The organism is Exiguobacterium sp. J17977, from assembly GCF_018616375.1.
GTDB classification, from domain to species: domain Bacteria; phylum Bacillota; class Bacilli; order Exiguobacteriales; family Exiguobacteriaceae; genus Exiguobacterium; species Exiguobacterium mexicanum.
In genome coordinates this window covers 115,344-171,752 of record NZ_JAEQBB010000006.1, presented here as the reverse complement: position 1 = coordinate 171,752, position 56,409 = coordinate 115,344, and the positions used below count along the sequence as shown (strand labels likewise).

62 protein-coding genes (2 of these 62 running past the window's edge) are annotated in these 56,409 nt (G+C 52.5%); 26 read left to right on the top strand and 36 right to left on the bottom strand.

What is annotated here, in order from left to right; genetic code table 11:
* Together KNO58_RS11870 and KNO58_RS11865 are read left to right on the top strand one after the other, a co-directional pair.
* Positions 1–107 carry the final stretch of a response regulator transcription factor gene (locus KNO58_RS11870; protein WP_021067764.1) on the top strand. It extends 583 nt beyond the left edge of the window, so 107 of the gene's 690 nt are visible here — the last part of the coding sequence; its start codon lies beyond the left edge, outside the window; it ends in the stop codon at positions 105–107.
* Positions 104–1,489, top strand: a complete 1,386-nt coding sequence (locus KNO58_RS11865) for a sensor histidine kinase (RefSeq protein WP_214754122.1) — start codon at positions 104–106, stop codon at positions 1,487–1,489. The genes KNO58_RS11870 and KNO58_RS11865 overlap by 4 nt, the downstream gene beginning before the upstream one ends.
* 27 nt (positions 1,490–1,516) lie before the next feature.
* On the opposite strand, the gene KNO58_RS11860 is transcribed toward KNO58_RS11865, so the two are convergent.
* Positions 1,517–1,804, bottom strand: coding sequence for a hypothetical protein (locus tag KNO58_RS11860; protein WP_214754120.1), 288 nt, complete (start codon positions 1,802–1,804; stop codon positions 1,517–1,519).
* A 121-nt stretch (positions 1,805–1,925) separates the two neighbouring features.
* Between KNO58_RS11860 and KNO58_RS11855 the strand changes: the two genes are divergently transcribed.
* Complete coding sequence (locus tag KNO58_RS11855; protein WP_214754118.1) at positions 1,926–2,141, top strand: hypothetical protein; 216 nt, start codon at positions 1,926–1,928, stop codon at positions 2,139–2,141.
* A 31-nt stretch (positions 2,142–2,172) separates the two neighbouring features.
* On the opposite strand, the gene KNO58_RS11850 is transcribed toward KNO58_RS11855, so the two are convergent.
* The 3 genes from KNO58_RS11850 to KNO58_RS11840 all read right to left on the bottom strand — a co-directional run bounded on the left by KNO58_RS11850 (position 2,173) and on the right by KNO58_RS11840 (position 4,258).
* Positions 2,173–2,580 carry a cytidine deaminase gene (locus tag KNO58_RS11850; protein WP_029596028.1) on the bottom strand — a complete coding sequence of 136 codons (408 nt, stop codon included), beginning with the start codon at positions 2,578–2,580 and terminating at the stop codon, positions 2,173–2,175.
* 95 nt (positions 2,581–2,675) lie between these two features.
* Positions 2,676–4,052, bottom strand: a complete 1,377-nt coding sequence (rlmD, locus tag KNO58_RS11845; protein WP_214754116.1) for a 23S rRNA (uracil(1939)-C(5))-methyltransferase RlmD — start codon at positions 4,050–4,052, stop codon at positions 2,676–2,678.
* On the bottom strand, positions 4,049–4,258 hold the full coding sequence (locus KNO58_RS11840) for a hypothetical protein (RefSeq protein WP_016510454.1): 210 nt from the start codon (positions 4,256–4,258) through the stop codon (positions 4,049–4,051). Before KNO58_RS11840 ends, rlmD begins: the two co-directional genes overlap by 4 nt.
* Positions 4,259–4,343: 85 nt before the next feature.
* Here KNO58_RS11840 and yfkAB point away from each other — a divergent pair, with 85 nt between their 5' ends.
* Genes yfkAB through KNO58_RS11825 form a run of 3 tightly spaced genes read left to right on the top strand, consistent with a single transcriptional unit; the run spans position 4,344 to position 6,886 of the window.
* Positions 4,344–5,450 (top strand): radical SAM/CxCxxxxC motif protein YfkAB, encoded by a 1,107-nt coding sequence (yfkAB, locus tag KNO58_RS11835; protein ID WP_214754114.1) that lies wholly within the window; start codon positions 4,344–4,346, stop codon positions 5,448–5,450.
* Between the two features lie 53 nt (positions 5,451–5,503).
* Positions 5,504–5,698, top strand: coding sequence for a hypothetical protein (locus KNO58_RS11830; protein ID WP_214754112.1), 195 nt, complete (start codon positions 5,504–5,506; stop codon positions 5,696–5,698).
* Between the two features lie 45 nt (positions 5,699–5,743).
* A complete protein-coding gene (locus KNO58_RS11825; protein WP_214754111.1) occupies positions 5,744–6,886 on the top strand; it encodes an MFS transporter in 1,143 nt (380 codons plus the stop codon).
* Positions 6,887–6,922: 36 nt separating this feature from the next.
* On the opposite strand, the gene KNO58_RS11820 is transcribed toward KNO58_RS11825, so the two are convergent.
* Positions 6,923–7,225, bottom strand: coding sequence for a hypothetical protein (locus KNO58_RS11820; RefSeq protein ID WP_021067773.1), 303 nt, complete (start codon positions 7,223–7,225; stop codon positions 6,923–6,925).
* A gap of 137 nt (positions 7,226–7,362) precedes the next feature.
* Positions 7,363–8,298 carry a DMT family transporter gene (locus KNO58_RS11815; RefSeq protein ID WP_214754110.1) on the bottom strand — a complete coding sequence of 312 codons (936 nt, stop codon included), beginning with the start codon at positions 8,296–8,298 and terminating at the stop codon, positions 7,363–7,365.
* Between the two features lie 199 nt (positions 8,299–8,497).
* Here KNO58_RS11815 and KNO58_RS11810 point away from each other — a divergent pair, with 199 nt between their 5' ends.
* The 4 genes from KNO58_RS11810 (at position 8,498) to KNO58_RS11795 (ending at position 12,961) form a co-directional block, all read left to right on the top strand.
* The gene (locus KNO58_RS11810; protein ID WP_214754109.1) at positions 8,498–10,405 is read left to right on the top strand and encodes a heavy metal translocating P-type ATPase; all 1,908 of its coding nucleotides are present in this window, start codon (positions 8,498–8,500) and stop codon (positions 10,403–10,405) included.
* A gap of 109 nt (positions 10,406–10,514) precedes the next feature.
* Entirely contained in the window at positions 10,515–11,441 is a 927-nt protein-coding gene (locus KNO58_RS11805) for a carbohydrate kinase family protein (RefSeq protein WP_214754108.1), read from the top strand.
* Positions 11,442–11,507: 66 nt separating this feature from the next.
* Positions 11,508–11,945, top strand: coding sequence for an NUDIX domain-containing protein (locus KNO58_RS11800; RefSeq protein WP_214754101.1), 438 nt, complete (start codon positions 11,508–11,510; stop codon positions 11,943–11,945).
* A gap of 68 nt (positions 11,946–12,013) precedes the next feature.
* Positions 12,014–12,961, top strand: a complete 948-nt coding sequence (locus KNO58_RS11795; RefSeq protein WP_214754099.1) for a YihY/virulence factor BrkB family protein — start codon at positions 12,014–12,016, stop codon at positions 12,959–12,961.
* A 41-nt stretch (positions 12,962–13,002) separates the two neighbouring features.
* On the opposite strand, the gene KNO58_RS11790 is transcribed toward KNO58_RS11795, so the two are convergent.
* Positions 13,003–13,554 (bottom strand): beta-class carbonic anhydrase, encoded by a 552-nt coding sequence (locus KNO58_RS11790; RefSeq protein ID WP_021067779.1) that lies wholly within the window; start codon positions 13,552–13,554, stop codon positions 13,003–13,005.
* A gap of 18 nt (positions 13,555–13,572) precedes the next feature.
* Entirely contained in the window at positions 13,573–14,472 is a 900-nt protein-coding gene (locus KNO58_RS11785; protein WP_214754097.1) for a 1,4-dihydroxy-2-naphthoate polyprenyltransferase, read from the bottom strand.
* Between the two features lie 166 nt (positions 14,473–14,638).
* Between KNO58_RS11785 and KNO58_RS11780 the strand changes: the two genes are divergently transcribed.
* From KNO58_RS11780 to menC, 6 genes are read left to right on the top strand one after another with little or no spacing between them, the layout of a single operon-like run.
* The gene (locus KNO58_RS11780; RefSeq protein WP_214754095.1) at positions 14,639–16,024 is read left to right on the top strand and encodes an isochorismate synthase; all 1,386 of its coding nucleotides are present in this window, start codon (positions 14,639–14,641) and stop codon (positions 16,022–16,024) included.
* On the top strand, positions 16,021–17,670 hold the full coding sequence (menD, locus tag KNO58_RS11775; protein ID WP_214754093.1) for a 2-succinyl-5-enolpyruvyl-6-hydroxy-3-cyclohexene-1-carboxylic-acid synthase: 1,650 nt from the start codon (positions 16,021–16,023) through the stop codon (positions 17,668–17,670). Before KNO58_RS11780 ends, menD begins: the two co-directional genes overlap by 4 nt.
* The gene (locus tag KNO58_RS11770) at positions 17,667–18,443 is read left to right on the top strand and encodes an alpha/beta fold hydrolase (protein WP_214754091.1); all 777 of its coding nucleotides are present in this window, start codon (positions 17,667–17,669) and stop codon (positions 18,441–18,443) included. The genes menD and KNO58_RS11770 overlap by 4 nt, the downstream gene beginning before the upstream one ends.
* The gene (menB, locus tag KNO58_RS11765) at positions 18,444–19,268 is read left to right on the top strand and encodes a 1,4-dihydroxy-2-naphthoyl-CoA synthase (RefSeq protein WP_214754089.1); all 825 of its coding nucleotides are present in this window, start codon (positions 18,444–18,446) and stop codon (positions 19,266–19,268) included. It abuts the gene before it with no gap.
* A 49-nt stretch (positions 19,269–19,317) separates the two neighbouring features.
* Positions 19,318–20,688, top strand: coding sequence for an o-succinylbenzoate--CoA ligase (menE, locus tag KNO58_RS11760; RefSeq protein ID WP_214754087.1), 1,371 nt, complete (start codon positions 19,318–19,320; stop codon positions 20,686–20,688).
* The gene (gene menC / locus KNO58_RS11755) at positions 20,672–21,739 is read left to right on the top strand and encodes an o-succinylbenzoate synthase (protein WP_214754085.1); all 1,068 of its coding nucleotides are present in this window, start codon (positions 20,672–20,674) and stop codon (positions 21,737–21,739) included. Before menE ends, menC begins: the two co-directional genes overlap by 17 nt.
* Before the next feature lie 51 nt (positions 21,740–21,790).
* On the opposite strand, the gene map is transcribed toward menC, so the two are convergent.
* From map to KNO58_RS11730, 5 genes are all read right to left on the bottom strand, one after another.
* Entirely contained in the window at positions 21,791–22,540 is a 750-nt protein-coding gene (map, locus tag KNO58_RS11750) for a type I methionyl aminopeptidase (protein WP_214754083.1), read from the bottom strand.
* Positions 22,541–22,551: 11 nt separating this feature from the next.
* Complete coding sequence (locus KNO58_RS11745; RefSeq protein WP_214754081.1) at positions 22,552–23,736, bottom strand: EAL-associated domain-containing protein; 1,185 nt, start codon at positions 23,734–23,736, stop codon at positions 22,552–22,554.
* Positions 23,737–23,780: 44 nt separating this feature from the next.
* On the bottom strand, positions 23,781–24,032 hold the full coding sequence (locus KNO58_RS11740; protein ID WP_214754079.1) for a hypothetical protein: 252 nt from the start codon (positions 24,030–24,032) through the stop codon (positions 23,781–23,783).
* A gap of 101 nt (positions 24,033–24,133) precedes the next feature.
* Complete coding sequence (gene cshA, locus KNO58_RS11735; RefSeq protein ID WP_198922701.1) at positions 24,134–25,642, bottom strand: degradosome RNA helicase CshA; 1,509 nt, start codon at positions 25,640–25,642, stop codon at positions 24,134–24,136.
* Positions 25,643–25,805: 163 nt separating this feature from the next.
* Positions 25,806–26,657, bottom strand: coding sequence for a CvfB family protein (locus tag KNO58_RS11730; protein ID WP_214754077.1), 852 nt, complete (start codon positions 26,655–26,657; stop codon positions 25,806–25,808).
* A 288-nt stretch (positions 26,658–26,945) separates the two neighbouring features.
* Here KNO58_RS11730 and KNO58_RS11725 point away from each other — a divergent pair, with 288 nt between their 5' ends.
* The 5 genes from KNO58_RS11725 (at position 26,946) to KNO58_RS11705 (ending at position 30,495) form a co-directional block, all read left to right on the top strand.
* Positions 26,946–27,095, top strand: coding sequence for a hypothetical protein (locus tag KNO58_RS11725; RefSeq protein ID WP_021067792.1), 150 nt, complete (start codon positions 26,946–26,948; stop codon positions 27,093–27,095).
* 128 nt (positions 27,096–27,223) lie between these two features.
* Positions 27,224–27,466 carry a hypothetical protein gene (locus KNO58_RS11720; RefSeq protein WP_021067793.1) on the top strand — a complete coding sequence of 81 codons (243 nt, stop codon included), beginning with the start codon at positions 27,224–27,226 and terminating at the stop codon, positions 27,464–27,466.
* An 83-nt stretch (positions 27,467–27,549) separates the two neighbouring features.
* Positions 27,550–27,810, top strand: a complete 261-nt coding sequence (locus KNO58_RS11715) for a hypothetical protein (RefSeq protein ID WP_029596043.1) — start codon at positions 27,550–27,552, stop codon at positions 27,808–27,810.
* Between the two features lie 94 nt (positions 27,811–27,904).
* On the top strand, positions 27,905–28,606 hold the full coding sequence (locus tag KNO58_RS11710; RefSeq protein WP_214754075.1) for a lysophospholipid acyltransferase family protein: 702 nt from the start codon (positions 27,905–27,907) through the stop codon (positions 28,604–28,606).
* On the top strand, positions 28,603–30,495 hold the full coding sequence (locus KNO58_RS11705) for an ABC-F family ATP-binding cassette domain-containing protein (protein WP_214754073.1): 1,893 nt from the start codon (positions 28,603–28,605) through the stop codon (positions 30,493–30,495). Before KNO58_RS11710 ends, KNO58_RS11705 begins: the two co-directional genes overlap by 4 nt.
* Before the next feature lie 9 nt (positions 30,496–30,504).
* On the opposite strand, the gene KNO58_RS11700 is transcribed toward KNO58_RS11705, so the two are convergent.
* The 6 genes from KNO58_RS11700 to KNO58_RS11675 form a co-directional block, all read right to left on the bottom strand.
* Positions 30,505–31,050 (bottom strand): GNAT family N-acetyltransferase, encoded by a 546-nt coding sequence (locus KNO58_RS11700; protein ID WP_214754071.1) that lies wholly within the window; start codon positions 31,048–31,050, stop codon positions 30,505–30,507.
* Positions 31,051–31,055: 5 nt separating this feature from the next.
* Positions 31,056–31,691 carry a response regulator gene (locus tag KNO58_RS11695; RefSeq protein ID WP_021067798.1) on the bottom strand — a complete coding sequence of 212 codons (636 nt, stop codon included), beginning with the start codon at positions 31,689–31,691 and terminating at the stop codon, positions 31,056–31,058.
* Positions 31,688–32,716 carry a sensor histidine kinase gene (locus KNO58_RS11690; protein ID WP_214754070.1) on the bottom strand — a complete coding sequence of 343 codons (1,029 nt, stop codon included), beginning with the start codon at positions 32,714–32,716 and terminating at the stop codon, positions 31,688–31,690. Before KNO58_RS11690 ends, KNO58_RS11695 begins: the two co-directional genes overlap by 4 nt.
* Complete coding sequence (gene liaF, locus KNO58_RS11685; protein ID WP_214754069.1) at positions 32,713–33,405, bottom strand: cell wall-active antibiotics response protein LiaF; 693 nt, start codon at positions 33,403–33,405, stop codon at positions 32,713–32,715. The genes KNO58_RS11690 and liaF overlap by 4 nt, the downstream gene beginning before the upstream one ends.
* Before the next feature lie 86 nt (positions 33,406–33,491).
* Positions 33,492–34,148 carry a PspA/IM30 family protein gene (locus tag KNO58_RS11680; protein ID WP_128123746.1) on the bottom strand — a complete coding sequence of 219 codons (657 nt, stop codon included), beginning with the start codon at positions 34,146–34,148 and terminating at the stop codon, positions 33,492–33,494.
* A 22-nt stretch (positions 34,149–34,170) separates the two neighbouring features.
* Positions 34,171–34,554, bottom strand: coding sequence for a lmo0954 family membrane protein (locus KNO58_RS11675; protein WP_021067802.1), 384 nt, complete (start codon positions 34,552–34,554; stop codon positions 34,171–34,173).
* A 244-nt stretch (positions 34,555–34,798) separates the two neighbouring features.
* Here KNO58_RS11675 and rsgA point away from each other — a divergent pair, with 244 nt between their 5' ends.
* A complete protein-coding gene (gene rsgA / locus KNO58_RS11670; RefSeq protein WP_214754068.1) occupies positions 34,799–35,773 on the top strand; it encodes a ribosome small subunit-dependent GTPase A in 975 nt (324 codons plus the stop codon).
* Between the two features lie 204 nt (positions 35,774–35,977).
* Positions 35,978–37,204 carry an NAD(P)-dependent malic enzyme gene (locus KNO58_RS11665; RefSeq protein WP_214754067.1) on the top strand — a complete coding sequence of 409 codons (1,227 nt, stop codon included), beginning with the start codon at positions 35,978–35,980 and terminating at the stop codon, positions 37,202–37,204.
* A gap of 39 nt (positions 37,205–37,243) precedes the next feature.
* Here the strand turns inward: KNO58_RS11665 and pflA are convergent, their stop codons facing one another.
* Positions 37,244–37,960, bottom strand: a complete 717-nt coding sequence (gene pflA / locus KNO58_RS11660; protein ID WP_021067805.1) for a pyruvate formate-lyase-activating protein — start codon at positions 37,958–37,960, stop codon at positions 37,244–37,246.
* Between the two features lie 56 nt (positions 37,961–38,016).
* Entirely contained in the window at positions 38,017–40,263 is a 2,247-nt protein-coding gene (gene pflB / locus KNO58_RS11655; RefSeq protein ID WP_214754066.1) for a formate C-acetyltransferase, read from the bottom strand.
* A gap of 360 nt (positions 40,264–40,623) precedes the next feature.
* On the opposite strand from pflB, the gene KNO58_RS11650 reads away from it, so the two are divergent.
* The 3 genes from KNO58_RS11650 to KNO58_RS11640 are packed head-to-tail and all read left to right on the top strand — an operon-like array spanning position 40,624 to position 42,905.
* Positions 40,624–41,046, top strand: a complete 423-nt coding sequence (locus KNO58_RS11650; protein WP_214754065.1) for a hypothetical protein — start codon at positions 40,624–40,626, stop codon at positions 41,044–41,046.
* Positions 41,047–41,100: 54 nt separating this feature from the next.
* The gene (locus KNO58_RS11645; protein ID WP_214754063.1) at positions 41,101–42,267 is read left to right on the top strand and encodes a DEAD/DEAH box helicase; all 1,167 of its coding nucleotides are present in this window, start codon (positions 41,101–41,103) and stop codon (positions 42,265–42,267) included.
* Positions 42,264–42,905, top strand: a complete 642-nt coding sequence (locus tag KNO58_RS11640; protein WP_214754061.1) for a hypothetical protein — start codon at positions 42,264–42,266, stop codon at positions 42,903–42,905. The genes KNO58_RS11645 and KNO58_RS11640 overlap by 4 nt, the downstream gene beginning before the upstream one ends.
* Before the next feature lie 29 nt (positions 42,906–42,934).
* On the opposite strand, the gene KNO58_RS11635 is transcribed toward KNO58_RS11640, so the two are convergent.
* From KNO58_RS11635 to KNO58_RS11565, 15 genes are all read right to left on the bottom strand, one after another.
* Positions 42,935–44,035, bottom strand: a complete 1,101-nt coding sequence (locus KNO58_RS11635) for a hypothetical protein (protein WP_214754059.1) — start codon at positions 44,033–44,035, stop codon at positions 42,935–42,937.
* A 10-nt stretch (positions 44,036–44,045) separates the two neighbouring features.
* On the bottom strand, positions 44,046–44,852 hold the full coding sequence (locus KNO58_RS11630) for a hypothetical protein (protein ID WP_214754057.1): 807 nt from the start codon (positions 44,850–44,852) through the stop codon (positions 44,046–44,048).
* Entirely contained in the window at positions 44,849–45,529 is a 681-nt protein-coding gene (locus KNO58_RS11625) for an ATP-binding cassette domain-containing protein (protein ID WP_214754055.1), read from the bottom strand. The genes KNO58_RS11630 and KNO58_RS11625 overlap by 4 nt, the downstream gene beginning before the upstream one ends.
* The gene (locus KNO58_RS11620) at positions 45,507–45,899 is read right to left on the bottom strand and encodes a GntR family transcriptional regulator (RefSeq protein WP_034808399.1); all 393 of its coding nucleotides are present in this window, start codon (positions 45,897–45,899) and stop codon (positions 45,507–45,509) included. Before KNO58_RS11620 ends, KNO58_RS11625 begins: the two co-directional genes overlap by 23 nt.
* 124 nt (positions 45,900–46,023) lie before the next feature.
* Positions 46,024–46,629 carry a kinase gene (locus KNO58_RS11615; RefSeq protein WP_214754053.1) on the bottom strand — a complete coding sequence of 202 codons (606 nt, stop codon included), beginning with the start codon at positions 46,627–46,629 and terminating at the stop codon, positions 46,024–46,026.
* A gap of 53 nt (positions 46,630–46,682) precedes the next feature.
* Positions 46,683–48,332: a b(o/a)3-type cytochrome-c oxidase subunit 1 gene (locus KNO58_RS11610; protein WP_214754199.1), complete on the bottom strand. Its 1,650-nt coding sequence runs from the start codon at positions 48,330–48,332 to the stop codon at positions 46,683–46,685.
* 36 nt (positions 48,333–48,368) lie between these two features.
* Positions 48,369–48,839, bottom strand: a complete 471-nt coding sequence (locus KNO58_RS11605) for a cytochrome c oxidase subunit II (protein WP_214754051.1) — start codon at positions 48,837–48,839, stop codon at positions 48,369–48,371.
* Between the two features lie 22 nt (positions 48,840–48,861).
* Complete coding sequence (locus tag KNO58_RS11600; RefSeq protein WP_251026226.1) at positions 48,862–48,981, bottom strand: cytochrome c oxidase subunit 2A; 120 nt, start codon at positions 48,979–48,981, stop codon at positions 48,862–48,864.
* Positions 48,982–49,215: 234 nt separating this feature from the next.
* Positions 49,216–49,926: a Crp/Fnr family transcriptional regulator gene (locus KNO58_RS11595; protein WP_214754049.1), complete on the bottom strand. Its 711-nt coding sequence runs from the start codon at positions 49,924–49,926 to the stop codon at positions 49,216–49,218.
* Between the two features lie 174 nt (positions 49,927–50,100).
* Positions 50,101–51,486, bottom strand: a complete 1,386-nt coding sequence (locus KNO58_RS11590; protein WP_214754047.1) for an aldehyde dehydrogenase — start codon at positions 51,484–51,486, stop codon at positions 50,101–50,103.
* An 89-nt stretch (positions 51,487–51,575) separates the two neighbouring features.
* Entirely contained in the window at positions 51,576–52,733 is a 1,158-nt protein-coding gene (locus KNO58_RS11585; protein WP_214754045.1) for an MFS transporter, read from the bottom strand.
* A 141-nt stretch (positions 52,734–52,874) separates the two neighbouring features.
* Positions 52,875–53,588, bottom strand: coding sequence for a purine-nucleoside phosphorylase (gene deoD / locus KNO58_RS11580; RefSeq protein ID WP_214754043.1), 714 nt, complete (start codon positions 53,586–53,588; stop codon positions 52,875–52,877).
* 15 nt (positions 53,589–53,603) lie between these two features.
* Entirely contained in the window at positions 53,604–54,311 is a 708-nt protein-coding gene (locus tag KNO58_RS11575) for a response regulator transcription factor (RefSeq protein ID WP_214754041.1), read from the bottom strand.
* Complete coding sequence (locus KNO58_RS11570) at positions 54,308–56,056, bottom strand: sensor histidine kinase (RefSeq protein ID WP_214754039.1); 1,749 nt, start codon at positions 56,054–56,056, stop codon at positions 54,308–54,310. Before KNO58_RS11570 ends, KNO58_RS11575 begins: the two co-directional genes overlap by 4 nt.
* A gap of 107 nt (positions 56,057–56,163) precedes the next feature.
* A protein-coding gene (locus tag KNO58_RS11565) for a M48 family metallopeptidase (protein WP_214754037.1) crosses the window boundary here: on the bottom strand, positions 56,164–56,409 show its end. It continues 1,029 nt past the right edge of the window; the window shows 246 of its 1,275 coding nt (coding positions 1,030–1,275); the start codon falls outside the window, past its right edge; its stop codon occupies positions 56,164–56,166.

The window sequence follows — 56,409 nt, the reverse complement described above, 5'->3', positions numbered from 1 at the left end:
GAACGGTCGACACCCATATCAAGACACTTCGTCTCAAGCTCGGCGAAGCGGGTGGCTATATCCAAACCGTCTGGGGGATCGGCTATAAGTTCGAGGCGACCGTATGAAGCAATACACGATCCGGAAGCGGATTTGGATCACCATCTGGACCGCAAGCCTCTTCTCCGCGTTCGTGTTCATCATTATGACGTTTTACTTGTACGACAAATTTTATGTGCAGACGCAAGAAGAACTGCTCATCAACCGCGGAGAGAAGCTCGTCACCATCTACAAGGCCGACGGCTTCTCTGACGCGTTTTCCGACAGTATGACGTACACGAACGAACTGACCGAGACGAAAGTGTTTCTCTCGTCCGTCCGGGAAGACAGTCTCGGCTCGGGCAAGACGTTTTTACGGGAACAGGATCTCGCAAAGCTGCAAGACGGCTATGCGATTTCTGTCACCCGCAAACACCCGACTGAGGATGTCGACATCCTCATGTCCGCCTTCCCGCTCATCCGGGACGGCGAGCTCGACAATGCGCTCATCCTGTATATGGAGCTGAGTAAAATCAGTGAGCCGTTCCAACCGATTCGGCTCATGATTACGTTCCTGCTCATTTTGATGATCGTGAACCTGCTCATCTTCGGCACCCAGATTATCGACACGATCATCCAACCGCTCATCCAAATGAAACGGGCGTCCCAAGTGTACGCCAAAGGGGATTTCTCGCACCGCATCCCCATCTATTACGATGATGAGATTGGTGAGCTTGCCGAGACGCTGAACCGGATGGCCGAGTCACTCGGGCTCGTCGAAGAGCAACGGAAAGAGTTCTTGGCGAACGTGAGCCATGAATTGCGGACGCCGCTGTCGTATATTCGCGGGTATACCGAGATGCTTCAAGACCCATCGCTCGATGAGAAAACAAAAAATCAATATTATGAGATTATCGAGAACGAGACCGAACGGTTGCAACGGCTCGTCAACGATTTGCTCGACTTGGCCCAACTCGAGCGCGATTCGTATCCGATGACGAAGGAACCGGTCGTCTATTCGCAAGTGCTCGAAGACGTCCTCTATCGTTTCGAGCCGATTGCCCGGGCAAAAGGCGTCACCATCGAGACGAACCTCGATTTCGACTTGATTATTCTCGGAGACCATGACCGGCTTGAGCAAGTCGTCGGGAATCTGCTCGATAACGCGCTCCGCTATACGGAAGCCGGCAAATCGATTCGCGTGAAGACGTATGCGACCGCGGACAATGCCGTCACCGAGATTCATGACGAAGGTCGGGGCATCCCGAAAGAGGACCTCGATCAACTGACAAAACGATTCTATCGCGTCAACAAATCACGGACACGCGAAGACGGCGGAACCGGACTCGGACTCGCCATCGCCAAACACATTATGGAGCGCCACGGCGGCTCGATGCACTTCGCGTCAGAAGTCGGCAACGGGACGACCGTCACGCTCACGCTCCCATTATTACCGGACGAAGATATCTAAAAAAGACAGCCACGATGGCTGTCTTTTTTAGATATCTTGCCCTTTAAAAGCGTCCTCTGATTCATTCATGAGACGCTCCCGCTCAGCGTGCGTCTGCGGAAAGCCGTTCGCTTGCCACTCGGCCCGGTGATTCGAGTCAAGTTGCGTGAGTCCAGCCTCCGCCTCATCTTTATCCGAATCGACACTTTCCATGCGATCCATCTTGCTCCATGTATCCTCATCGTGGTCTTGCGTCAAGAGCGCTGCCACTTTCGGCGCGACGAGCGCAGCCCCGGCCACACCGAGTACGATTCCCATTAAGACTTTCTTATCCATCCGAATATCCCTCCTTAGTCACTATGTACGGATAATTCCACTGTTCCGCAAAATCGAAACCCGTTTCCTAAAGCGTTTACACAATTTAACAGAGTGGAATAACAATCAACACAAGGAGGCGATGAGGATGAAAAAATCACAGGACCCGTCAAAACGGCCGTTCGATAACCCAGATGCTGTCAATACCGACAAGGATAGCATCTTCGACCAAGAAGGCATGGAAACCGTCGACCCGATTCCCGTGGAAGAGCTGAACCAAAAAGCGAAAGATGAGAAACAGAAACGCCACTCGAAGGACGACTCTGCCAGCGAGAAAAAATATGACGGTAACAAATAAAGATGCGGACGAATTCGTCCGCATCTTTATTTTACGTTAAATCTTTTGGTGAGAAGCCGTATGGCAACATCTCTTCTTTTGTCATCACTTTTGTCTCTCCGGCCATGTTCGCGAGAATCAACGTAAAGTCGTCACTCGCAAACTCGGCGATGACTTGACGGCAAGCGCCGCACGGCGAGATTGGCCCGTCGGTGTCTCCGACGACAACGACCGTCTCGATTGCCTTGCTGCCTTCCGATACCGCTTTAAAGATGGCGGTCCGTTCTGCACACATCGACAACCCGTACGAAGCGTTCTCGACGTTGCAACCTAAAATCTCTTTGCCGGTCTCGTCGATGACGACGGCCCCGACATTGAATTTCGAATACGGTGTATAGGCACGCGACCGTGCATCAATCGCTTTATGGACAAGCTCGTTCACTTTTTCTTGTGGGATCATCTGATGTTCCTCCGCTTCTTAACGTTTATCAAAGAAGTCTGACATCTGAACTATAGCGTGAAAACGCTGATTTTGCAAGCGTTTTCACCACCCCGTCAATACTTTTTCTTTTTCTTCTTCTCGAAGACGACGATTGACTCGACGTGCGCCGTCTGTGGGAACATATCGTACGGCTGGATATAGTTGATTTTATAGTCGGCTTTCATGAGTTGGTCCGCGTCTCGTGCGAGTGTCTGCGGGTTACATGACACGTAGACGATGCGTTTCGCTTTCGATGAGATCATTGCGTTGAGGAGCTGATGATCGACACCTGTGCGCGGCGGATCGACGACGATGACATCTGGAATCCAACCGTCCTTCACCCAGCGCGGAATCCAATGCTCGGCCCGGCCTTCGACGTACATGGCATGGCTGAATCCGTTCTCGCGCATATGTGCGTTCGCATCTTCGACCGCTTCCGGGACGACTTCCATCCCGCGAATCTCTTTTGCGTGCGGCGCGAGCCAAAGACCGATTGAACCGACACCGGCGTACGCATCGATGACACGTTCTTCACCCGTCAGTCCAGCCGCCTCGACGACTTCCCGATACATGACTTCCGTCTGGGCCGGATTGAGTTGGAAGAACGCACGCGGTGACAAGTGGTAATGGACGTCGTCAAGCTGTTCGTCCATCTTGTCTTGCCCGGCGATATGAACCGTGCGGTACCCGAAGATGACGCCTGAACGGTTCGAGTTGATGTTTAAGTGAAACGACACGACGTTCGGCAACGCCATGATGCGGTCACTCAGTTCGTCCAAACGCGGGACGTCTTCATTCCCGACGACGAGCACGACTTGAACGTCATCCGTCTTATAGCCCGAGCGGACGATGACTGTACGGGCAAAGCCGACGTCACGGCGCGCATCGTAGACCGGGATATCAAGTTCGTTTAAAATACGGACGATGGCGTTGTTGATGTTCGTCGTGTCTCGCTGTTGCACCATGCAGTGTTCGATTGGTACGAGCTCATTCGTGTTCGGCTTGTAGAGCCCTGACACGATTTCACCGCGGCGCGTCGAGAGCGGGAATTGTGATTTGTTGCGGTAATACCAAGGGTTGTCCATCCCTTTCGTACTACGGATATCCGACTTGTCGACGTTCAATTTCGTCTTTTGACGGAACGCGTTGCGGACGATTTCTTCTTTATAGTCCATCTGCAGGCGCGGACTCATATGTTGAATCTGGCAACCGCCACACTCGTCATAAATCGGACACGGTGGTTTGACCCGGTCCGGTGAATCGTTGTCGCGTTTGATGACACGTGCCTCGGCGTAGTTCCGCTCGACGCGCGTGATTTCAACTTTCGCCTTCTCTCCTGGCAATAAGTTCGGGATGAAGATGACCATGCGATCAATTGTCGCGATGCCCTCTCCGTTAATGCCTAGCCGCTCGGCTTGGGCGCTTGTGTATTCTCCTACGATCAGTTTCAATGTGTTTCATCCTTTCGAGATACTTGTTCTAAATCTTTGGCGTAACGTACGACTTTCGCACGTAAGGAATCAATATCAGCTAACAATCGATGCAAATCCTCTGGCGTCGTGAATTCGTCCAACGTATTGACTGATAAGCACAGTAATTCCGTTCTCGATTTTAACACGTTCATTTTCCCTGCCGTATCTGTTCGTGATTTACCCATCTCGTGATCGCTCCTTTGGTTCGTGACAAAGAGTTGTTATTATAGCATACTATTTCGTGTGACTTGATGAAAAGGTGGAATTGATATGAAAAACATCTCGACAACGTTTGATCCGTGGGAAGCATATCTCGATCAAACCGAGTTCGGTCGCCTCGTCCTTTCAAACGTCGAAGTGACGACGACCAAGCTATGCAACATGCGCTGCGAACATTGCGCAGTCGGCTATATGCTTGACCAGACGGAAGAGCCTGAAGTCCCGCTCGACTTATTGATTTCACGCCTCGACGAGATTGAGCACTTGCGCGCATTCTCGATTACGGGCGGCGAGCCGATGCTGTCGATGAAATCGGTGCGCAATTACGTCGTCCCGCTCTTACGTTACGCCAAGGAGCGCGGTGCCCGCACACAAATCAACTCGAACTTGACCCTCCCGCTCTCTCGCTACCATCTTATTACCCCTTACCTTGACGTTTTGCACATTTCGCATAACTGGGGAACGGACGCCGACTTCTTAGAGGGCGGTTTCGCGATGATGGACCGGAAACCGAGCGCGGAGGCACGTTTAAAGATGCTGCAGACGATGAAAGACAACGCCCGTGCACTCACGGCAGAAGGTGTGATTGTATCGGCCGAGACGATGCTCAACAAACGGACGATTCCGCACTTGAGAGAAATCCATGAAGAGATTGTCGCCCTCGGCTGTCAGCGACACGAGGTGCACCCGATGTACCCCGCCGATTTCGCAAGTGCGCTCGAGTCGGCGTCGCTCCCTGACACCCGCCAGGCGATTCACGACTTACTTGACGTCCGGGACGAGAACGTCTGGATGCTATTCGGGACGTTGCCGTTTTATGCGTGTTCCGACTTGCCGGAAGACCGCGCTTTATTGAAGCGGCTCCACGAGGCGAAAAACGTGACCGTGCGGAACGACCCCGATGGCCGTTCCCGCCTCAACACGAACATCTTCGATGGCCAAATCATCGTCACCGACTTCGGCGATGAGCTCGGCACGCTCGGGACGTTGTACGACACCTCGTTCCAAGACGCGTATGAGACGTGGACGAACAGCAGCTTGAACGCCACACTGTCATGCCACTGTCCAGCCGTGAAATGCCTCGGTCCGAACGCGCTCGTCAAACAAGCATACTACCCCGACGTGAACTTCCGAGAACGCGTGGCCGAACCGTTTTAATTGCTTCAAATCGGGAAATGTTCAGTAAATAAACTGAATCGAGGTGTTTGAAGATGACTGCCATCTATGTATTCATGATCACCGTCATGGCCATCATCATTTTCGGTGGCGTGCTCAGCATCTTATTGACAGCCGCATTCGTTTCAGACAAAGTAGACCGTGATGAAACATTGAGTCAAGGCAGTTGGGACGATGAACTTTTACACTTGAACCATCAAACTCAACCGATTGACGAACCAAAAAGCTGAGACTCTTCTCAGCTTTTTACTATGTACATAATGATGAGGTGAACTATGCAACGCTTTCGATTTTCGATTCTATTACTTGTCGTCTTTATCTCCGGCTTGATTCAAGGCGCGCTCATCCCGCTCTTGTCGACGCTCATCGAACGGGACGGTAATCCGGCCTGGTTGAACGGATTGAACGCGACGATGCTCTATCTCGGGGTCATCGTCTCCGCTCCGCTACTCGAACGGTTCGTCCGCAAGTATGGGTTCCGTCCGACCATCGTCCTCGGTATTATCTTGACGGCGCTCGCCACGTTCTTCCTGCCGCTCTGGCCATCACTGCTCATGTGGGCGCTCATGCGCTTCGTCATCGGTTTCGGTGACTCGGCGCTCCATTACGGCTCGCAAGTGTGGGTCACGTCCGCGAGCGACAAGCGGAGCCTAGGCCGGGCGATGGCGTATTATGGGATGGCGTTCAGCCTCGGTTTCGCGGTCGGTCCGCTCATCGCTCCGCTCGTCGACCTTCACTTTTGGCTGCCGTTCCTCGTCTTGATTTTCTTCTGTCTCGCTTCACTGTTCTTGATTTTCAAGGTCGACAATGAGTATCCTGAGTCCGAAAAAGTGAAGACCGACTCGAAAGGACGCATCCGGCTCGTCCTAATCGGTGGCGGCTATACGCTCTTACCCGCCTTTACATACGGGTTCCTCGAGGCGAGCTTGAATGCCAACCTACCGATTTTCACGGTCCGGAACGACATCGGGCTCACGCAGACGAGTACGCTCATCACGACGTTCATCGTCGCCTCGATTATCGTGCAATTACCACTCGGTCGGCTCGCCGATCACTTCGGGAAAAAGCGGATCCTTCAAATCGTGTTGACCCTTGGCACGCTCGTCTTCGCAATCGCCAACCTAGCCGTCGATCATTATGCCTGGCTCCTCGTCTTGTTCGCGCTCGCCGGCGCCGGGCTCGGCTCGACGTATTCACTCGGACTGGCCCATATGACGGAAGTGTTGCCACGGTCATTGTTGCCCACCGGCAATATGCTCTATAGTATCTCGTTCAGTGTCGGTTCGATTAGCGGACCGATGATTGGCGCGTTTTGGATCGCGTTGCCGAAAGAAGTGTATTTCTTGATGTATACACTCATTCTTGGCATTTTGGCCGTCAGTTTGTTCACGGCGAAAGCCAAGCCGATTGACGTCTAAAAGGGAGGGTCTCCGCCGAGACCCTCCCTTTTTACGTTATTCTTTCACCGGACCGAGCCTGACATCGTTTCGTTCGAACGCCCGCATGAACACCTCATCGAGCGCGAACGGTTCCGTCTCGAGCGAGGCCAACACGTCTGACTTGAGCGTGACTTCAATGACCCGGTCATTGATTTGCCATTTCGTCTGAATATCTTCGCCATGCCTCATGGCACGTGCATCCACTTGCTCATGATGTTCCTTCAACCCGCGACTTACGCACTTCATCACGTATTTGACGTACTCGTCTCGTGGTTGGCGAGAGATGAGTATGTTTCGGACGATTGGATTTCTTGCCACGGTAGCACCCTCCTTTCTCTTCGATTCGCACGCAAGTCTTTACAACGAAGACCGATTTCGACTGAAAGAATTCAGAATTTTTAATATATTTTGCCATGGGAACAAGATTCCGTCAACCGTGCTCCCCGTTCGTTCCGTCAGCGCGCTTCCCGTTTCACCCGCCCTTGAAAATATGTGGAGAGATAGATGCCTGAAATGACGAACAGCAAGCCGACGAGCGCGTTCCACGGAATCGTCTCTCCGAGTAAAACGCTCGATAAAACGACACCGAATAAGGGAACAAAGAACATATAGAGCGACACCCGACTGACCGGATTGTATTTCATGAGCGTATTCCATAACGTGAATCCGACCGCCGACAACAGGGCGAGATACAACAAGAAGAACAGGGTCGTCATGGTGTAAGGCAGGAACACGTCACCTGGCGCAAGCGCGTAACCGACGATGAGCAGACCGAGCGATCCGATCACCATCGCCCAAGCCGTCATCGGAGCGACGTCATGCGAGCGCGAATAATCTTTGGCGATCAAATTCCCGAACGCCCCCGACACCATCGCCATAATGAGCAGAATCTCGCCAATCCCAAATCCAACTTCCGCGCTTGCCGTCGGCCAGTTGGCGATGACGATTCCAGAGAAGCCGAGCGTGAGAGCGATACCTTTCAACCGGTTCAAGCGATCGTCTTCATAACGGAAATGAGCGAGCGCCATTTGGAAGAACGACGTCGACCCCGCGATAATCGAACCTTGTACCCCGGTCGAGATGGAAAGTCCAACATAAAAGAACAAATATTGTAAGAATGTCAAAAATGCCCCTAAATGCGCATACGCCTTCAGCTTTTCGGCAGTTAGGCGAATCGGGCGCTTGAAGACGAGTCGGCTGATGACGAGCAAGAGCAGACCAGCCAATAAAAAGCGTTCGCCGGCAAAGAACAGCTGTTGCCCATATTCGTGTTCCTGGATATCGAGCGCTTCGTAGCTCAGTTTGATGAACGGAAAGGCACTCCCCCAGAGAAACGTGTTGAACAGGGCTAAGAACGTGACCGTCCAAGGGCGTTGAAATACATTCGGCATGACACAAAAACTCCTTAATCTTTTAGTTTGTGAGTACTTATAATTGGTGATAAAATAGACTTACATGATAATCATTATAAATAAGGTATTCACCTTTGATTCGCTCAAAACCTTATAATATCAACAATAGATAATGATAATCATCCTCAATCATTATCATTTAACTGATATATATTCTCAATTAGAAAGAGGTGCTCACATGAACACATCAACCGTCACACACGAAAAAAGCCACGTCTTCAAACGGGCCAGCTGGGTCGAACATATCGAGCTTATCATGGCGCTCGTCAGCGGTGTATTGATTGTACTCGCATATATCGCGGAAAGACAAGGTGGAGCTCCTGCGCTCTATGTCACCCTCTATTTGACCGCCTTTTTAATCGGTGGATATGCCAAAGCCAAGGAAGGGTTGACCGATACATGGGAGACGCGTTCCCTGAACGTCGAGCTACTCATGATTATCGCCGCCATCGGTGCCGCTTCAATCGGATACTGGATGGAAGGCGCCATCCTCATCTTCATCTTCGCATTATCGGGCGCCCTCGAGACGTATACGATGAATAAGAATGAGCGTGCCCTTGAGTCGCTCATGGAACTCCAACCTGAGCAAGCGACCCGATTGAACAGCTCGGGCGCCCTCGAGGTCGTCCATATCGATGAACTGCGCGTCGGTGACCACATCTACGTCAGACCCGGCGAGCGCATCCCGGTCGACGGTCGAATCTTAAAAGGCAGCGCCTCGATCGAGGAAGCCGCCATCACCGGAGAATCGATTCCGGTCGACCGCAACGTCGGCGATGATGTATATGGATCTAGTGTTAACTTGAACGGTGTCTTGACGCTCGAAGTGACAAAACTCGCCACGGAGACGTTGTTCCAAAAAATCATTCAAATGGTCCAGCAAGCACAAGAAGAAAAGTCACCGTCCGCCCAGTTCATCGACCGGTATGAGGGACGCTACGTCCAAGTCGTGCTCGCCTCTGTTACGGCAATCATCTTGCTCGGTCCGGTATTGACACCGTGGTCGCTCGAAACGAGCATTTACCGCGGTATGATTCTCCTCGTGGTCGCTTCTCCTTGTGCGCTCGTCGCCGCCATCACGCCGGCCGCACTTGCCGCCATTGCCTCGTCTGCTAAACACGGAATTTTATTTAAAGGCGGCGTCCATATCGAAAACATGGGACGTTTGAAAGCAGTCGCGTTCGATAAGACAGGTACGCTCACGATTGGTAAGCCAGAAGTCCAAGCGGCGTTGATTCATCCCGAGCTGGCACAAGAACAGGTATATCGCGTCGTCAGCTTGATTGAGGAACATTCGATGCACCCGCTCGCCGAAGCGCTCGTTCAGTATACGGGCAATTATTCGGGCACGATGGAACACTTTAAAGACGTGACCGGGTCTGGGATTGAAGCGACCATCGACGGCGTCGCATATCGGGTCGGCAAACAGAAATTCGCCGATCGCAGCCACGACTTTTTCCGCGACGAGGTCGAACGTTTGAAAGCGGCCGGCCATACACTCGTCTTCGTCAGTGATGAGGAGAAGACGATTGGGGCGTTCGCCCTGCGCGACACGTTACGTCCCGAGGCGAAGCAAGCGATCGAACGACTCAACCACCTCGGCATCGCCACCATCATGATCACAGGTGACAACGAGGCGACAGCTCGCGCCATCGCTACCGAGGCCGGCTTGACACGCTATATCGCCGAGTGCCTCCCGGAAGAGAAAGTCGAGCACATCAAACACTTGAAACAAGAGTATGGCAGCATCGGCATGATCGGTGACGGCATCAACGACGCCCCTGCCCTCGCGACGGCCGATGTCGGGATTGCGATGGGAGAAGGGACGGACGCCGCTCTCGAGACGGCCGACGTCGTCTTGATGAAGAACGACTTGAACCGCTTAAGTTCGGCCATCAAACAGTCTCGTAAATTGAATCGGGTCGTCCTGCAAAACGTCGTGTTCGCCTTAGGGGTCATCCTCGTCTTGATTGCGACAAACATCTTCGAACTGCTCGTCATGCCGTTCGCCGTCGTCGGGCACGAAGGATCGACCATCCTCGTCATTTTGAACGGCCTGCGCTTGCTCAGCACGTCGTGGGACTGACAAAAATCGACACCGTCATTGAAAGCCGTTGGCGATTTCGCTATAATGGAAACAATGTGTCTAATTAGACCGGAACTGATAGGAAGATTGGCTAAAGGTGGTACAGTGTATGAATACGATTGCAGTAATCGGCAAGGTGTTTGTCGATATTAAAGGAACCTCGTTCGCCCCGCTCCATAAAGATGCCAAGAACGTCGGTGATATCGCGTTCTCAAACGGTGGGACCGGCCGTAACGTCGCTCAAAATTTAGGCGTCCTCGGCAACGATGTCCGTTTCGTGTCGACCGTGACGAACGATCAAATCGGGATGGGCGTCCTCGAAGAGCTCCGTGGTTTGAACGTGAACGTCGATCACGTCGACTTGCTCGATGACAACGGCATGGGCATGTGGCTGGCCGTCATGGACAACAACGGCGATCTTCAAACGTCAATCTCGAAGCAACCGGACGAGGCGATGATGGAAGAATGTATCCTCCGTCGTATCGATACGGTGTTCGCCGAAAGTCAGGCGGTCGCCATCGACCTCGACTTATCGGTCAACGTGCTGAACGAGACGATTGAACTGTGCCGCGAGATGAAACTCCCGCTTTACGGCGTATGCGGCCATCTATCTGTCATCGAACGGAACCGCCATTTGCTTCAAGGCTTCACCGGCTTCATCTGCAGCCGTGAAGAAGCGGAGATTTTGTCTGATATGTCGATTGTCACGGTGGACGATGCGTTACGCGTCGCCGAAGTACTCGCCATGAAAGGTGCCCCGCTCACAATCGTCACGATGAGTGAACTCGGTGCCGTCTATGTCGACTTGCGCACGAACGAACAAGGCCACGTGCCGACAACAAAAGTGAAAGTCGCCGACTCGACCGGTGCTGGTGACTCGTTCTTCTCCGCTGTCATTTCCGAATTGATGAAACGCCATCCGATTGAGGATGCGCTCCGACTCGGAATGCGCGTCGCCGGGAAAGTGATCGCCTCGCACGACAACGGCTTGACGCCTGACATGTATGCATCACTCGAACAATCTGTAACCGACTAACCAAAACGCATCGGCCGCGAGTCGATGCGTTTTATTCACGACTCAAAATCGAAAGGAACGATTCCATTGGTCAGAACGAAATTACGTAGTGCCATCATCCTCGTGAATGAACATGACGAAGTCGCACTCATTCGCCGAGAAAAAGAGAATCTTTTGTATTATGTCTTTCCAGGCGGTGGTGTCGAATTCGGCCATACTGCCGAAGAAACGGCCGTCCGTGAGGCGTTCGAAGAGCTCGGCGTCCACGTCGAACTCGAAGGGGTCGCCGCTCACGTCGCCTTTAACGGTGAATTGAACCCCTATTACTGGGCCCGCGTGACCGGTGGCGAATTCGGGACCGGGACTGGTGAAGAGTTTCAAGCCGAACAGACGAACGGTTCATATACACCGATGTGGGTGAAACGCAGCGCGCTTAGCCATTTGCCGGTACGTCCGCCGTCACTCGCCGACTTGCTTTCGAACGAAGCCGAGCGTTTTTTCAATAAAACATTGGCTGAAGACTGATTTCATGTGTAGCCTCCTGATATTTCGGGAAAGAAAGTTTCTAACGATAACGTTCAGGAGGCTCATATATGGATACGACAGAAGTGAAAGAAAAAAAGAATTGGTTTGCCTTCGGGAAGGAGTTGCTTCGTCGCTTCAAAGAACATGATGTTCAAGATTACGGCGCGACGCTCGCTTTTTTTTGGTTCTTATCGATTTTCCCGGGTATCATCTTCATTCTCGCGTTGTTGTCGTTCTTCGACATCTCGCAGGCATCGTTCCAAGAACAGTTGAACAATCTGGCACCCGGGGCGGCCGCGACTGAATTTTTGACCGGCATTTTTGACGCGATCGGTGAACCGCGCGGCGGACTTCTCTCCATCGGTGCGATTTTAGCGATTTGGTCGGCCGCTAAAGGGGTTGAACGCTTGATTAACATGGCGATTCACGCATACGGCGAAGACAATGAACGAAATTTCTTCGTCAGCAAAGGCATCGCGCTCGGCTTGACGCTCTTGCTCGGCGTCGGTGTGCTGTTGCTCATCGTCTCGAACGTATTCGGTTCACAAATCATCGACTTCTTGATGCGCTTCATCCCTATCTCAGGGGCTGACGTCATCTTGATTAACGTGTTCCGCTACGTATTAACGACCGTCATCTTGATTTTGACGCTCTCGATTTTTTATAAGATTGCTCCGCAGCAACACGTGTTTTGGAAGAGCACGATTCCCGGCGCCATCTTCGGGGTCGTCGCCTGGCAACTCGTCTCGCTCGGGTTCAGCCTGTACGTCTCGAACTTCGGCAATTACGATTCGACGTACGGTTCGCTCGGGGGTATTATCGTCACGTTGCTCTGGTTACAATTGACCGGCATGATCATTTTGATCGGGTCAGAAATCAACGCCACATGGCAACGTTTCTTCCGTACACCGAGCGAGCGTGAGTACGAGAAAAACTTCAAGAAAAACAAAAAGTCCAAATCGAAAGATTCAGACGAGGACGAGTATAAAGACATTCCCGTCAACACATACGGGTAATGAAAGAAAGGCGGTCTCTTCTGCAGAGACCGCCTTTTGCGTTATGCTTCGACAACATCGAGACGCCCCGTCGCCGGGTCGATGACGAATCCGTGGACGTTCGTGCCCGGTGGCAAGAGCGGATGGTTTTTGATGAGACTGACCGAGTTGACGACGTTCGCTTCGACCGAGTCAAACCCGTGTAACCACTTCTCCAAATCCATACCTGACGATTTGAGCGTCTGGAGCGTTTGCGGTTCGATGCCGCGACGCTCCATTTCGCCGATGACCGCGTTCGGGTCGATGGCCGCCATTCCGCAATCATAGTGTCCGATGACGATGACTTCTTCCGCTCCGAGCGCATACAGCGCGACAAGAATGGAACGCATGACCGAACCGAACGGATGCGACAGCACAGCGCCCGCATTCTTAATGATTTTGGCATCCCCGTTTTTCAAACCGAGAGCTTTCGGCAGCAATGCCGTCAGACGTGTATCCATACATGTTAAAATGACGATTTTCTTGTCAGGGAACTTGTCCGAGACGAACTCTTCGTATTGTTTCTCTGAGACGAATTTTTCATTAAACGCTAACATTTCTTGAACGACTGACATATGGTTCCCTCCTTTTATTTACGCGATGAATCGCGCGACCATCAATCCGATGACCATCCAGGCACCGAACAACGTGTTCACTTTGGCGGTCATGGCCATCGCTGGCATCAGTTGAGCCGGCTCCTGTTTGACCCAAAAGCGTTTCACCGCTCGAATCATAATTGGAATGGTCAAGAGTGACAACAGCACCCAAGGCGTCACGCCAAATCCGACCACAGCGACGACAATGCCAATCAACGCAGCGATAAAGAACCCGGCCAAAACGAGAACGGCACGGCGATGTCCGACGAGACACGCAATCGTTTTGCGTCCGTTCACTTTATCGTTATCCAAATCGCGAATATTGTTCGCGAGCAAGATGGCCCCGATCAACAGCGCCATCGGGAACGATACGAGCAACAGTTCCGTCGTCACCGTCCCGATTTGGATATATCCTGAAATCCCGATAATGACATACCCCATGAACAGACCAGCGACAAGTTCACCGAACGGCGTATAGGCAATCGGAAGCGGACCTCCTGTATAGAGGAACCCGACGACCATCGACAGCACACCGATCCAAATCAAGTGCCAGCTCGTCGAAGCAGCGATATAAAGACCGAGCACGGCTGCTACCCCGTACATCCCTAGGGCAATCCCGAGCACTTGGCCAGGTGTGAATCCGTCGCGTACGATTGAACCACCGATTCCAATCGACCCTTCATGGTCGAGCCCACGCTTATAATCGTAATACTCATTGAATAAATTCGTCGCGATTTGAATCAAGATTGAGGCGATGAGCATCGCCAGGAACAATCCCCATTTCAATTCGACTTGCCCGAGGACGATGAACGTCCCTAACAGTACCGGTATGAAGCTCGCCGTCAATGTATGCGGGCGAATCATGCGCCAATAGGCACCTTTCTCTCTCTTCTTCATGCACTTCCCTCCCTTCGTTAGTTTACGTCTCTTTAAAAAAATCTGTCAATGCCCGTCGCTTGAACGGCTCCCTTCACTTTCCCGAGCATTTGACGGCCAGTTCTGCCGTGAAGTCGTGATACACTAAAGAATGAGAATTCCATTGGATTGAGGAGGCTTTTCTTACATGCCAGATACTCAAACACACATTAAACAACGAATCGAACAAGCCCATAAACGGGCACGTGCTTGGCAACGACCGGTCCTTGCCTCTTACACGTGGGAAATCCCTTCGTTCGACGCGTTTCATATCATTCAAAACACGGAAACGTCCCATTATTATTTTTCGACGCCCGACCGTTCCCTCGAGATGCTCGGATGTGCCGATGCGCTCGTGTTGACTGCTTCTGGCCCGGAACGATTCCAACGGTTGCAATATGATTGGAGTCTGCACCGCCGGGACGTCGACGCGGTCATTTATGCGTTCTCGGGCTTCTCGTTCGATACGTTCGTCCGTCCCCAGAAAAATATGTGGGAAGCGTTCGGCGAAGCATCATTGGTCGTGCCGAAGTTTTTATATCGCCGTTCGGGTGACAAACACACGTTGACTGTCTCGACGCTCGTGTCGTCGAAGCAATCGGTCGAACAATATTTGATTCAGTTGGCCGATCAGCTCGCGCAATTCAACGCGCTTCACGCTCCCGACGAGCAGGCACCGACTTACGCTCAAGTGAAAGATGGCGTCGACCATTTCAAGTCGAGTTTCCACCAGGCCAAACTGAACATCTCGGAAGAACGCGTCGAGAAAATCGTCATCGCCCGTGAAGAGATTTACCAAACATCAGAAGAGCCGTTCCCGTTCGCGACGACGTTGCGCCATCTGTCAGATCATCAAACGGGCAGTTACGTCTTCCTATATCAACCGAAGCGCGACATCGGCTTTTTCGGGGCGACCCCGGAGCGCCTCGTCAAAAAACAAGGACCGTATATCGAAACAGCCGCCATCGCCGGAACGATTAAACGACCGGACACAGAAATCGAGGCGGATGTAGCCAAACAGACCTTGTTACATGACGCCAAAAATCTAGATGAACATCAAATCGTCGTGAAGGACATTAAAAATGCCCTCACACCATATGCCGCTACCATCAAGGCACCTGAAACGCCGCGTATATTAGAAAATCGCTCGGTGTTCCATCTGCATACACCGATTCAAGCAACGCTCGATACGAATGCGTCCTTGCTGTCCATTATCGAGTCGCTCCACCCGACCCCCGCTCTCGGCGGTTCACCGAAACGGACATCCGTCCGCTTATTGCGTGAGATTGAGCGGTTTGACCGCGGATGGTACGGTTCGCCGTTCGGCTGGTTGAATACAGAAGGAGAAGGCGAGTTCGTCGTCTCGATTCGGTCCGCCCTCGTGCATCACCAATTCGTGGCGTTATACGCAGGCTGTGGAATCGTCCAAGAGTCTGAACTCGAAGCGGAGCTCGCCGAGACGGAAATCAAGCTCAGTCCCATCAAGCAAGCACTCGGATTGGACAAAGTAAGCGCAGGAGGCAATCAAGCATGAATGAAACGTTAACGGATTGGGTCGCCCAGATGATGAACCAGCTCGTCGAACAAGGCGTCGAGGATATCGTCATCAGCCCCGGTTCGCGCTCGACCCCGCTGGCCATGGCCGCTTATCTTCATCCGAACGTCCGTCATCATATCATCGTCGATGAACGTTCGGCCGCCTTCTTCGCCCTCGGCTTGACGCGCTCCACCTCATCATTACGACCGGTCGCGCTCATTTGCACGAGCGGCACCGCCGCGACCAACTATTTTTCCGCGGTGGCCGAGGCGAACATCTCGCAGTTGCCGCTCATCGTATTGACGACAGACCGTCCGCATGAGCTCCGGAACGTCGGCGCTCCTCAAGCAATCGATCAAGTCCGACTATACGGGGAGCACGTCAAAGCGAGCATCGATCTCCCAGTTCCTGAAGTCGCCAGCCAGCGCTACATGGAACAAGCAGTGACCCGGCTCGTCCGGACGAGCCTGCACGCACCGTTCGGACCGGTCCACATGAACATCCCGTTCCGTGAGCCGTTAGTGCCGGATATCGAACGCTTAACATCACTGCTTGAGGGTAAGGCCGCATTGTCCGAACCGACTTATCTCAAGCCGACAGCCGGTGATGTAAACCGGTTCAAACGAAACATTTCTGTCGAACGTCTCGCTTTCGTCGTCGGTCCTGGTACGCCGGCTACATGGCTTGAACCGATTTATGAGACGGCACAAACGTATCACATCCCGATTTTTGCTGACCCGTTGAGCGGGATGCGCCGGTTTGACCACGTGCTAACGAACTACGACACGTGGCTCGCGAGTGAGCATCGTACGGAATGGACGCCTGACGCGGTCGTACGCTTCGGGGCCGCTCCTGTATCGAAACGATTGAATCTGTGGCTCCAGGACGTCCCGTGCGTCTTGATTGAGCAACCCGGCTCGTTCCGTGACCCGTCAAATCTTGCCACGGTCGTATACGGTGATGCGATCGATTATTTGGCAGCCATCGATCACTCATACGACATCGACGTGGCTGAGCGGTTCGCGTTGTTCGAACAGATCACCGAGTCCGCCAAACCTGCATTGACCGGGGAAAGTGCGTTGACACGTCAAGTGCTGGCGTCTCATCTCGAACGCGTCTTTGTCAGCAACAGCATGCCGATTCGTGATATCGATACGACGCTCTCGGCCGGCTGTTCGCTTGATGTCGTCGCGAATCGCGGGGCGAACGGGATTGACGGCATCATCTCGAGCGCGCTCGGTGCCTGTCACGATACGGACAAGGCTGCCCTCATAATCGGCGACTTGGCGTTTTATCATGACAGCAACGCGCTCCAACTCGTCAAATCGCATCCCGGTTCGTTCTCCATCGTCGTCGTCAACAACGACGGGGGTGGCATCTTCTCCTTCTTGCCACAAGCCTCAATCGCTCCACAAATGTTCGAGGACTTGTTCGGGACGCCGTTACAATTGAATCTACGCGGATTCGCCGATACGTATGGACTCAGCTATCAACGGCTCGAGCAGCCTGACGATGTCACAGCCGCCATCGAGGCAGGAATCCAACTCATCGAATTTCCATCAGACCGTACCGCAAACGTGGCCGAGCACCGGCGTTGGACCGCTTCGATCACAGACCGCTTGGCGACGGGGAATGAATCGTGATCCGTTCGCTGCGAGGGGTCTCGTACGAGGTGCTCGAGCGCGGCAACGGTCGGCCGGTCTTACTGTTGCACGGCTTCACTGGGCAAGCGGGCTGGCTTTCGCGCTTCGCGGAACTGCCCGTCCGACTCGTCGCCCCGACACTACTGCAACATGGTGTTACGGGCCATCAGCCGGTCGAGCGCGCCAAGATGAGTCAACAAGTGAAAGACTTGTCGGCGCTCCTCGATATGGATGACGGTCCATGGACGGTCATCGGGTACTCACTCGGCGGACGTATCGGTATGACGCTCGCCGCCTTTGATGATCGGGTCACCCATTTCATTGGGATTAGTACGACGCCCGGACTCAATGCGGCTGAACGTCGACAACGCCGGCTTCAAGATGAACAGCTTGCCGCCTTCATCGAGCGAGCTGGACTTGAGGCGTTCGTTGACCGTTGGGAACAGCTCCCGCTCTGGCATCAGACTGATGAGATGCGTGCCGCCCTTCGTCCTGAACGGTTAGCCCAACATCCGGCCGCACTCGCGAACAGTCTCCGCGCCATCGGGACGGGTAGCATGCCGTCGCTTTGGTCGTGCCTTGACCGTTTGCCCCGCACCGATTTAATCGTCGGGGAACATGACATTAAATTTCAACAGATCGCCCGGAACATGCGAGTCATTCGTCCCGATATTGAAATTCATGAAATTTCGGAAGCATCTCATGCTCCACATATCGAGAATGCCCAACAATTTGGTACAATGATAGAGAAATTGATTTTAGGGGGAATTTAAATGGAATCAGTAGCAAACTGGACATCGGTCCGCACGTACGAAGATATCAAGTACGAGAAGTGGAACGGCATCGCCAAAATCACCATCAACCGTCCGGAAGTACGGAACGCGTTCCGTCCACTCACGGTCAACGAACTCATCGACGCGTTCGCACGCGCCCGTGACGATAAAGAAGTCGGCGTCATCATCTTGACAGGTGAAGGCGATCAGGCTTTCTGCTCAGGCGGCGACCAAAAAGTACGCGGCCACGGCGGTTACGTCGGTGACGACGAGATTCCACGCTTGAACGTCCTCGACCTTCAACGCTTGATTCGCGTCATCCCGAAACCTGTCATCGCCATGGTAGCCGGTTACGCGATTGGTGGCGGACACGTCTTGCACGTCGTCTGTGACTTGACGATTGCAGCCGACAACGCCCGTTTCGGTCAAACCGGACCAAAAGTGGGTTCATTCGATGCCGGTTACGGCTCAGGTTACTTGGCTCGCATCATCGGCCACAAGAAAGCACGCGAAATTTGGTACCTCTGCCGTCAATACGATGCGCAGCAAGCGCTTGATATGGGACTCGTCAACACGGTCGTTCCACTCGAGCAACTTGAAGCCGAGACGATCCAATGGTGCCAAGAGATCTTGCAACACTCTCCGACGGCGCTCCGCTTCTTGAAAGCAGCAATGAACGCCGACACGGACGGTCTCGCAGGTCTTCAACAGCTTGCCGGCGACGCGACGTTACTCTACTACACGACAGACGAAGCGAAAGAAGGACGCGACGCTTTCAAAGAAAAACGCGACCCAGACTTCGGTCAGTTCCCGCGTTTCCCGTAAATCGACAAAGAGTAGCGACTTCGCTACTCTTTTTTTGGAGGTCCTGATGATGAATCGTTATGTGAAACAACATCAACATGATGCAATGGCGCTCGTCACCGCATCTGGTCGATGGACTTGGTCTGAGTTGATGGATGAGAGTGCGCGTTTAGCCCATTTTTTATATCTCACCGTTCCAGTGGCCCGTCACATCGGATTATTCGCCGCCAACAGCGCTGATTACGTCATCGCCGTTCACGCCGTCCAGTTACTCGGAAAAGTGCTCGTCCCGCTCAACACACGGCTGACGATGAGCGAATTGGCGGGACATATCGAGACGGCCGATGTCGATGTGTTGCTCGTCGATGAACCGATTGACTTGCCGATTGCGCAATTCAAGGTGACGGCACGGGATGAGTCGTCATTCGTCACACCGCACGAATGGGCAGACAATGAAGTCATGTCGCTCATGTTCACCTCGGGCACGACTGGACGGGCCAAGGCCGTAAAACAGACGTTCGGCAATCACATCGCGAGCGCCGAGGCGGCCAAGAACCGCCTCGGATATGGGACGAGTGACCGGATGCTCATCGTCACACCACTCTTCCATATGAGCGGGCTCGCTCAAGTGTATCGGAGCGCCCGGTTCGGCTCGACGCTTTACGTCGAACCGAAGTTCGATGTCGTCCGGACACTCGAGTTGATTGAGATGGAACGAATCACCCACATCTCGCTTGTCGCCGTCATGCTTCAACGCCTCCTCGACGCGGGTCTCTCGCGCCATCAGTTACGACTCCTGCTCGTCGGCGGCGGTCCTGTCCCCCGCCCGCTGCTCGAAGAAGCCGAGCGACGGCAGTTACCGGTCGCCCAGACGTACGGGATGACAGAGACGTGTTCGCAAGTCGCAACGCTCTTGCCATCCGAGGCGCTCGCCTACATCGGCTCGAGCGGTCAAGCAATCGCACCGACCCAAATCCGCATCAATGCGGATGGGGAGATTGAAGTGAACGGACCGACGGTGACCCCGGGGTACTATAGACAGCCCGAGGCCGACGCTTGGACACCCGACGGCTATTGGCAGACCGGTGACCTCGGAACGATGAAAGACGGCTACTTGTACGTACATGACCGGCGCAGTGATTTGATCATCTCCGGCGGGGAGAACATTTATCCGGCCGAAATCGAGAGCGTGTTGTTGCGTTGCCCAGGCATCCAAGACGTCGGAGTCATCGGTCGTCCCGACCCGACTTGGGGAGCGGTACCTGTCGCCTTCACAGTCGGTGCGTTCGATTTTGATGAGGCGACTCAGCTGTTGCACGACCATCTGGCATCATATAAACATCCGAAAGCATGGATTGCCGTCGACGAGTTGCCACGTAACGCCAACGGTAAATTGATGCGCCATCGCTTAAAGGAGGTTGACCATGATTCGTCGCGCTGAACTGTATGTCGTCCCCCTGACGTTTAAACACCCGATTGTCACCGCCCACGCCGTGTTGACGACGAGACGGGCGGTCATTCTCCGTCTGGAGACGGTCGACGGCGCTGTCGGCTACGGGGAAGGTGTCGCGTTCGAAACGCCATGGTATACGGCCGAGACCGTCCGCTCCGTCATCGATACGTCCGCTTTAATCGTTCAACTCCTGAAAGGGAGGACGTTGTCCGCCGCCTCGTTCGGTACCCATGTCAGCTCCATCATCGGCCACCCGATGGCGAAAGCGATGTGGGAGAGCGCTCTATGGGAGGTGGAAGCGGCCCGCGCAAATCAGACATTAAAACAATACGTCCAAGCCGGCGACGCCGTGGCCTGTGGCCGGACTATCGGCATCGGTCTTCTCAGTCAAACGTTGAACGCCATCGAGTCTGCGCTCGCGTCCGGATTCGACCGCATCAAGTTAAAAACGTCCCCGCATGAACTGCTTCCAGCGCTCAGCGAGATTCGGAACAATTTTCCGGACGCCCCGCTCATGATTGATTTGAACGGAAGTGGCTCCGAGCAACCGCTTGACTGGTTCGAGGCATTAGACACCTACCGTCTCTTGATGATCGAGCAGCCTTATCCGAGCACACACTGGGTCGAGACAGCCGACTTGCAGGCACGGCTCACCACACCGATTTGCCTCGATGAATCGATCAGTTCGGCACAAGACGTGGCGACGATGCGTCGGCTCCAAGCCGGCCGCATCGTCAATATCAAACCGGCCCGCGTCGGCGGCTGGAGCGAGGCGCTCACGATTCGCGATAGCGGCACCCCGTACTGGGTCGGCGGGATGTATGAGTCTTCGATCGGCCGTTATCACACGCTCTTGTTCGCCTCCTTGAGCGGAGCCGCCTACCCTGCTGATATGGCCGGGACGAGCGCTTATTTCGAGACCGATTTGCTCGATACTCCGCTCGAGGTCGAGAATGGACAGTTGATCCTTCCCGACCAAGTCGCACCAGATTGGACGACCATCGAGCAACTGAGCGAACAGACGATACGACTCCTGTAATAACTCCGCAAAAAAAGGCGGCAGACTTTCGCGTCTGCCGCCTTTTCATGGTTAACGGAACGTGCCCGTCAATACTTCATAGCCGTCCTTCGTGACGACGACCGTGTGCTCAAATTGAGAGACGAGGCTGTTGTTCGGGGTGAACAACGACCAGCCGTCCTCTTCCGATTGATAGACGATTTCGTCTTGTGTCGAGATGAACGTCTCGACGGCGATGACTTGACCTTCTTTCAAGATGTCGTTCTCTTCACGGCTATAGTAGTTCGAGATTGTCTCTGGCTCCCCGTGAAGCGTGCGACCGAGGCCATGACCCGCCAAATTGCGGATGACCGTGAAGCCGTTCTTCCGGGCATCGGCATAAATCGCCTTACCGATTTGGTTGACCTTGACGCCGGCCTTCACTTTGCTGAGACCTGCTTCGAGCGAGGTCAACGACACCTCGACCAAACGCTCATGTTTAGCCGATTTCGGAGTGCCCGCAATGACCGTACGTCCAGTATCGGCATAATAGCCGTCCTTCACGGCCGATACGTCGACGTTGACCACGTCTCCGTCTTGGATGACAAGGTCGCCCGGAATCCCGTGGGCTGCGACTTCATTGATGGAGATGCACGTGTAGCCTGGGAACTCGTACTTCGTGATTGGGGCCGAGGCGGCTCCCTCCGCCTCCAAAATACGCTGTCCAATCTCATCCAACTGTTTCGTCGTCATGCCCGGTTTGACCGCTTTCGCCATCTCGTCGCGCGCTAAGGCGACGATTCGCCCAATCTCACGTAAGGCATCGTAATCATAATCTAACATCGTTTTCCCTCTCAATCTAATAATCGATTTTGATATAAAAACTCTTCTGATAAATCCGCAAACAAGAACATGCCGTCCGGTAACGGATAACTGAACGTCCGTGTCACTTCGTTCGAGCTGAAGTCCCGATAATCCTCGGATAAGTAACCTCGTCCGCGCACGTCCATCGCCGCCATCGTTCGAATGAAGTACGGTCGGAAACTCCAGTTATAGCCGCGATACGTATTGTCGACCGTCCAATTCGACTGCGTCTGATACACGTTCGCGCTCGTCTGGAACCCGGTTTGGTCCGTCAAATAGTAACGGACGAACGTTCCTTCGAGTTTCGGTGCGATATGAAGCAGCCACTCATCTTTTTTATCGCGCGACCACTTCCCGCTTTGGACGAGGTCGTGAATTCGTTTATGGAGTTCGAACTCGAGCTCATACAATCGCTTCAATCGCTCTTGGTCGTGCAAGAAGAATGACGGCACTTCCTGCGTCAAGACGCTCATGCCTTTCGCTTCGGGCGACGGTGTCGTGTCATGTTGTCCGAGGAGCCCGCCCATATAATAACGTCCGCCGTGCCGCCACGCATAGCGCAACTGCCCGAGGTGATCGATCGATTTATACAAGAGCGGAGCCCCTAGACGGGAAGCGATATATTCCATCGTCTGAAGCATTTGCGGATACGTGACCGACAACGTCTTCTTCTCGACCATCGTTGCCAAATCGACGAGTAGCATCTCAGGCGCCACCGTCATGATATCTTCAATGCTCGTCGACTCGGCGAAGTCGAGCGCGACTTTGACACCGGAGGAACGATAATATTGGACGACTCGTGACAACCGTGATACGTCGACGAGGTCGGTTCCTTGAAGCGTCACATAAATGCGGTGGAGCGGAAAGTTCAATTCTCGCAACGGGGCCAAAAACGCCTCCCCGCCTTGGTCGAGAATCCATTCCGACCGGCATCGGAACGTGACGAATTGCGTTTCGTCCCGTAACTGTTCGGCTGCCAGACGCTCCATGCGTTTGGCGATATCGAGCTGGTACTCGAGTGGGACGTCATCGTCATAAAAGAAAGGCGTGAGCGACTCGCCCCTGAACTGCCCATGCACCATATACCCTTCTACTTGAAAGGTAGCAGCCCCGAGAATCGGTTCAAATCTCACTTCGACTTCCTCTGGGTTCATCATCACATCCACTGCATCCACCTTGATCACCTCGTCTTTTTTCTAAACACGAAAGCGAGCTGGGTTCAGCTCGCTCGTGTATGCACATACATATAGGCACCGAAACAAGCAATGAAATATACGATACTCATCACACCGTACCCGATTCCCATTTTCCCGCCGACACCGATGGCCATCACCAGCCAGATCATAGCACCGAACAAGAGCGTGGCGGCCGGAATATATCGGAAATTCGGACGCTCGGTCCGCGTTATAATCGGTTTCAAAGCCAGGACGCACGCCAATAGTATGACGAGACCAAAACCTAGTTCAATCATCCGTTGACACCTCATTTTTCTGTCTCTACTCGTTTAGTGTAGCATGACACCAAAAAAAAAACCGCAAATCCACTTAGGGAGATGCGGTTTTGGGTTATTGATTAGTCACGCGGACGGCGTGGCCCACGGTCGTCTGAACGACGACGGTCTTCTCCACCCGTGCGTTTGCCACGGTATCCACCGCCGCCACCGCTGCGTCCACCACGGTCACCGCCGCCACGACGTTCGCCGCCGCCACTGCGATTTCCACGGTATCCACCACGGTCGTTGCGTCCACCTTGACGTTTGACGCGAACTGGTTCTGCATACGAGATTTCAACCGGAGTTGAATCTGGCTCTTTCGTCAATCCACGAAGTGCCGCTGCGAGAAGCTCGACTGCCTCGTATTCTTCAAGAAGCTCAGTCGCAAGTTGCGTGTAAGCTTTGAAGTCGCCCGCTTGTACACGTTCGATCAAATCTTCAGCCGATTGCTTTTGGTTGCCCTCAAGCACTTCTGCGATTGTCGGAACGTGACGACGGTTCATCTTCTTGTTCGTTACGCGTTCGATTGCTTTGACTTGACCGAATTCACGTGGCGTGATGAACGTAAGAGCTGTACCTGTTTTACCAGCACGGCCTGTACGTCCGATACGGTGCACGTAGCTTTCCGGATCTTGTGGGACGTCAAAGTTGTAAACGTGTGTAACGCCTGTGATATCAAGACCACGTGCCGCTACGTCTGTTGCGACCAAGATGTCGATCGTGCTGTTTTTGAAGCGACGGATGACTTGGTCACGTTTTGATTGCGTTAAGTCACCGTGAAGACCATCAGCCGTGTAACCACGTTTGATAAGCGCTTCTGTCACTTCGTCAACACGTTTCTTCGTACGAGCGAAGATGATGCTGAGTTCTGGCGAATCGATGTCGATCAAACGGCAAAGCGTATCGAATTTTTGACCTTCGCGCAATTCGAGGAATTGTTGATTGATGTTCTCAACTGTCATTTCCTTCGCTTTGACTTTGATGATTGTAGGCGACTTCATGAAACGCTCAGCAATCTTCTTGATTTGTGGTGGCATTGTTGCAGAGAAGAGAAGCGTTTGACGTTCAGCCGGAAGGCCTTTCAAAATCATCTCGATATCTTCAACGAAGCCCATGTTGAGCATTTCATCCGCCTCGTCCAAGATCACGGTTTGGATCTCGTCGAGTTTGATCGTCTTGCGTTTCATGTGGTCCATGAGACGTCCAGGTGTCGCAACGACGATTTGTGGGTTCTTTTTCAAACCACGGATTTGGCGGTCGATTTGTTGACCACCGTATACTGGAAGTGCGTAAACGCGCTTCGATTCACCAATTTTGTTTAATTCTTCTGCAACTTGAATCGCAAGTTCACGTGTCGGTGCAAGAACAAGTGCTTGGACTTGACGTGCCTTTGTATCGATTCGCTCAATTGTCGGAATACCGAAAGCTGCTGTTTTCCCTGTACCTGTTTGTGCTTGACCTAATACGTCCACTCCTGTGAGTGCGACAGGAATTGTCTCAGCTTGGATCGGTGTAGCTTCTTCGAAGCCCATTTTGAGTACACCTTTTACTAATACTTCACTTAACTGTAAATCTTGGAATTTTGTCAAATTATATTCTCCTTTTTTCATACAAAAAACGTCTGAGGTTTAGTTCTACAGACGTTTTTCCAATGTTTCCTCGTAGTCAACTTTACTAACTATAACGTATTTATTTCTAAAATGAAAGAAATACATTCTAAAACTTTTCATAGCCACCTGGACATGAGTTATCTTATTTCAATTTATAGCCGTTGTCGAGTTTTTCAACTTGCTTTTCTTTTAGCAGTTTCCCAAGCGCCCGTTTAAACGCCGCTTTACTCATCCCGAACTCACGATCGATGACATCCGGTGCCGTCTTGTCGCCGTACGGCATTTGACCGCCACGCTCTTCAATGTAAGCACGAATGCTTTCCGCATCCGGGTCGATCGCTTCATATGCCCGAGGTTTCATCGAAACAAGGACCGTCCCGTCTTGCTTCACTTGTGTGACGCGCACCGTCAACTGCTCACCTAGGCGCGGCCAACGTGTCATCTCTGCTTCATGTAAGAAGCCGAGCGATTCATTCTCGACCCAAACATTCACACCGACGTCGCGTCGATTGACGACGATCGCCTGCACATCTTGGTTGCCCCATTCTTCTTTGGCGGGACGCGCCAATAAGTTCAAATACGCGTAATGAGCCGGTTCACCGAGAAGGCGGCTCTTTTGATCGTATTTGAGACGAATGCACAGCTTGTCTCCTTCTTTCGGCCAATATGACCGGTTCTCAGGAAGATCATCTAATGAGACGAGCACGTCTTTTTGAATCCCGATATTGACGAATACGCCCGTGTTATACCGGACTCCTGTCACTTCATACCACTCATAGTCATCGAACGTGACGCTAGGAATCGTCATCGTCGAAGCGAGACGTCCTTCCGAGTCGTGATAAAGGAAGACACGTACCGTCTGTCCGACCTCGACTTCTTCTGTTTGTTCTTTTCGATGAAGGAGCACCTCTTCGCGACCGTTTCCGATAAACACTCCAAAATCAGCTGAACGTTCCGCGACCAAGTCGACTACTTCTCCTGCACGTAATGCCATACAATCCACATCCTTTTTCATCTATTACTGTCAGTATACCTACCTACACACGTTCCTAATCATATCACGTTCGATTTCATTGCTCCGTTCATTTGTGTCTAAATTGTGAACGTGGATTGAACTCGATCATGACCGACTGGCGAGTATTCTAACGTCTTTTTTTCAAATTTTGTGACAATTTTGTGAACGTGCATTTTCCATCTAGTATCCACATTTTGAAAACGTTATTATTAAGGAAGTGTTGTTTAACGAATTAGGTTTCAGCCATGGCCGAACGGGGGATAATAAATGTTTGATGTTCAATCTCGATCATTTGCGAAGCGCTTTATGAAAGGCTTATTGATTGCTTTCTTCGCGCTACTCGCTTCACTTAGCTTCATTTTCTCAAACGGAGTCGATACAAACGTATCTTCATCCGTCACGATGGTCCAAGAGTAAACGCCCTCTCCTGACAGAAGGCGTTTTTTTGTTTTGTTCCGACAAAAAAAGGGATTTTTTGTGCAACTGTCGAACGAACATAACGTTCGGCTTTTACTATTGAATCATCTGGGAAGGGAGAGTCACTCATGCTATTTTATTTTCTCACCACGATTCTTTCGGTCGTCGGTTTGTCCGTCTCGCTCCAAACCGGTTTTTTCAAAGACCCGATCGGTACATTCCTGTTCGCTGTATTGCTCGCCATGGGCTTATCTTCATTTAAACAGCTAGTCGCACAAACGAACGTCTTGTTGATTGAACGCCGCAACCAGAAAAAAATCAAACGCATCGTGGCACGTATGCATTCAAGTACACGTAAACGTTCTACATAACGCTCGTCTTCATCCTCCACTTTTGTTATTCTATTGTAGACAGAGAGCAAAACGGACTCAACCCGTAGGAGGCACAAACACGTATGAATGAAATCCCTTTATCGAACGAATGGCTATTACGTTATTCACCTGTCATGGAGCTATGGCTGAAAGAAGACGGCATCTTGCTCGTCGACGATGACAATCGGATTCGACTCACCCTCGAAATCGGCACGGATCACGTCATGCAGTTCAAAAGCATCGATCAAGACGGAGCTTACTTTGCTGTGGACCCGGTGAATAAACGAATCACGTTCGAACTCGAGGAAGAAGAAGAGGAAAGCGAATCTCGCTTCTGGGAATAAGGATTCATGCCGAAGAGTCGGATTCTCGTCCAGAGAAGAAGACTCTTTCTTCGTGTCCAGACCATTAGTTGAACGATTGAAAGGAGAATGACACATGATCCGCACCGCCATCTGGTTTATCACTTTTTTTGCCGTCTTACCGCTAACGCTTCCGTTCTATCCGAAAGCGAAGCGGCTGACGCCGCCCGAACGTTATGCGTACGTTCAAACCGTCGCCTATACATGGGCCCGCTTCTTACTTCGTATCGCCGGTGCCCGCGTCCGCGTACACGGCCAAGAAAACATCCCGAACGAGCCGGTCGTCTACGTCGCGAACCATCAAGGGAACTTTGATGTCCCGATCATGCTCACGGCGACGAAACATCCGAAAGCATTCATTTCGAAGATTGAAGTACAAAAGTTCCCAATCATCCCGCGCTGGATGGAAATGATGGGCTGTATCTTTATCGACCGCAGCGACCGTCGCCAATCGATAAAAGCGATCCGCTCGGGCGTCGAGACGATTCAGTCCGGACAATCGATTATCGTCTTTCCGGAAGGTACCCGCTCGAAAGGCGGACCGATTAAAGAGTTTAAAGCCGGCAGTTTGACGCTAGCCACCTCGAGCGGAGCCAAGATTGTCCCGGTCGCCATTAAAGGCAGCCATCATCTACTCGAAACGAAAAACCGGATCACCCCAGGGACGGTCGACGTCACCTTTTTACCGGTCATCGACCCGGCCGATGTCCCGAATAAAGAAATCGCCGCGCTTGCGGAGACGATGATTCGCCGCGTTGTTGAAGGAGAAGAGTCATGAGCTTATTAACGATTGAAGGTATCCACAAAGAATTTGCAGATAAAGTATTATTCGATGACGTCACGATGACGATTCATCCAGGCAATCGCATCGGTGTGATTGGCGTCAACGGCTCTGGAAAATCGACGTTTTTAAAAATCGTCGCGGGCGTCGAGACGGCAGACCGCGGTTCAATGCAACATCCGAACGACTATCGGATTCGCTATTTGACGCAAACGGTCGATTTCGCTTCGGGTCAAACGATTTTGGACGCGTTGTTCACGAGCGACACCCCATCCGTCCAGGCGTTAAAGCAATATGAACTGGCCCGCCAAGCGCTCGAAGCGAACCCGACGAGTGAACAATGGCTGGAGCGCTTCATGAAAGCCCAACAAGCGGTCGATGCAGCCGACGCTTGGGAGACCGAAGCCAAGTTGAAATCGATTTTGAACCGGCTCGGTCTTCCGGATGTCACGGCCGAAATCAGCTCGCTCTCAGGCGGACAACAAAAACGGGTCGCCTTGGCCGCTGCCCTGCTCGACGAAGCCGATCTGTTACTACTCGATGAGCCGACGAACGAACTCGATGCCGATACGATCGCTTGGCTTGAGACCGTCCTGGCCGATTATCGAGGCGCTATCTTACTCATCACCCACGACCGCTATTTCTTGAATCGGGTCACGAACCATATTCTCGAAATCGCCGACGGGACGAGTTATTTTTATGACGGCAACTATGAACTCTTCCTCGAGAAACGGGCCGAGCGTAAGGCACGGTCGCATTCGATGGAGCAGAAGCGCCAAAACATTTTGCGTCGCGAACTCGCCTGGTTGCGCCGCGGCGCCAAAGCCCGGACGACGAAACAGAAGGCGCGCATCCAACGCGTCGAAGAGTTGAAACATCAAGAGACGCTCGCCGAAGATGAGGCGCTCGAAGTGTCCGTCGGATCACGTCGTCTCGGGAAGAAAGTCATCGAAGTCGAGAACTTGTCATTCGGCTACGACGACAAGCTACTCATTCAAGACTTCACCTGGTTATTTGGACGACGGGAACGATACGGCATCGTCGGACCGAACGGAAGCGGGAAAACGACACTCATGAACCTGCTCGCCCATCGTCTTCAGCCGACGCAAGGGACGGTCGTCCATGGCGAGACGGTCCATCTTGGGTATTATGGGCAACAAGTCGAGTTTGAGGACACATCGCGCCGCGTCATCGATGAGATTGAACGCATCGCCCAAGTCATCTATACGCCAGACGGCGAGACGATAACCGCCAGTCAGATGCTTGAACGCTTCTTGTTCACCCCGGACGCGCAATATAAACCGATTGCCAAACTGTCCGGTGGCGAGAAACGTCGCCTCGTCTTGCTCCGCATCTTGATGGACGAGCCGAACGTACTGTTCCTCGATGAACCGACGAACGACCTCGATACGGAGACGCTGTCTGTCCTTGAAGACTATTTGGAGTCGTTCCCAGGTACGGTCATCGCCGTCAGTCACGACCGCTATTTCTTAGATCGGATCGCCGAACAGCTCATCGCCTTCGAAGACGGGACGATCAACGTCTATCACGCCGAATATAGTGATTATTTGGCCACACTCCAAGAACAGACGAAACAACAAGTGAAGAATGAATCGAAAGAGAAGAAAGCGCGTGTCAAAGTCGACGTCGTCAAATTCACGTTTAAAGAGCAGAAGGAATGGGAGACGATCGAGGATGATATCGCGTCGCTCGAATCTGAGATTGAAGCAGCCGAGGCTCGGCTCGCCACAGCCGGAAGCGACCTTGGGAAAGTGAATGAACTGTACGCCGAGATCGCCGCATTGAAAGAAGCACTTGATGCGAAAATGGAGCGTTGGGAGTATTTATCGGAGCTCGATGAACAAATTCAAGCACAGAAGAAATGAAAACAAGGATCACGCGTCGGCGTGATCCTTGTTTGTCGTATAGCCATATACATGCACATCATGCGCGCGGTCGCCTTGTCGTATATAACGGCGAAGCGTCCCTTCCCGCGAGAAGCCGTTCTTTTCGAGCATTTGTTGCGACGCGACGTTCTCAGTAAAGACGATAGCCCCGACCCGTTCCATCTCGCCCGTCTGCGCGGCATAACTTAACGCGGCCTGGAGCGCTTCGGTCGCATATCCGTGACGCCAATGGCTCGGGTGAATCTCATAGCCGACTTCGGCACGTCGATGCCGCGGCGCCCGATTATGGAATCCGATCGTCCCAATCAAGTCGGACGTGTCTTTCATCACGATGCCCCAACGCATCACCGCACCGGACTCGATACCGTCGAGCATACCGGCAAGCATTTGTTCCGTCTCAGAGAGCGATACATGAGGCTCCATCCCGTAATACTGCAAGACGTTCGAATCTGAAAAGATCGTATATAGACGTTCGGCGTCGGTCACGTCGAGTTGTCGTAACTGGAGTCGTTCCGTTTCAATGGTTGGAAGCATCCCGTTCACCCTTTACTGACGATATTATGTTGAAATGCATAGACGACAGCTTGCGTCCGGTCATAGACGTCGAGCTTCGTCAAAATGTTGGAGACGTGTGTCTTCACCGTCTTCAACGAGATGTATAGTTCGTCGGCGATGACTTGGTTCGACTTTCCTTCCGCCATCAATTGCAAAATTTCACGTTCTCGGGCCGTTAGACTTTCGTGCAACGTCTTTTCTGGGTGACGGAGCCGCTCGAGCATCTTGCCCGTCACTTGCGCGGCCATGACAGGATTGCCCGCTGCCGTTTGACGAATCGCATCGGCGATTTCATTGGCGTTTGCCGTCTTCAAGACGTAACTCATCGCCCCGGCCTCGATGACGGGATATACTTTCTCATCATCCAAGAAGCTCGTCACGACCAAGATTTTGGCGTCTTTCCAACTTGCCTTGATCCGTTTTGTCGACTCGACCCCATCGACAGGTTCCATTACTAAATCCATCAAGACGACATCCGGCTTCTCTTGAATCGCGAGTTCCGCTCCGGTCGCGCCGTCCGATGCCTCTCCGACGACTTCGATGTCAGGCTGCGTCGACAAGAACGCCGAGACGCCGGCCCGCACCATCTCATGGTCATCAATCAATACGACTCGAATCATTGTAACCCCTCCACTTGTTGTTTCACACGCACTTCAATCTGAGTACCGACGCCGGGCACACTGACGAGTCGTAACGTCCCGCCGACCTCAGCCGTCCTCTCTCTTATCGATTGTAAGCCATATGAGGCGACTTGTGTATCATCGACATTAAAGCCGATGCCGTCGTCGTTTATTTTTAAGATGACCGTCTGCTGCACGGTCCGCATTTCGATTTCGAGTCGCTTCGCTTTCGCATGTCGAAGCGTGTTGCTGATCGCTTCTTGGACGATACGGAATAGTTCGTTTTCGGTGTGACGCGACAACTCGACTTCTTCGAGGCGCCAGATGAGTTCGGTCGATTGTTTGCGCGACAGTTCTTCTAACAATCGCTCGATCCCCGTCTTGAGCGTCATTCCTTCAAGTTCGACCGGACGAAGTTGCAACAGAAGTGAGCGCATTTCCGCCTGAGCGGTTTGCGCCATCACTTCGACTTGTTCGATTTGCTTGGCGGCCACGTCCGGTTTCGCCTCAATCGTCTGCTTGGCTGCCGTCGTCATCATCGAGATGGCGTACAGTTGCTGGCTGACCGAGTCATGTAACTCTCGGGCGACACGGCGCCGCTCCTCAACAACGGCTTCGCTGCGTGCTTCCTCGACACTGACAGGTCGGTCACCGACCCGTTTCGCCATCTCGACCATTTCCGTGCGCTGTTTCGAGATGCGTGCGATTCGTTCGAGTGTGTCGCGATAAGGCGACAGCGGCCGGAACGTGATTTCTTTTTGATTCTCGAGCTTCCATAAGGCGATTGCCACTTCCCGAAAGTCACGGCGCAAATAAAAATACGAGCCGACCCCGAACACGCTGCCAATCAAGACAGCAATCACGAGGATAGACACACCGAAAGGCAACCCTTCTTCACGTGTGAACAAATCTCGGAGTGAAGTCGAGTCACCTATTAAAAATGCAATCGTGACGAACAGCGCCGTCAAGAGGCTGCTGAACAGCTGATGCCAGACGACCGTCCGTGGGTATGAGTCCTTCTTCATACGGTCATCACCTCGACACTTCCGCTCATGAGCACGATATGAATCCGGACTTTTCGTGTCGCCGCTGCGTAATCGTCCGATGCCGTATAGAAGCGACGGTTGAACACAGGCGAATAATTCGATTCGTCGACTTGAATCTTACCGAATCCGATTGAGGCGTCAATCGAGTAGTCGTAACCGGCCGGAATGAGAATCCGAATGTCCCCGGCGAGTCCATTCAATAGTAAGAACGTCTCTCCTTCCGGGATAATCGCGCGTGACAAGTCGAGTTCGACGTCACGCAACAAGAAGAATTCATTCGTGTCTTGAAGCACGTAATGACCGCTTTCTTTCGTCCCGAACGTAAACGCCTGTTCTTGCCGAATATGTGACTTGAATCGGCTCGATTCGAGCGGACGGTTCTTATACAACCGATAGCCGAACATGAGCAGTAAGCCCGACAATACGAAACCAAATGCCGCCGACGAAAAGATGAGTCCGACGAGCATGATGCCACCAATCCCGTAAAAGATATAGCTGACCGGCTGATTGCCTTTGCGGCTGAAGCGCCGTCCGATATAAAGCAACAATAACGGGACGATCATGCTGAAGAGGACGCTGTTTCCACCCGTCACAATATCGATAAATAGTCCAATGGCAAATAAAATAATCATGAATCCGATGATTTGGCGTGTGTTCCAACGTTCCACGTTGCTTCCCCCTCTCTGACAGTATGTAAATTGAAGCAAAGAAGCGATGGCCCAACCATTTGCCGGACCATCGCTGAACCGTTGCGTCAGTCTTGTTTGAATCGACGCTCAAGTTCTTTTAGTTTTGCTTCGAAATCATCTTCGTCCGCTGCATCGATTTTCTCTTCAGCAGCCGGTTCTTGCTTCTTCTCTTCTTCCGTGAACGGATGAGTCTTCGATGTCTCCGCTCCGAAGATTTGATCGAGCGCACCTTTCAATAAATCCAGGTTTTCTCGCATCGCGAACTCATAGCGTTTGTTTTGCATCTCATCGAGTTTCAGTCGCATCTCGAGGGCACGCCGCTCGAGGGCATCGAGTTCACGCGCTCCTTCGTCGAGTAACCCTTCAAAGTAACGATACTGCTCACCGTAATGCTTCGACTCGAGCGCGGCCCGCTCCGCGAGTTTTTCTTCGCCCGCTTGTTTGGCGAGCTCGGTCTGCTCGTAACGCTTATCCGCCATCAATTTGGCATCATCCCGTTTTGTCGCCAGCTCCTCGAGGAGCGTCTTTTGACGTTCGACGAGACGTTCGACAGACATCGCTTCTTTTTCCGCCCCACGGATGTGGCGGTTCAGCTCGGCTTCCCCACTCGAACGTGGTGCCGAACGTGGACCTTCTTTATCTTGGAACTTCTTCATCTCTTTCGACAATTCTTTCGTCAACTCGTTAGCTAAATCACGAAACTGGTCAAATGGTGTTTTCATCATAATATCCTCCTTGTGAAGCTTAGCGACGGTTTACAAATTTCTGCCACACTTGATCAAACGATTGAAAGCTGCTCCGGTTCGCACGCGAGCCGTCCGCATTCAAAATCTCGACGTCTTGTTTTTGGTTGGCATACATCATATACCCTTTAAACAATACCCATGCCACCACAATCCCGATTAACGCCCAAATATTCGATAAAATTGTGATGATCCCGATCACGGCTAGCGCACCGTAACCGATTTTTGCGCCGACATGTGTCACGGCCATGAATCTGACTCCAGCCCACAGTGCTAAGAGCGCCCCCAAACCGAACATAATCATATTCGGTAAAAAGCCGATTAGAACGAGAACTAAAGAGATCGCGGCCACGATGAACAACACTTGTTTCACCTGGCGATTCATCTATCATCCCTCCTCGTTAAGTACACTCTTATCATAATACGTTATTTTTTCTGGCGCGACGAGCGCAAGGCCCGTTTTCTCTCGGTCTGTAGACTGAGATGATAGCGTTCTCAAATCCTGTGCTATACTATAGGCATCGAACAATGAAAGGATGATGTTTTATGAGCACCGTACAATTCGCAGTACACACCTTGTCAGCCAATCGGAGGGCGACTGTCCTCCATCACTAAGAGGAGGATTCTATTTGAATCAAACAACAATCACAACGGGACGTGTCACGGCACAGTTCCAACATATGTACACGGTCACGACCGAAAATGCAGCTTACACGTGTAGCGTCACCGGGAAATTTCGACATGAGGCCGAAAGCGAGCGCGACTATCCGGTCATCGGTGACTTCGTCGAGTTCGCCGTTCGCGAACATGGTCAAGGCGTGATTCGACGTCTCCTTGAACGGCGCACTGTCCTATCACGGGCAGCCGCCGGCAACGAGACGCGCGAACAGCTGATCTGCGCGAACGTCGACTTTATCTTGATTACGATGGCGTGCGGACACGATTTCAATCTGCGCCGCCTCGAGCGTTATTCGCTTGCCGCGTGGGAAACCGGTGCCACACCGCTCATCGTCTTGACGAAATCCGACCAAGTCGATAACGCGGATGGACTCGTCGACGAACTTACGTTGACAGTGCCTGGGGTCGACGTCTTCCCTGTCAGTTCAGTCACTGGGGACGGCGTTGAAGCGTTGCGAGCCGCACTTCCGAGCGGAAGCACCATCGTGCTCGTCGGTTCGTCTGGAGTCGGGAAATCGACGCTGACGAACGCGCTCGCCGGGACGACCGTCGCCGAGACACAGGCCGTGCGCGAGAGCGATGAACGCGGCAAGCATACGACGACGCATCGCGAACTGTTCCAGATTGACGACTTGTTCGTCATCGACACGCCCGGGATGCGTGAATTCGGTCTTTGGGACGGAGCCGACCACCTCGACGACACGTTTCGGGATATCGAGGCGCTCGCCGAGACGTGTCGGTTCCGGGACTGTGCGCACGGCAACGAACCGGGCTGTGCCGTCCGAGCCGCCATCACATTCGGAACGCTCGATGCGAAACGTTATCAAAGCTTTGTCAAACTCGAGCGCGAACTCCGCTACGCCGAAAAACGACAAGCGGAAGCGGCTCGTCTCGCTGAGAAGAAGAAACGAAAAACGAAAGCATGATGCTGAGGAGTCACAGAAACACTGTGGCTCCTTCTCATTTACCTAGACCTAGCACCAAGTCCTATCAGTAATCAGACATTTGTGAACAATCGTTCAGAAATAGTTCGTCCGAATGCAGGTAAAACCCTCGAACGTAAGCGGTTTCTCCGTTACAATGGACTCGTATTGTCACAGATTAAAATCGCTAATTATAGGGAGAGACTTATGAAAACATTGAACGAACGCGCACTCGAGATGCATGCCTTCCATCACGGAAAATTGGAAACGACACCGAAAGTCGACGTCGACACGAAAGAAGCGCTCAGCCTCGCCTATTCGCCTGGCGTCGCCGAACCGTGCCGTCGCATCGCTGAAGATAAAGAGTTGTCATATGACTACACACTCCGCGCCAACACGGTCGCCGTCGTCTCGGACGGGAGCGCCGTGCTCGGTCTCGGCAATATCGGTCCAGAAGCCGCACTACCGGTCATGGAAGGAAAAGCCGTCTTGTTCAAAAGCTTCGCTGGCGTCGATGCGTTTCCCATCTGTCTCGACACGCACAACGTCGATGAAATTGTCCGGACGGTCGAACTGCTCGCACCGACGTTTGGTGCCGTCAACTTAGAAGACATTAAAGCACCCGAGTGCTTTGAAATCGAGGCCCGTTTGAAACAATCGCTCCCGATTCCTGTCTTCCATGACGACCAGCACGGGACGGCCATCGTCGTCTTGGCCGGTCTCGTCAACGCGTTGCGCCTCGTCGATAAAACGATGCCTGAACTCCGTGTCGTCATGAACGGTGCCGGGGCCGCGGGCATCGCCATCGCCAAACTGTTGAAGCGTTTCGGTGTCGAGGACCTCGTCATCTGTGATACGAAAGGCGCGATTTACGAAGGACGCGTCGAAGGGATGAACCCGTTCAAAGATCAAATCGCCAAAGCGACGAATCGGAAGCAACACGAAGGATTGCTCGCCGACGTGCTTCAAGGTGCCGACGTCTTTATCGGTGTCTCGGCGGCCGGGGCCGTCACGGAAGACATGGTCCGCTCGATGGCCGTCGATCCAATCATCTTCGCTCTGGCGAACCCGATTCCGGAGATTATGCCAGACCTCGCGACACAAGCCGGGGCGCGTGTCGTCGCGACCGGCCGTTCCGATTTCGCCAACCAAGTGAACAACGTCCTCGCCTTCCCAGGTATTTTCCGGGGCGCACTTGACGTACGCGCCAGCGAAATCAATGAGGAGATGAAGGAAGCGGCCGTCCACGCGATTGCCGATTTATTGACCGAAGAAGATTTGGAGAACGGTGTCGTCATCCCGAGCCCCTTCGATGAACGAATCGCACCGGCCGTGGCGGTCGCGGTCGCCAAAGCCGCCGTCGAGACCGGCGTCGCCAAACGTCCGCTCGATGAGGCCGCCATCCGTTTGCACGTCAGTCAAAAACATTTGTAATCCAAAAACTGCGCAGACCATGACGGTCTGCGCAGTTTTTTAGACGGTTCCTTGTAAAATCCCTTCCGCCCATTCGACTTCTTCCGTCGTCGGGGGTTTAATTCCTTTGAGCGGATAGTCAAGACCGAGCGCCTCCCATTTATAGACGCCCATCTCATGGTACGGCAAAATTTCGACTTTCTCGACGTGGTCGAGCTTTTGAATGAACGCTGCCGTGCGGCGGAGCGCTCCTTCATCAAGTGTCCATTCCGGGACGAGGACGTGGCGAATCCACATTTTCGTTCCGCGCTCGGATAAATGTTCAGCGAGCGCGAGCGTGTTGACGTTGCTCCGTCCTGTCAGTTTCTTACACATATCATCGTCGATATGTTTGATATCAAGCAACACGAGATCTGTATGATCTAAAATCGCATCCAAGTTAGGGGGACGGAGTGCACCGGACGTGTCGAGTGTCGTATGAAGCCCGTGTTTCTTCGCTTCACGCAAGAGCGCCTCTAAAAACTCTGGCTGCGCGAGCGGGTCGCCCCCAGAAATCGTGATGCCGCCTTTTGACGCTTCCATGAACGGACGATAGCTGAGCGCTTCTTGAATGACATCCTCGGCCGAACGATGGTTATTCTTTTTGAAATCCCACGTATCAGCATTGTGGCAATACAAGCAACGAAGCGCACAACCTTGTAAAAAGACGATAAAACGAATTCCCGGGCCGTCAACGGTTCCAAACGATTCGACCGAGTGTACATATCCCATTGTCATCGAAATGACCTCCTAACGAATGAGCGGCCCTCGAGTGAAGGCCGCCAAGCCTTTGTTTACAATGAACCGTGGAACGTCCGGTTGATGACGTCGATTTGTTGCTCACGTGTCAATTTGATGAAGTTGACCGCATAACCAGAGACACGGATTGTGAGCTGTGGATATTCTTCCGGGTGCTCCATCGCATCGAGCAACGTCTCACGGTTGAAGACGTTGACGTTCAAGTGATGTCCTTTATGCTCGCCGCCCATATAACCGTCAAGGAGTGCCGCCAAGTTGAGTTCACGGGCCACTTCTTCTTTACCGAGCGCTTTCGGTACGATTGAGAACGTGTATGAAATTCCGTCTTGCGCGTGTTCGAACGGGAGTTTCGCGACTGATGAGAGCGACGCGGCTGCCCCTTTCGTATCACGGCCATGCATCGGGTTCGCACCTGGTGCGAACGGTTCGCCGGCGCGACGTCCGTCCGGTGTGTTCCCTGTCTTCTTGCCGTAAACGACGTTTGATGTGATCGTCAAGACCGATTGCGTATGGAGCGCATCGCGGTACGTTTTATGCTTACGTACTTTTTGCATGAACGATCTCGTAAGTTCGACGGCGATTGCATCGACACGGTCGTCGTTGTTGCCGAATTTAGGGAAGTCGCCTTCTGTCTCGAAGTCGACGGCAATGCCTTGCTCGTTGCGGACCGGTTTCACAGTCGCATATTTAATGGCTGAAAGACTATCCGCCGTGACCGAGAGGCCGGCGATTCCGCATGCCATCGTCCGTAAAATCTCAGGATCGTGGAGCGCCATCTCGATTCGTTCGTACGCATATTTATCATGCATGAAGTGGATGACGTTGAGCGTGTTGACGTAAAGCTCGGCGAGCCAATCGAGCGTCCGATCGAAGTCGGCATACACTTTGTCGTACGTGAGCACGTCCTCGGTGTTCATCTCCCAAACCGGTGCGATTTGATCACCACTCTTCTCGTCGCGTCCTCCGTTCATGCTGTAAAGGAGTGCTTTCGCCATGTTGGCGCGAGCACCGAAGAACTGCATCTGTTTCCCGATTTTCATTGGTGACACACAGCAGGCGATGCCGTAATCGTCACCGAACTCTGGAAGCATGAGGTCGTCGTTCTCATATTGGATGGCAGATGTCTCAATCGACATCTTCGCACAATATTGTTTGAAGCCTTCCGGCAATTTCGTCGACCACAGCACCGTCAAGTTCGGTTCTGGTGCCGGCCCGAGGTTCGAGAGTGAATGCAAGAAGCGGAACGAGCTCTTCGTCACGTTTGAACGACCGTCCTCGCTCATGCCACCGATTGACTCGGTCACCCACGTTGGGTCACCCGAGAACAATTCGTTATAGTCCGGTGTGCGCAAGAATTTAACGATTCGAAGTTTCATGATGAAGTGGTCGACGATTTCTTGGACGTCTGACTCGGTCAAACGACCTGCTTCGATGTCACGCTCTGCGTATACGTCAAGGAACGTCGAGACGCGTCCGAGCGACATGGCGGCACCGTTTTGTTCTTTGACGGCTGCGAGATAAGCAAGGTACACCCATTGGTATGCCTCTTGTGTATTTTCCGCCGGACGACCGAGGTCAAACCCGTACGCCGCACCGAGCTGTTTCAACTCTTGCATCGCCCGGAGCTGTTCCGACATTTCTTCGCGCGTCCGAATGTCTGACTCAGATAAGAAGCCACCGCGGTTCGCCAAGTCTTTTTTACGTGCCGCAATCAAGAAGTCTAACCCATACAAGGCAACGCGACGATAGTCACCGATAATCCGTCCACGGCCATAGGCATCAGGAAGCCCTGTGATAATCCCTGATTTCCGCGCCGCCCGCATCTCAGGTGTGTACGCATCGAAGACACCTTGGTTATGCGTTTTGCGGATTTCAGAATAAATCTTTGTGATTTCAGGGTTCGGCTCAAAGCCATACGATTCAAGTGCAGCGTCGACCATCCGAATACCACCGTTTGGATGGATTGAACGTTTGAACGGCTCGTCTGTTTGAACGCCGACCACTTTCTCGAGTTCTTTGTTTAAGTATCCAGGACCGTGCGAGACGATAGTCGACGGATTGTTTTGATCGACCGCCCAAACACCACCGCGTTCCCGCTCTTCTTTCGTCAATTCCATCACTTGTGCCCAAAGACGATTCGTCGCTTCGGTCGGTCCGACGAGGAAACGGTCGTCTCCCGTGTACTCATGTCGGTTCAATCGGATAAATTCACCGACGTTCACTTCGTTCGTCCACTGCCCAGGTACAAATCCTGACCAGGCTGATTTAATTTCGGTTGCCATTGTGGGTCACTCCTCATAGTTGAGATAACTGCGTGCTTTCTATAAGTTGAGTGTACGTGAAAACGTGAACATTATGTTTTACATTCTTGTGAAAGTTGTAACAATCTCATGAACGTTGGCGTAAAGCCATTTTTGTAAGCGCTTTAAAATCTGTTATAATGTATTTTTCATTCACTATGAAACAGATAATTCACGTCACGATAGGATTTAAGTCGATTCTGTATCATCTCGATTCGGATGTGACGATTTATACAGTTTTTAGTGTGATGTATATCACGACTCGGGGATAGAACTTGAATTTTTGCCTTACATCGGACACAATGAAGGCAGAACATTGTAGAAGAGGAAGGGGTTCTTCCCATGACGTACGAATTATTGACAGCTGATCACGACTTGAAAGCTGGTGACCGCATCTCCCTTAAAGTAGAAGCGAACGGTGAACAACGTGATGGATTTATCACAGAATTTGAAGACGCAGGTTTTTGGATTCGGTTTGATGACGATATCGAAAACGAGGATTTCATCGATTACCGCGACAATCTGCTCGCGGCTCTCATCTCGCGCCCGATTGACGTCACAGCGACGTATCCAGAGCTCGCCTCATACGAACGGTTGACGAAAGAATTGCAGTATCGTGTCTATCAAGGTTTCACCGTCGAAGGCGTCGAGGCGTCGGCCGACCACATTGATGTGCACATCAAGCTCATCGAGGACGGACAGACGTACACACAGACACTCCGCTCCTCATTCGACCAAGACACGGAACATGTTCGCTATATTTAAAACGGGGAGCACTTATGCTTCCTTTGTTTTTGCCCCACGATAAGGAGAAATGATATGAACTTTACAAAACCATTTATTAACGAAGCTTGGGATCGCCTTGGCTTCACTGAACCAATGCCGGTCCAAGCCGAAGCGTTCCCGCTTCTGTTGGACGGTAAAGACGTCACCATCGAAGCCCCGACCGGTACCGGGAAGACGCTCGCTTATTTGTTACCTGCCATTGAAAAAATCGACGCCTCGAACGACCGGATTCAAGTCGTCATCGTCGCACCGACGCGTGAGCTCGTCATGCAGATTCAAACGGTCGCGCAACGCTTCACCGAGAAAGGTGATGTCCGCATCGCTTCATTTATCGGTGGTGTCGAATTGAAGCGTCAAATCGATCGCTTGAAGAAAAAGCCGCATTTGATTGTCGGGACACCGGGCCGACTCGTCGAATTGATCGACAAGAAAAAATTGAAGCTTCATGAGACGCACACGATCGTCCTCGATGAAGCTGACCAAATCATCGACAGTGGATTGACAGAAGCTGCCGAACGCATCATCAAGCACACGGCGCACGAACATCAAATCGCCCTCGTCTCGGCGACGCTCACAGACACGCTTCAAGCATGGGCGGCCCCATTCTTGAACGAACCGGCACACGTCAAAATCGAACGGGCCGTGAGCAGTCAAGTGACGTACGGCTACATGTTGACGACACGCCGCTATAAGCCGGAATTGCTTCGTCGTTTGTCACACGTCAATGGCGTCAAAGCACTCGCGTTCATCAACAACCGTTCATTCTTGCCGCCACTCCGAGGCGAGCTCGACAAAATGAAAGTGAACTACCGGATGCTCGACAGCCTAAAAGGAAAACGCGAACGCGTGGAAACGCTCCGTGAATTCCGCAAAGGCGACTATCCACTCCTCATCACGACCGGTCTCGCCGCCCGTGGACTCGACATCGAAGAAGTGACGCACGTCGTCCACTTCGATTTGCCAGAGTCGATTGACGACTTCATTCACCGCTCGGGCCGGACGGCACGCGGGAATGCAGCCGGGACCGTGCTCTCGCTCGTGACGGATGAAGACTTGACGCATTTGAAATCGTTCGCCCGCCAACTCGGCGTCGAATTGAAAGAACTCGAGATTTATCGTGGCGATGTCATCGAGAAACGCATCGAGGACAAACCGCCGGTCGTGAAGCGCCCTGCGAACAAACGAGGACCACGCCGATGAAAAAAGACCGGAAAGTAATTCCATTCCCTTTGCTTGTAGAAGAGTCCGAATTGCTGGCCGAGCTGAAAAAGTTGTATGAGCAAGCCGCGCTCGCGCGCAGTACACATTGGACGAACTATATTCAAGAGATCGCCTCGGAAGGCACGTGGCAGTTGAAAGACGCCGAGCTATTCCGCGACCTGTTCATCGACTGGGCCGTCTTCTTTGAGACGGACGAGGACGGGATGACACCGCACGGCCGCTATTTGGCGGATCAAAAAGCCGACATGTCCCCGGCCTTGTATCACGCGCTCCGCGGCTTGGCGGTTCCGCGTTGTTCGGTGTTTGAAGTGACCGAGGACGGCTTACGCGACTGGGAGACGAAAGAGACGTATCGCGTCAACCTCCCCGAAAAGCGCGAGGTCGGCGACGTTATGCTCGGCAAGCTGCTCGATATCCGAGGCAGCTGGCGTTTCGGGTCGGCGTTCCTCGCCCTCCCGGCGAAGATGGCCGGCAACGTGTCAGACTTGTATATCGACTTCACCGACGAGGTCGGTCCGGGTGCGTTCCTCGACCAGTTCCCGGAATTTTGTGCGGAACTGATTGACATGTTGCTCGACTTGGAAGACGGGGTCATCGTCCCGAAACCATCAAAATAACCGAGAGGCGGCCGCCTCTCGGTTATTTGTTATTCCATATAATACTCCGTGTCGGACACCAACGCTTTCGCCTCATCGTTCGTCGCTTTCACGACGGCGCTCGAGATGGCTTCCCCATCTTGATAGACGTCGATGACGGCCCCGTCTGTCGTCGGGCGCGCGTGATACAGGTGGTCACCGACGTATGACGTCGTGCCGACCGAACCATCGATGACTTGACGCGTCGATTGCTTCCCGGTCTTCAAATCGACGACCAGTTCGGTCCCGTCTTCCTGCAAGGCGATCAATCGATCCTCATAGACGGTCGCATTCCACATGTCTCCGTCCGGCGTCAATTCAATCACTTGCTTCGTATCCACATCGTATGCGTAAACCCCAATTTTGTCCTGCTCGCTAACATATGATTCTCCTCCTTCGGTGACGGTCGTCTGTTCGGTCATGCCAACCGGGATGAATCGATTGTCAGCGGCAATCGTCGCCATATAAGGACGAAATGCCCAGGAAGTTCCTCTTACAGTCGAAATCGCCTCGTCTCCTAGCTCCAAGCTTTCCATCGTGATCTGTTTCGCATCTTCATCGAACCTGGCGATTTTCGTTTCTGAATTTGTCCCGTATCCGTTGCGATAGATGACGTGTATGTCACCTTCATGGACAAACAAACCCGCCCAAAGGCCATTCATGATTTCCGTCGAACCGTTGACGTCTTTCCCGAAAACGTGTTTGGTCACGTCCTGTCCGTCAAAACGGAACACTGCAATCTCTTTGTTGCCATTCTGTCCGACCCCGATATAGCCGTCAGGCGTCCGGATCGACTGCACGAACGTCAGACCAGAGAGCTGTCGATAAAATCCGCGCACGGACGCATCGACCTCGTCGTCATACGCCAACGCCTGTTCGATGTAACTCGAATTGGTCGTCACACGACTTCCATCGGTCGTCAACTCGAAACGTTCATTGCCGCCTTCCTCTGTCTGGTAATAGACGCTCACCGTCTGCTCTTCCCAAATCTCCGGATTCGACGTGACGGCCAACTCCCACTCGGCTTTCGTCTCCCGCATATCGACAGCAAACGTCCCGAGGCCAATGACGACGACCGCGCCGAGCGCGGCCACATTCCACATTCGTTTCATACGTTCCACCTCACACACTTAGTTTCTTCGTCAAATAGCGACGACCAATCCATATCGTCGCTATCATCCATGCCACTAACCCGATGCCGATCACAAGCATCAACTCGTCCATGAACAACCGGTTTTCTAGAAAATAGAATGCCATCATAGGAACGAGAAGCAGCGTCCCGAGCATGACGAGCGCAAGGACCGGCGCCCATAACGTCCGTTGCCATAGACTCCGTTCTATCAACACGAACGCAAAGATGAACAAGATGACGAGCACAATCAGCACTTGATGAATTAGAAAATTGACGAATGAGGCGGGATACATGACGGAGAGCGCCCCATCGAAGCGAATCGCCTGTTCGAACGTACCGCTCACGGGAACCATCTGGGAATCGAACCAGCCGGTGAACGCTATGTATTGAAGTTTGAGCGCAATCCATTGGACCGATAAGAGGCCGAGCACCATCAACATCATCGTCGCGAGCTTCGCTCCGAAGACGAGCATCCGTTGTTGCGGCATGAGCAACAGCCGCATCATGAACGTCCCGCGTCCTTGGAAGTCGCGGTACCAAATCCAAAAACTATAGAGCAACATCGCGGCGACGGCCACGCCGATCGACAAGATGAAAGGCGTCCCGCCGATATAATTTCCGAACGCCATGACATAATCCGGCGTTCCGGTACGACGCATCTCTTCATACATGTTCGTCTCGCTCCATAAGAAGATACCGAGCCATGCGAACTGCGTGACGACGAGCAATGTGATTAAGATGAGATACGGTTTCGTCATCCGCTCGACTTCCCATCCGAGTAGTTTCAATAGATTCATGCGCCATACTCCTCTCTCATGACGTCGACGATCGACTTCCCATGAATGAAGCGGACGTCCTCGACGTCGAACTCGCGGACGATCCGACCGCGGTTCAAGAGGACGGCCTTGTCGACCAAGTATTCGATATCGTCAATCTCGTGCGTCGTGATCAACACACCGCGGTCTTCCATCAAATCGCTCGAGAACAACTCGACGATCTGTTCTTTCGAGAACACGTCGATCCCCGAGAACGGTTCGTCGAGCAACAAATAGTCCGGGTCTTGGGCGATGCCGAGCGCCAAGTTCACTTTGGCGAGCGTCCCTTTCGAAAGCTCGCTCAACTTGTCCTCCGGGAACAGCTTGAACTCGTCGACGAGGCGGGCGAACAATTTCGGGTCGAACATCGGATAAAAGTCGCGCATGAACGCTTCGCACTGCTCAATCGTGAAGTGAATCGGGAATGTCGAATGGTCCGGTACGAACGCAACGCGATTCAAATCAATCGGTTTGCCGTCGACGAGCACCGTTCCCTTGTCGAACGGCGTCAGTCCCATGATGCCTTTTAAAATCGTAGATTTCCCAGTACCGTTCAATCCGATCAAACACGTGATTTCCCCTTTTTGGGCCGTGAACGACACGTCTTCGATGACTTGTTTTTTGCGGTAGCGTTTCTTAACTCCCAGTACTTCGATCATCGAGATTCCCCTCTCCGTATTGTCGTTTGATTTTATCGACAAGCTCATCCATCGTGACGTCAAGTTCTTGAATCGATTCGACGAAGACGGCGACCGCCTCATCGACAAGTTCCGTGCGGATGCGTTTCAAGACATGCTCATCGGTCGTCACGCGGCTCGGACGGTTCCGTTCGGTCGTAATCAATTGTTGTTCCTCCATTTCCTTGAACGCCTTTTGGACGGTGTTCGGATTGATTTTCAGTTCGGTCGCGAGCTCGCGTCGCGACGGCATCTCTTCGCCCGCCTGCAGTTCGCCAAGCGCCATCTTCTTTTTGAAGTAATCGACGACTTGAATGTAAACCGGGGCTCTCGTGTTGAATTGTATGATCATGTTGTCACCTCTCTAAGTGTATGATGCGACTAATACACTATCTAACTGTATTATCACCATAGTACACTAATGGAGTCAACAGTTTTTTCCAAAATAAAAACGCATCCTCCTGTAAATGGATGCGTCAATCAGCTTCAACGGTATGATCGGCGTGACTTTTTGGGTCGACCGTTTCGAGATAGTGAGCTTCTCCCGGCCAATACCGGCGTTCGTACTTGGCGAGTCGCTCTGACAAGTTCCCGATATACGTATCCCGATTCAGGACACGTTTATACCGGACCTCCTGCGGACAGTCGAGATAAACGACATAATCGAAGTAAGCGCGCCATTCGTCACGGAGTAAAAAAATGCCTTCAATCAGGATGAGCGCGTCGACTGCAACCTCGAGTGGACGCATGACGATTTCGTCCCGGTCTCGCTCATAATACGGCAACGTCAGATTCGTCTGTCCTTCCCGAAGCGGCTTGAACAACGTCTCTACGAGCAAGTCGATGTCCCATTGGAGTTCATAATACTCCATCGCCTCCGACTGTTCCGTCTCGTAACGCCGGTACCGCTCGACGATAAAGTCGTCGATATGTAACACCACTTCATTCTTTGCAATCCCGCGCAGTTGTTCGACTAGCGTCGTCTTCCCCGCCCCGCTCAACCCGTCAATGGCGACGAGAAAAGGGCGGTCTGGCTCGCGTTTGGTATATGCACGGTGAATGATTGCTCGTAGTTGCTCCATCTTTCCATCTCCCCACATGAAAAAATCAGCCCTACTAGAGGACTGATTTTAGTTTACCAGAGCACCCAACCTTTCGCTCCCGGCGGCGCACTCTCAATCAAATGCCAAATCGGAATCGTGTAGGCAAAGGCAATCAAAACGAACGTGACCGTAATCCAAAGCTTCCAGTTCTCGAAGAAACGCGGTGTCTCCATCGCCGCCTCCTCTGTCTCGGCGAGCGGGAACTCCTCTTCTCCTTTCGGGGCGAGAAATGACAAGTTGAACATCGAATAGACGAAGATGAGGACCGAGATCAACAGAATTGTCCCGCCAATCGCCATGGCGATGTGGTATGGAATCCATTCGCGCGTGAGCGCATCTGAGAAGTATGTCGCCGGACCAGTCCGACGCGGGTTACCTTGAAGGCCCGAGATGTGCATAGCGTAAGACATGATCGACATTCCGAACGCCCACGTTCCTGTTTGAATCAATCCGATTCGATTCATCGCTTTCGTGAGGGTCCGACCGCGCAATACCGGCACGAGCCAATATGCCGTTCCGAAGAACGTCAAGGCGACGGCCGTCCCGACCGTGATATGGAAATGACCTGTGACCCACAATGTGTTGTGGACCATCGCGTTCAATTGGTGCGAGGCGTTGATGATCCCACCGGCTCCGGCCGGAATGAAGAACAACATGCCGACGAATGGCGCGAGGAAACGGACATCCCCATACGGCATCTTCTTGATCCAACCGAATAGACCACGAGCCCCGAGTGCACGGCCGCGCAGCTCGAACGTCGCAAACAGCGAGAACGCTGTCATGAACGATGGGATGACGACGAGGAACGTCAAGATGACTTGAACGAACTTCCAGAACGGTTCAATCCCTGGTTCCGTCAACTGGTGGTGGAATCCGACCGGGAACGAGAACAGGAGGAACAACAGGAACGCCATCCGGGCGAGCGCATCCGAGAAAATTTTCCCGCCGATGACTTTCGGGACGACGGTATACCAGACGATATAGGCCGGCATGAGCCAGAAATAGACGAGTGGGTGACCGAAATACCAGAACAGCGTCCGTGATAACTCGATTCCGACCGTGTCTTTCCATCCGAGCGAGAGCGGGAGCAGTTGGAATAAAATTGTTCCGGCGACACCGAGCGTGGCGATGACCCACAAGAGCATCGTCATGATACTCATATACGCTGGAAGCGGCGGATGCACGCCTGGATTTTCCCGTTTATAGTCCGCATACATCCGGAACATGGCGAACGCCGACAACCATGTCCCGACGACGAACAAGACGAGACCGATATAGAACACTGGATCGGCCATGAGTGGCGCGTAGAACGTATACAAAACGGTCGCTTTATTGGCAAGCACCATGATCGTGACGAGCACGGCACCGGCGATAATCATCCAAAACCCGAGCCAAGCAACCCGTGTCGGAAATGACTCAAAGCGTCCGAACGACTTAGCGAGCAGCGCGTAAAGCAGACCGATAATAAACATTGTCGTGAAAACGAGACCGAGCATGATGCCGTGTGCTGTCAACAGTTGATAATAGCCGAACACTTCTGGGATGACACCGGTTCGGATGAGCGTCTGCATGAGTCCGGCTAGTCCACCGATTAAGACGGCGAGGACCGAGATGACGACGTGGGCATAGGCGAGGCGTGCTTCTTTGACACCGATACTCGGCACCGGCACACCGCGTTCCATTTCCCACTGTTTTAATTTTGAGGCTACGTCGTTCAATTACTCCACCACCTTAATTTTTGTCGACATCATGTGATGTCCGGTACCACAATATTCGTTACACAGGATTAAAAATTCACCCGCCTCGTCGAACGTATACGTGAGCGAGTTGATATGACCAGGTACGACCATCATATTGACCGGTGTGCCCGTCAACTGGAAACCGTGAACGACGTCCGGTGACGTGACGAGAAACGTGACTTTCGCCCCTTTTGGAATCTCGACGTCGCCCGGCGTGAACGTGAACGCTTGCGCGACCATGACAAGTTCATATTCGTTGTCGTCAATTTTATGAAGTCCCGGTTTGTCGAACGGTGCGGTTTGATGTACTTTCGCCGGATCGATCAAATCCGCGTCTGAGGCCGGTTGATTTCCTGCCGCAAAGGCAGAGATACCAAGCACGGTTAAAAACACACCTAATAAAATGATGCCAAACACAAGCCAATATTTTTCAAGTTTATGAATATGCATTTGCTGTTCTCCCCCCTGTTCGTTATCGTGTCATAAATAAGTAAAATACCGACGACCACATGACAATGATGACACCCGCGACAATCATGACCGATGTGAACGTGCCTTTTAAATTCGGTTCTTGTCCATCGTTTTTCTCCACGTGAAGGACCCCTTTCCCTGTGATTTCCACTTTTATTGTATGAAATGGGATGAGGATTAATATGTGACATTTATCACTCCAAAAGTGACAATCACATCAAATTTGCGTAGTTTCCACACATAAAGTTCACATTTGGTATAAAGGTATACAAAAAAGGCGATTGTCCCGACACGAGTCGAGTCAACCACCTGTTCGGTTTCGCACGCTTTGGCGAAATGCGGCAACACTTGAATATCAAAGCCGACAGATTCCGGCCGGGCAGCCTTCACAATAGCAGAGCTCTTTCAGGAAATCGATGTCATGCAAAATCATCTCTGTCCCCGTCGTCGTCAACATCCCTTCCTTCCGCCACTGGTTCATCATCCGATTCACCGTCTCGCGAGGTGCACCAATCAACTGACCGAGCTCCCCGTCTGACGGATGTTTCGGCACGATAATCCCTTCTGCTGACTCGACGCCGTCCATCGCCGCCATGCGCAATAACGTCGAGGCGAGGGCCCCAGGTTTTCCGTAAAGCAGCAAGTCACGCAGTTTCATCTCGGACTGCTTGCGCATCATCGACGTCCACCGCAACACTTCAGTCGCCAACTGCGCATCGCGCCGAACGAGTTCATCCATCTCTTGCTTCGAGATCCAACCGATGACGCTGTCCGATGTCGTCTCGATGCTATACGAGCTCGGGAACACCTCATCGATATCGAATTCTCCGAAGAAGTCGTCAGCCCCATACATGAACATGATGAGTGCGCTCCCTTTTTTCGTCAGCTTCGTGAATTTGACGGAACCGCTCTTCAAATAAAAGAACTTGTTGCACTTCTCGCCTTCCCAACAAACGATACTCCCTTTCGAATGATCTTGAAACGTCATCATCTCGAGCAAGAGCTGTTTCGTCTCTTCCGAAAAGACGAAGCTGTTCGGTTTGGTCGTTCCGCATTTCATGGTCATGTTGTCTGCTCCCTCCATTAATCGTCTATCTGATTAAATCTCGTACGTGATGTGTATGGCTATATTATACAGGAGGTCTGTAGCTCATTTTATAAAAGTATGTGACATTTCAAACAATCTTCTAAATTTATTGTCCACAAAAAAAGACTGCAGGCTACCTGCAGTCTAGTCTGGTCAGCGGTAGACGAGTCGAATCAACTTCTCGGCCGCTTTAAAGTTTGGGTAACGAATCGGTAAATCGAACTTCGTCGTGTTTCGCAAAATCGATTTGGCGTGGCTGAACGTCTCAAAACTGTAACGTCCGTGATATGAGCCCATCCCGCTCTCGCCGACTCCACCGAACGGCAGGTTCGGGTTCGTCAAATGCATGAGTACGTCATTGACGCAACCCCCGCCGAACGTAAGGTGTTTCATCACGGTCTGCTCCACCGCTTTCGTCTCAGTGAACAAATAGAGCGCGAGCGGATGTGGACGCGATGACACAAACTCAATCACTTCGTCGAGTTGACGGTACGTAAGGACTGGTAGAATCGGTCCAAAAATCTCGTCTTTCATGACGTTCGCGTCTTCTTCGATGTCCGTCAACACGGTCGGGGCAATCTTCAATTGGTCCCGGTCCGTCTGGCCTCCGAAGAAAACGTCTCCTTCTGTCAAATATCCGGTCAAACGATTGAAGTGGGTCTCATTGACAATTCGTGTGAACCGTTTCGTCCCGACGCCGTTCCCGAACATCGTGAACGCTTCCCGTTTGATGGCCTCGAGGAACGCCTCTCGTTTGGATTCGTGGACGAGGACATAGTCCGGTGCGACGCATGTCTGCCCGGCGTTCATCCATTTGCCCCAGGCGATGCGCTTGGCCGCAATCTCGATATTAGCATCCTCATGGACGATGGCCGGTGATTTCCCACCGAGCTCGAGCGTGACCGGCGTCAAATGCTTCGCTGCCGCCTCCATGACGATTTTCCCGACGGGTGTCGACCCTGTGAAGAAGATATGATCCCACTTCTCTGCAAGCAACTCAGTCGCAACGTCCTTATCCCCTTCGACGCTGACGACGTAGCGGTCGGTGAACGCCCGTTCGAGCACTTTCGTGATCATTTGGGCGACGTTCGGTGTCAATTCCGAAGGCTTCACGACAGCCGTGTTCCCTGCGGCAATCGCTCCGATGAGCGGCGCCATTGCCAATTGAAACGGATAGTTCCATGGGGCAATCACGAGTACCGTTCCGTAAGGTTCATACATGACCTCACTTTGCGTCCCGAGATGGATTGAGGCGCCACGGACACGTTTCGGGCGCATCCAACGCTTCAATTCACGCGTCGTCCGTGTGATTTCGTCATAGACGAAACCAATCTCCGTCGTGAACGCGTCGAGTTCTGATTTGTTCAAATCCTGCTCTAACGCTTGAAGAATCTCGGCTTCATGATGTTTGATCGATTCTTTTAAAAACGTCAACATGCTGAGACGGAATGCGAGCGACTTGGTCGCTTGCGTTCGAAAGAAGCGACGCTGTTTACGAATAAGCTCTTCGATGGTCAACTGTTCGATTGGTGCGAGCATAAATCTGCCTCCCTTGGATGATAACGCTAGCTCCATCTTATCATCTTCACTCGGTCAGCGACCATTTTGAACGTTCGAGCCGCGTCGGCCTATCTGACAGGCACGTCCCGTTTTTTCGTTTGCTGCATGACGACAAAAATCAAACCGGCGATGAGCAGGATACCACCCGTCACCGTGAACTTTTGCGTCAGCGAAAGCGAGAGCCAGCCCAACAACGCCGATCCTGTCACCGTCCCGAGCGAGAAGAACGCATAAAAATAGCCGTACGACTTGCCGCGATTGGCCTGATTCGTCGCTTTGATCAACATCGTATTGATGGCCGGGAATAAAATGGCGAACCCGACGCCATATAGGGCGAGCACCGCGTACAACAGGAGCGACGTCTCGGATTGGCCAATCAACAATTGGCTCACACCGAGAATCCCGACACCGAGCGCCGCCAATTTGGCCGGCTCGATTTGGTCGAACAGGCGGTTCGTCGGCAACACAAACACGAGCACCGCCATGATGCCGAACGTGCTGAGCAACGTCCCGCTCAGACGCGAATCATAGCCGAGCGATTGCACGTAAAGGGGAAGCAAGTATGCGATCGCCCCTTGCGAGAACATTAAGAGGAAGGCACCGATATACGCCTTCACCACATCTCGCCCCAAGCGCGACACCCCTTCGTCTGCATGGTGCGACATCTCAAGCGTCAACTTCGCCGGGCGCAAAAAGACGAGTGCGAGGAGCGCGACGACTGCCCCGAACAGCGCGACGTACGTGAAGACGATTGGCACAGTCGTCTGACTCGCCATGATGCCGCTGAACGCCGGACCGACGATAGCTGCCAAGCCGACAAAACTGCCGGTCAACGCCACTTTTTTACCTTGACGATTCGCGGCGGTCAGATTGGCCGACAACGTGAACGCGGCCGGGACGATTAAACCCGCTACAAAGCCGTGCACGATCCGGACAATCAACAGGGTCGTGGCGGAGTCGACGAGGTGATACGACATGAGACTGAGACTCGACAGGGCAAGACCGACGAGCAGGATGACGATTGGACCGGTCCGGTCGGTCCAAATCCCAGATAAAATGTTGCCGAACGTGTTCGACAATGAATAGATGGCGATGACGAGCCCCGCGATGAACGGCGTCGCACCGACCGATGTCGCAAACGTGCTCATGACCGGAAGCTGGGCGAATAAATCAAAGAAGGCAAAAAAGACGATACTATAAATAACAAAAGCGGACGCTTTATTCATGGTCACAACTCCTTGATCCAGCCCGCTACGGGAACTGTTCGTTTCAGCTTCAGTCTAGCCTGCCGGTTTCAGTTTGTATAGACGCGAAGGCGCGCGGACACAAAAACGCCTTACAAACCAGTGGTCTGTAAGGCGTGCTCATTAGTTCGTGACTTCGACCGCTGTGTCAAGTGCGACACGGATCATCTCCTCAAACGTCGACTGACGTTCTTCCGATGTCGTCTCTTCACCTGTCAACAAGTGGTCCGAGATTGTGAGGATCGTCAACGCGTTCACTTTATGTTTCGCAGCGAGTGTGTAGAGACCTGCCGCTTCCATTTCGATGGCGAGGCAACCGAAGTCGGCCCACTTCTTGAAATGGTGGAAATCATCTTGGTAGAACTGGTCAGCTGTGAAGATTTGACCGACTTTGACCGGGATGCCGGCCTTCTCGGCGTTCAAATACGCGCGATGTAGGAGGTCGAACGTCGCTGTCGGTGCGTAGTCCATGCCGTTGAAGCGAACCCGGTTTTGAGCCATCTCACTCGATGCGCTCATCGCGATGACGACGTCACGCACTTTGACATCTTCTTGAATCCCGCCGGCCGTACCGACACGAATCAAGTTTTTTACGCCATATGACATAATCAATTCGTTCACGTAAATCGACATCGATGGAACACCCATCCCAGTCCCTTGGACGGAAATACGCTTCCCTTTATATGTCCCAGTGAAGCCATACATGCCACGGACTTCGTTGTATAACTCGACATCCTCAAGGAACGTCTCCGCGATATATTTCGCACGCAACGGATCTCCTGGCAATAATACCGTTTCTGCGATTTGTCCTGCTTCTGCCCCAATGTGTACACTCATGATTAAATTCCTCCTTCAAGATAGTCGTTGGCACTGCTCCCGATACTCATTCGGGGTGATGCCAATCTGTTTTTTGAAGACTTTCCGGAAATACTTATCATCCGAAAAGCCGACCGCTTGGGCGACTTCATAAATACGTTGTCTACTCGTCTCAAGGAGACGTTTCGCCTCGAGCATCCGGATCGACAGCAAGTACTCGGATAAGTTGACGCCGTACTGCTGTTTGAAGCGACGCGATATGTATTCGCGGCTCAAGTAAAAGCGCTCGCTCATCCCTTGTAAGCTGAGTTCTTCCGCATAGTGGCGTTCGATGAACGCACCAATCTGTAGAATCGGATCGTCTTCGTCAGGAATGACGTCGGCGAGGGCACGTGCGAGTGTCTCATTCAAGACGTCCGGGTCAATCGGTTTCAACAAGTAGTCGAAACTGCCGAGCTGAATCGCGCGTCGCATGTACGAGTATTCGTCATAGCCCGTCAAGACGATCAGTTTGGCCGTCTCCGCCTCTGTATGGACCCATTCCATCAGCTCGATGCCGTTACATCGAGGCATTTGCAGGTCCGACAAAATCAACGCGGGCCGTTCTTTGACGATAATCCGTTTCGCTTCTTCCCCGTCTTGTGCCTCAATCACTTTCGTGACGCCGAGCCGTTCCCACTCCCCGAGCAGTTTCACCGCTTCCCGTACCGGCGACTCATCATCAACGATTAATACTTTCGTCATGACGCATCCGCCTCCTTTACGGCCGGGAAACACATGACAATACGAAATCCGCCTGTCTCTGGTGTAGCCAACATAAACTGAGCCTCCCGATTATAGTTTAACATGAGTCGATCCCGAATGTTCTTTAAACCGGTACCTTCCGCCCCATTCAATGGCTCGGTCGATACTTCGATGCGCTCTTTCAATAACGTCAACTCCTCGTCCGAAATATCACGTCCGCTGTTCTCACAATGAATCACGAGATTTGGTCCCGATTGATGAATTCGGACCGAGAAACGATTGGCTGCTGTCGCACCATCACGCTCAAACCCATGCTTGAAAAAGTTCTCGGCGAGCGGCTGCAAAATCATCTTCGGCACAATCAAATCGAGAAGCGGCTCCGGCACATCGACCTCAATCTCGAATTGATTCGGGAACCGGACTTGTTGCAAGCGAATATAGGACGTGAGGTGATCGACTTCTCGCTTGAGCGTCACGAGCGACTCATCGGGATGCATCGTATAGCGCATCATCGAGGAGAGCTGCGTGATGAGACGGTACACCGTCTTGCCGTCGCCTTTCAATGCGAGCGTCCCGATCGATTGCAAAGCGTTGAACAGGAAGTGTGGGTTCGTCTGAGCTTGGAGCGCCCTCAGCTCATTCGTCCGATTCTCGAGCGCCAACCGATATTCCCGTTGAATCAAATCATCGATTCGTTCGATCATCCGCTTGAACTGTCGTCCGAGCACACCGAACTCATCATTTCCGAGGGAATCGAATGAGACCGTCATATCCCCTTGTTCGATTCGCCAAATGTTCGAGGTGAGCGTCTTGATTGGCGTCGTCAAACGCATCGAGGCATAGGTCGCCCCAATCAATGCCAATACGAGCGACACCATCCCGACGACAAAGATGATGAACGACGTCCGTGACGCCGGTTCGGTCAACAGTCGATCCGGTATCGATTTCCCGACGTAGAACGTCTGGTTCTCAAATTCGAACGATTTGACGATGCGATGATGCTTCCCATCGCTCGACAGCGAGTTCGTCGACACGTTTTGCGGAATTTCACCGTCACCGAGTTGTGCGAACACTTGATTGCCACCCCCAACGAACCAGAGGCTCTCGCTCGGATTGTTCTGTAGCGAGGCGAGTTGCCCGATGAAGATGTCCTCCGGAATATCAATCGACAAAATCGCGAGCGGCTGATCCGTCTCGATTTTATCGAGTCGGAAATGAAGCGTGACGACTTCTTCTTCTGAAACGAGCGGACCGAAATCATGATAGGGCACGAGCGGATGCGAGGCCTCGAGCAGGACGCGGCTCTCTTCATACTTTAATAACTGTTGTTGAATCTCACTCGGCTGCCGTTTCGAGCGCGGGGATACTTTCATTTTATAGGCGGCGAACGAATCCATATCTTCGAGCATGAGCAGTTGGATTTGGGCCACATCTTCACGGGATAGGTACATCCCGAGGAGTGCCCGTCGTACCTCGAGTTCAGTCTGTTCAAGCGACAGTCCCGGCCCGTACTCGAGAATATCGAGCACATCCCGATTCGCATACAGACTTGTCGGCAAGCGGCTCAAGTCTGAGACATATCGCTCCATTTGTAGGGTCCCACGTTCAAGTGACCATTCGGTGAGCTGAAGCCCCCGTTCCCGCTCCCGGTCTTTGACGTACCAAAAGGAAATGACCGTCGCCAAAATGACGGGAACGATAATCGTCAATGCAATCATTCCCGTCAACTTCGTCCGAATGCTCATCCGCGCATCGCCTCCTCGCTGTCATTATATCACGGCTTATGCAAGCGCTTGCAATAATTGAAAATAAAAAGGTTTATGACCTTTGTTACGGCCATAAACCTCGTAAGTCACTCGTACGATTGAATCAATTCGATGATGCCTCTCGGTTGCCCAGAGTCAGCGGCTAGTTCGGCCGGCGTCATGCCATCCTCGTTCTCGAGCGATACGTCGGCACCGTTCTCGAGCAAAAGTTCAACCGTGTCAATATCTGCATCTTCACTATACAACAAGTTGTGAAGCGGCGTGTCGCCATACAAATCTTGCGTATTGACGTCAGCCCCATCTGCCAATACGGCGACGAAGTCCTCATACGC

What these genes read in the sequence shown, in the direction of transcription:
- KNO58_RS11865 (WP_214754122.1), top strand. Translation starts at nt 104, where the DNA reads ATGAAGCAATACACGATCCGGAAGCGGATTTGGATCACCATCTGGACC.
- KNO58_RS11860 (WP_214754120.1), bottom strand. Translation starts at nt 1,804, where the DNA reads ATGGATAAGAAAGTCTTAATGGGAATCGTACTCGGTGTGGCCGGGGCT.
- KNO58_RS11855 (WP_214754118.1), top strand. Translation starts at nt 1,926, where the DNA reads ATGAGGATGAAAAAATCACAGGACCCGTCAAAACGGCCGTTCGATAAC.
- KNO58_RS11850 (WP_029596028.1), bottom strand. Translation starts at nt 2,580, where the DNA reads ATGATCCCACAAGAAAAAGTGAACGAGCTTGTCCATAAAGCGATTGAT.
- KNO58_RS11840 (WP_016510454.1), bottom strand. Translation starts at nt 4,258, where the DNA reads ATGGGTAAATCACGAACAGATACGGCAGGGAAAATGAACGTGTTAAAA.
- yfkAB (WP_214754114.1), top strand. Translation starts at nt 4,344, where the DNA reads ATGAAAAACATCTCGACAACGTTTGATCCGTGGGAAGCATATCTCGAT.
- KNO58_RS11830 (WP_214754112.1), top strand. Translation starts at nt 5,504, where the DNA reads ATGACTGCCATCTATGTATTCATGATCACCGTCATGGCCATCATCATT.
- KNO58_RS11825 (WP_214754111.1), top strand. Translation starts at nt 5,744, where the DNA reads ATGCAACGCTTTCGATTTTCGATTCTATTACTTGTCGTCTTTATCTCC.
- KNO58_RS11815 (WP_214754110.1), bottom strand. Translation starts at nt 8,298, where the DNA reads ATGCCGAATGTATTTCAACGCCCTTGGACGGTCACGTTCTTAGCCCTG.
- KNO58_RS11810 (WP_214754109.1), top strand. Translation starts at nt 8,498, where the DNA reads ATGAACACATCAACCGTCACACACGAAAAAAGCCACGTCTTCAAACGG.
- KNO58_RS11805 (WP_214754108.1), top strand. Translation starts at nt 10,515, where the DNA reads ATGAATACGATTGCAGTAATCGGCAAGGTGTTTGTCGATATTAAAGGA.
- KNO58_RS11795 (WP_214754099.1), top strand. Translation starts at nt 12,014, where the DNA reads ATGGATACGACAGAAGTGAAAGAAAAAAAGAATTGGTTTGCCTTCGGG.
- KNO58_RS11790 (WP_021067779.1), bottom strand. Translation starts at nt 13,554, where the DNA reads ATGTCAGTCGTTCAAGAAATGTTAGCGTTTAATGAAAAATTCGTCTCA.
- KNO58_RS11785 (WP_214754097.1), bottom strand. Translation starts at nt 14,472, where the DNA reads ATGAAGAAGAGAGAGAAAGGTGCCTATTGGCGCATGATTCGCCCGCAT.
- KNO58_RS11780 (WP_214754095.1), top strand. Translation starts at nt 14,639, where the DNA reads ATGCCAGATACTCAAACACACATTAAACAACGAATCGAACAAGCCCAT.
- menD (WP_214754093.1), top strand. Translation starts at nt 16,021, where the DNA reads ATGAATGAAACGTTAACGGATTGGGTCGCCCAGATGATGAACCAGCTC.
- menB (WP_214754089.1), top strand. Translation starts at nt 18,444, where the DNA reads ATGGAATCAGTAGCAAACTGGACATCGGTCCGCACGTACGAAGATATC.
- menE (WP_214754087.1), top strand. Translation starts at nt 19,318, where the DNA reads ATGAATCGTTATGTGAAACAACATCAACATGATGCAATGGCGCTCGTC.
- menC (WP_214754085.1), top strand. Translation starts at nt 20,672, where the DNA reads ATGATTCGTCGCGCTGAACTGTATGTCGTCCCCCTGACGTTTAAACAC.
- map (WP_214754083.1), bottom strand. Translation starts at nt 22,540, where the DNA reads ATGTTAGATTATGATTACGATGCCTTACGTGAGATTGGGCGAATCGTC.
- KNO58_RS11740 (WP_214754079.1), bottom strand. Translation starts at nt 24,032, where the DNA reads ATGATTGAACTAGGTTTTGGTCTCGTCATACTATTGGCGTGCGTCCTG.
- KNO58_RS11730 (WP_214754077.1), bottom strand. Translation starts at nt 26,657, where the DNA reads ATGGCATTACGTGCAGGAGAAGTAGTCGACTTGGTCGCGGAACGTTCA.
- KNO58_RS11725 (WP_021067792.1), top strand. Translation starts at nt 26,946, where the DNA reads ATGTTTGATGTTCAATCTCGATCATTTGCGAAGCGCTTTATGAAAGGC.
- KNO58_RS11720 (WP_021067793.1), top strand. Translation starts at nt 27,224, where the DNA reads ATGCTATTTTATTTTCTCACCACGATTCTTTCGGTCGTCGGTTTGTCC.
- KNO58_RS11715 (WP_029596043.1), top strand. Translation starts at nt 27,550, where the DNA reads ATGAATGAAATCCCTTTATCGAACGAATGGCTATTACGTTATTCACCT.
- KNO58_RS11710 (WP_214754075.1), top strand. Translation starts at nt 27,905, where the DNA reads ATGATCCGCACCGCCATCTGGTTTATCACTTTTTTTGCCGTCTTACCG.
- KNO58_RS11705 (WP_214754073.1), top strand. Translation starts at nt 28,603, where the DNA reads ATGAGCTTATTAACGATTGAAGGTATCCACAAAGAATTTGCAGATAAA.
- KNO58_RS11700 (WP_214754071.1), bottom strand. Translation starts at nt 31,050, where the DNA reads ATGCTTCCAACCATTGAAACGGAACGACTCCAGTTACGACAACTCGAC.
- KNO58_RS11695 (WP_021067798.1), bottom strand. Translation starts at nt 31,691, where the DNA reads ATGATTCGAGTCGTATTGATTGATGACCATGAGATGGTGCGGGCCGGC.
- KNO58_RS11690 (WP_214754070.1), bottom strand. Translation starts at nt 32,716, where the DNA reads ATGAAGAAGGACTCATACCCACGGACGGTCGTCTGGCATCAGCTGTTC.
- KNO58_RS11680 (WP_128123746.1), bottom strand. Translation starts at nt 34,148, where the DNA reads ATGAAAACACCATTTGACCAGTTTCGTGATTTAGCTAACGAGTTGACG.
- KNO58_RS11675 (WP_021067802.1), bottom strand. Translation starts at nt 34,554, where the DNA reads ATGAATCGCCAGGTGAAACAAGTGTTGTTCATCGTGGCCGCGATCTCT.
- KNO58_RS11665 (WP_214754067.1), top strand. Translation starts at nt 35,978, where the DNA reads ATGAAAACATTGAACGAACGCGCACTCGAGATGCATGCCTTCCATCAC.
- pflA (WP_021067805.1), bottom strand. Translation starts at nt 37,960, where the DNA reads ATGACAATGGGATATGTACACTCGGTCGAATCGTTTGGAACCGTTGAC.
- pflB (WP_214754066.1), bottom strand. Translation starts at nt 40,263, where the DNA reads ATGGCAACCGAAATTAAATCAGCCTGGTCAGGATTTGTACCTGGGCAG.
- KNO58_RS11650 (WP_214754065.1), top strand. Translation starts at nt 40,624, where the DNA reads ATGACGTACGAATTATTGACAGCTGATCACGACTTGAAAGCTGGTGAC.
- KNO58_RS11645 (WP_214754063.1), top strand. Translation starts at nt 41,101, where the DNA reads ATGAACTTTACAAAACCATTTATTAACGAAGCTTGGGATCGCCTTGGC.
- KNO58_RS11640 (WP_214754061.1), top strand. Translation starts at nt 42,264, where the DNA reads ATGAAAAAAGACCGGAAAGTAATTCCATTCCCTTTGCTTGTAGAAGAG.
- KNO58_RS11635 (WP_214754059.1), bottom strand. Translation starts at nt 44,035, where the DNA reads ATGAAACGAATGTGGAATGTGGCCGCGCTCGGCGCGGTCGTCGTCATT.
- KNO58_RS11630 (WP_214754057.1), bottom strand. Translation starts at nt 44,852, where the DNA reads ATGAATCTATTGAAACTACTCGGATGGGAAGTCGAGCGGATGACGAAA.
- KNO58_RS11625 (WP_214754055.1), bottom strand. Translation starts at nt 45,529, where the DNA reads ATGATCGAAGTACTGGGAGTTAAGAAACGCTACCGCAAAAAACAAGTC.
- KNO58_RS11620 (WP_034808399.1), bottom strand. Translation starts at nt 45,899, where the DNA reads ATGATCATACAATTCAACACGAGAGCCCCGGTTTACATTCAAGTCGTC.
- KNO58_RS11615 (WP_214754053.1), bottom strand. Translation starts at nt 46,629, where the DNA reads ATGGAGCAACTACGAGCAATCATTCACCGTGCATATACCAAACGCGAG.
- KNO58_RS11610 (WP_214754199.1), bottom strand. Translation starts at nt 48,332, where the DNA reads ATGGAACGCGGTGTGCCGGTGCCGAGTATCGGTGTCAAAGAAGCACGC.
- KNO58_RS11605 (WP_214754051.1), bottom strand. Translation starts at nt 48,839, where the DNA reads ATGCATATTCATAAACTTGAAAAATATTGGCTTGTGTTTGGCATCATT.
- KNO58_RS11595 (WP_214754049.1), bottom strand. Translation starts at nt 49,926, where the DNA reads ATGACCATGAAATGCGGAACGACCAAACCGAACAGCTTCGTCTTTTCG.
- KNO58_RS11590 (WP_214754047.1), bottom strand. Translation starts at nt 51,486, where the DNA reads ATGCTCGCACCAATCGAACAGTTGACCATCGAAGAGCTTATTCGTAAA.
- KNO58_RS11585 (WP_214754045.1), bottom strand. Translation starts at nt 52,733, where the DNA reads ATGAATAAAGCGTCCGCTTTTGTTATTTATAGTATCGTCTTTTTTGCC.
- deoD (WP_214754043.1), bottom strand. Translation starts at nt 53,588, where the DNA reads ATGAGTGTACACATTGGGGCAGAAGCAGGACAAATCGCAGAAACGGTA.
- KNO58_RS11575 (WP_214754041.1), bottom strand. Translation starts at nt 54,311, where the DNA reads ATGACGAAAGTATTAATCGTTGATGATGAGTCGCCGGTACGGGAAGCG.
- KNO58_RS11570 (WP_214754039.1), bottom strand. Translation starts at nt 56,056, where the DNA reads ATGAGCATTCGGACGAAGTTGACGGGAATGATTGCATTGACGATTATC.